Source organism: Anaerolentibacter hominis, from assembly GCF_032380675.1.
GTDB lineage: Bacteria > Bacillota > Clostridia > Lachnospirales > Lachnospiraceae > Anaerolentibacter > Anaerolentibacter hominis.
Genome location: NZ_JAWDIX010000002.1, coordinates 57,672 through 115,342 on the forward strand (window position 1 = coordinate 57,672; position 57,671 = coordinate 115,342).

Consider the following 57,671-nt stretch of genomic DNA (forward strand, 5'->3'; position numbering starts at 1 on the left):
GGCGGGAAGAAGCAGCAATAAAATCGTCAGATAGTCTTTGCAGTAGGGGAACAGTATGCCGCTCGCCCCCAGGGCGTCTAAAAGCGGCTTGATGAAGAGCAGGCCGCCCGCGGCCAATATCATACCGATTATAAGCCCTGCCAGCAGAAGCAATGTAAAGTTTTGTTTTGCTTCCAGAGTTCTGCCGCTCCCCATTTTTCGGGAAATAACAGCGCTGCCGCCAGCCCCCAGCATACCGGCAAGTCCCACGGTCAGATTGATGACCGGACAGACAATGTTAATGGCCGCCAGCGCGTCGGTGTTTACATAACGGGCGACAAAGATTATGTCAACTATTGTGTACAGGCCCATAAATATCATCATAAAGATAGTAGGGGCAGCAAAACGCAGCAGGGAGCGAACGTTAAACTCTTTCGCCAGGGGATTCTCATTCATGGCTGTCCTCCTTCCAGACAAAACGCTGGGTTGGATACCCATACTCCGTGAGCAGTTCCGCTTCCGCAAAGCCCAGACCTTTGATCTCCCTGCGCTGGCCGGTATCTGCTTTATCGCCCTCCCGGTAGGTGGTGATGCTGATTTCTTTTCCTTTAAGCAGTTCATTCATTACCTTATAAAGGAGTGCTTTTGGGATGCCCTTATTTCGGTAGAGGGGGTGGCTGCCCATGAAGTCGATGCTTCCGGTTTCGCAGGAAAAAAGCATGACGCCGACAGCGGTATCTCCGTCTTTTAGAATAAGGGCCTGGCGGGTACGGATTTTCTCTTTCAGCACCGGAATGTATTCCTCCTCGTTCAGCCAGGGAAAGCCGTCAACCACAAGGCGTACCAGTTCCATCCAGCGAGGTATATCCTCCTCTGTTGCAAACTCAATATTCCACGGAACCTGATCTTTCAAATGGAGCATAGGAAAGCTCCCTTCCAGATGAAACTCTAATTGCAGCGGGTAGAATTTCTCGTTCTCCCGGTATTTGCTGGGCGGCATCTTATACATGGATGTGAACGCATTTGTGAAAGCCTGCTGGCTCTCATATCCCGCGAGCATGGCAATATCCAGAATGGATTTTTTGGAAAACACCAGCAGTTTTGCGGATTCCGTGAGCCGCCGTCTTTGGAGATAGTCGTGCATTGTAAGTCCAACTGTTCTGGTAAACATACGATGCAGATGATATTTTGAAAAATGGACGGCGCCGGCAACGCGGTCTAAATCCAATTTTTCCGTGAGATGCGCTTCGATGTAAGCGATCACAGAAGCAATATTTTCGATACTCTCGTTTGGCATATGCGGCCCTCCTTCCAGATCATTATTATATCAGAACCAGGAAGCGGACTTTTAATATTTCTTGCTTTTTTATCGGAACAGAGCTAAACAGCGGCAGCAACAAACGCCGGAATGCTTTGCGAACCGTCTTATTGCAGGAAAAGGCGAAGTGAAAAATTCACTTCGCCTTAAATCTAACGGACTGTGTTGTATCATACCTGCATGTTTAATAAAAAAGCAGCGGTCAGCCGGCCAGTTCTTCCAGCTTGGCATAAATCGTATCATAATCCGGGTGGTCGGTTACCTCCGGAACGTACTGGGCCAATAAGATTTTGCTGGTATCATCCACGATAAAGACCGCGCGTGTCAGCAGGGCAAGCTGTTCGATAAAAGTACCCGTTGTATAACCAAAATCCCGGTTATAATAATCCGAAAGAGTGCGCACATGTTCAATTCCGTTGGAGGCGCACCATCTGGACTGGGCAAAAGGCAGATCAAGGCTGATGCCATAGATACTCACACCGGGAAGAGAGGCGGCCTTTTCATTAAATTTCTTGACTTCCATATCACAGACGCCGGTGTCCAGGGAAGGTACCACGACAAAGACTTTAATTCCCGGCAGATCTTTTGCGTGAACCGGATTCAGCTGGTTATCATACAGAATTGTATCCGGCATCTTGTCGCCTTCCTTCAGAACAGTTCCTCTTAATGTAACCGGGTTACCTTTAAATGTTATATTCATTCTTTACCTCCATATCAGAGCTTGTGATTCGTTCCTTTTCCACTCCTGTTTTTTGTTATTATGCACATATTTTCGGATTCTCATAAGTATCCGGACAGTGTTTTTTACAGCGTTAACCGGTTCAGTCCATCGGTCCTATCAATGAATTCATTCAAATATCGGTCAAATAGTTTAAGTGCCTCGATGCTTCCTGGTCTGGGAGCCAGGCTGACAATCTTATAAGTAATCCGCTTGGGCGGAGAGGGGATAAGATCGTACACAAAAAATCGGTCTTTTTTCTGTAGATTTCGGGCTACTGTGTAAGGCACAATAGACCAGGTCCCTTCTTTTTTTAAAACACTCATCATGAGAGAAATTGTATTCACATTGATGTTGCTTCGGATGGAAGGGTCGAACTGATTGTCATGCCAGATCTGATATTGCTTTCCCCACCACTGGAGGATTTCTTTTCTCTGGTCCAGATCATCGGTGGTGAGAACAGGTTTGCAAAATGTATCGGTTCCGTATTGAAGAACAACCATTTTCTCGCTGGTCAGGGCTTCTGTTCTTACCCTGCGGTTATTGGTTGTGTGGAGCAGCAGCCCCACGTCCAGCTCCTTTTGTTCAATCATAGAATAAATCTGTGCAGAGTCTTTTATTCTTAATTTCATATCCAGATCCGGTTCCGAAACGGCCAGCGTTTGAAATAAATCAGAGAAAAGGTGTGTGGTAAGACTGTCGGAACAGCCGATTGCCAGATAGTGATTCGGCTGGACAATCTTAAGCATTTTTGTCTCCTGATTCAAGGACAGCCATTTCTGCGCTATTGGAATAAACATGGCGCCCCGTTCCGTCAGCTCTACATTTTTATGTCCTTTGTGGCGTACAAAAAGCTGAACCCCCAGTTTGTCCTCCAGAGCTTTCAGCCGCTGGCTGGTGGTTGCCTGGGATAAGAAAAGCTGTTCGGAAGCCTTTGATATACTTTTACAGTCTACAATGGCAAGGAAGGTTAAGATGTCATCTAAATTCATTTCAATACCTCTGCTTTCAGGAAACTGCTGTGTGATCTTTACCCTATAAAACAGTATATCAGCATATTTGCCAATATTTAATAATAAATATATAGAAATTTTCAATATTATATATCAAAATAATCTGATTTTTATCCTTCCAACCATTGATTATACTGAAGAAAAATCGTGTTGCTATTTTTCGTTAAAAGGGAGGAACAGATAATGAAGATTGTAATATTAGACGGCTATACACTCAATCCCGGCGATTTAAGCTGGAATAAGTTAAAAGAATTAGGGGAAGTGACTTGCTACGACAGGACGCCCAGAGAACTGACCGCAGAGCGAATCGGATCAGCAGAGATTGTACTTACGAATAAAACTGTTATTGGGAGAGATATCATGGATGCCTGCCCTTCCATTCGCTATATTGGCCTTCTTGCTACCGGCTATAATGTGGTGGATGTGAACGAGGCGAAAAAGAGAAAAATTATCGTGACCAACGTGCCGTCCTATGGCACCGCCGCCGTATCCCAGTTTGCAATTGGTATGCTCCTGGAATTGTGCCACCATATTGGTGCCCATTCCGACTCGGTATTAAGAGGAGAATGGAGCAGCAGTCAGGATTGGTGCTATTGGAATTATCCGCTGGTTGAACTGGATGGAAAAACCATGGGAATTATCGGATTTGGGAGAATCGGACAGGGTACAGGACGCATTGCTCAGGCGATGGGAATGAAGGTGTTAGCTTATGACAGCGTATACCGGCCGGAACTGGAGAGTGAGACCTGCCGGTATACCGGGCTTGATGAGCTGTTAACCGAATCTGATGTTATTGCACTGCATTGTCCGCTGTTCCCAGATACAGAAGGTATCATCAATCGAACAACGATCGCTAAAATGAAAGACGGGGTTTTGATCATCAATAATTCCAGGGGGCCTCTGATCGTGGAGAAAGATTTATGCGAAGCGCTTAACAGCGGTAAGGTAGCCGGTGCTGCCTGCGATGTGGTTTCCACAGAACCGATACAGCCGGATAACCCATTGCTTTGCGCAAAAAATGTACTGATTACACCTCACATTTCCTGGGCACCGAAGGAATCCAGACAACGGTTAATGGACATTGCGGTCGGCAATGTATCCAGTTTTTTGCTGGGAAAACCGGATAATGTTGTAAATTCATAAATATTGAAATTGGCATTATTAAATATAGAATATATTTGCTTTTTTAATATATTTCCTGGGATTAGACTAACAGTAGAAAACAATAAAGGAGCGGTTGCGGAATGAACCTGAAACGATACAACGAAAATATCGATGGGCTGAAACCATCGGCATCCCTTGTGATTATGGATAAGGCGCGAAGCATGCAGGCGGCGGGACAGGACATTATCAGCCTGGCGGGCGGTGAGCCGGACTGTGTGACACCAGAAAAAATCTGCGATGCCCTGAAGGCAAGCATCGACCGGGGAAATACCCACTATGTGGCCGGCAAGGGGATTTTGCCGTTGAGAGAAAAAATCGCGGAAAAGTTGACCCGGGAAAATAAGATTGAGTGTACTCCGGAAGATATTTTGGTAACTCCCGGCGGTAAGTACGGAATCTATCTGGGCATGACGGCACTGCTGAATCCAGGGGAGGAAGTATTAATTATGGACCCATCCTGGGTATCCTATGCTCCCATCGCATCCGCATGCGGTGCGGTTCCTGTGGCAATCGGCCTGAGCTATGAGGATAACTACAAGATTACGAAGGAAGCACTATACAGCCACTATACCGATAAAACAAAAATGTTAGTGATTAACACGCCGAATAACCCCACGGGACGGATGCTGAGCAGAGAAGAGGCAGACACAATTGCCGCATTTATAAAGGATACCGACATCTATGTGGTGGCGGACGAAGTGTATGAAAAAGTATGTTATGACGGAAATGAACACATAAGCATTGCCAGCTATCCGGAAGTGGCTGATAAGTCGGTGACGATGAATGGTTTTTCCAAATGTGTGGCAATGACCGGCTGGAGACTTGGATACATAACGGCAGCGCCTGATCTGATGAAACGTATCTATAAGCTAAGCCAGCATACCACTACCTGTGTCAGCGGTTTTATTCAGGAAGCAGCGCTCGCCGCATTTGACTGTGAGGAAGAAATGGAACAGATGAGGCTGAGTTATGACAGGAGGAGAGCCTTATTTGTAAATGCATTAAATACTATTCCGGGTGTTACCTGCCGTATGCCGGAAGGCGCATTTTATGCATGGACGAAAATTGACAAGGACAATATGTCATCTATGGAACTGGCAGATTTCCTGCTGGATAAGGCAGGCGTAGCCTGCATACCGGGAGATGCCTACGGCCTGGGCGGTGAAAACTGCGTAAGGTTCTCCTTCTCAGCGTCTGACCAGGACCTTGTAGAGGCGGCGGAGAGGATTCGCAAGGCACTTAGCTGACACGGAAAGGAATGAGGCATGTGTCTAAGATACCAGTCATAAAGCCGGCGGGGGAGACCGCGGTTACGGTAGAGTTTGAAAATAGAATCGATTTGGAGGTAAACCGGAGAGTGAACTCCTTCTCCGGTCAGATAGAGAAAGCACATATTGATGGGATAAGGGAACTGATACCCACCTACCGGTCGCTGATGGTGCACTATGCCCCGGATGTGATTGGTTACCGGAAACTCTGCGAAACTTTGTACGAGCTTCTTAAGACCAATCCGGAGGATGCCTCCCTGAGCCGGGAGGTACTGGTGATTCCCGTGCTGTATGGCGGAGAATACGGGCCGGATCTGGGCGATGTGGCACGAAGAGAAAAGATAAGCGAACAGGAAGTAATCAGACGCCATTCCAGGCAGGAGAGCTTTGTCTATATGGTCGGATTTTCCCCGGGTAATGCTTATATCGGCAGTCCCAAGAAGACATTTTCTGTTCCGCGCAGACCGGAGCCAAGGGTAAAAATACCGCAGGGCTCCATCACGATCTGGGAATCGCAGACCACAATTTTTCCCATGGATCAGCCGGGCGGCTGGAACGTCATTGGCAGGACTCCACTTAAGATGTTTGATCTGAATAGAAAAGATATTTTTTTGCTTCGGGCGGGCAGATGGGTGAAATTTGAACCAATCACAGAGAATGAATATATGCAGATTAAGCGGGAAGTGGAGGAGAACCGGTATAAGTATCGGCTTTATGAGAAGAAGGAGGCGATGCTGTGAGTATCTTTGTTAGATCAGGCGGACTTCTGACTACTGTACAGGATGAGGGACGGTACGGATATCAGCAGTACGGCGTCATGGTCTCAGGGCCCATGGATGAGAGAGCTTTTCTGCTGGCTAATATTCTGGTTGGAAATGATGCCTGTGAGGCGGAGCTGGAAGTAACCTTAATGGGACCGATTCTTGAATTTGAAGAAGATAATATAATTGCTGTTACGGGAGCCGATCTTACCCCTGTATTAAATGGAAATCCGTTTCCGATGTATGAAGCAGTAACCGTGAGAAAGGGAGATATTCTTTCTTTCCAGGGAGTAAAGAGCGGCTGCAGGGCTTATATCGCGTTTGCGGGGGGACTTGATATTCCGCTGGTAATGGGCAGCCGTTCTACCCTGCTTCGGGCGGGCTTCGGCGGTTTTAAAGGAAGAAAGCTGGAGGCGGGGGACAGGCTCCCTTTCAGGAACCCGGCAGCCACCCTGTGCGGCATGCCCGGACGAAGGATAACAGCGGAAAACAATTATAGCGGCAGCGTGGCGCTGCGAGTTGTTCCGGGACCGCAGGAAGACCGGTTTACGCAAACAGGCCTTAAGACTTTCTTTTCGGAAACCTATCAGATAGGAGCGGAGAATGACCGGATGGGATACCGGCTGGAAGGACCGGCGGTGGAGCATAAAACTGACGGCAACATTATTACCGATGGAATCGCGATGGGGGCCGTTCAGATTCCATCTGGCGGCAAACCGATTATTATGATGGCAGACCGGCAGTGTACAGGAGGCTATACCAAGATTGCCAACGTGATACGGGCGGACCTGCCCAGGCTGGCTCAGTGCAAAACCGGAGATAGGGTGCGGTTTGTTCCTGTAACGGTGGAAGAGGCACAGGAGTTATTTCGGAAAGAGCGCAGGAATCTGCGTCAAATTCGTGAAAGGCTATCCGTACCCAGGCGGGTGATCAGCTCCAAGACTTTCCAGCTTATCATTAATGGCACAGCCTATTCCGTGCAGGTCGATGAAAAAGAAGAAATATAAGAAGGGGGTGTTTTCATGCTCAGGGTGGATTTAAACAGTGATCTGGGTGAGAGCTATGGCAGTTATAAAATTGGCAATGACGAAGGAATTATACAGTATATTACATCGGCAAATGTGGCTTGCGGATGGCATGCGGGCGATCCAATGGTGATGGAACGGACGGTGGAATTGGCCCAAAGATATGATGTTGGTGTGGGTGCTCATCCGGGATATTATGACCTGATGGGATTTGGCAGGCGGGACATGAAGCTTAAGCCGAAGGAAATTAAAAATTATATGAAATACCAGATTGGCGCGCTGATGGCCTTTACAAAAAGCCGGGGCATGAAACTCCAGCACGTGAAAACCCACGGCGCTCTGGGTAATTTGTCCATGATGGATGAAACCACAGCAAGAGCGATCTGCGAGGCTGTCTATGAGATTGACAGCGATCTTCTCATGTTCGGACACGCCGGTTCTCTGCTGCTAAAGGTGGCGGAGGAGACAGGACTTAGGACAGTAAGCGAAGTTTACGGCGACAGAGGCTATCTGGATAATGGTATGCTGGCGCCCCGTAATGTGAAGGGAGCCATGATTGAATCTGTGGAAGAAGCGGTCAGCCGTTCCCTGCGCATGGTGAAAGAGGGTAAGGTGGAGACAATCTCCGGCATGACGATTCATATAAGAGCAGATTCTCTCTGCGTCCACGGGGATACGCCGAGAGCCTTTGAATTTATAAAAGCAATCACGGAGGCATTCCAAAAAGAGGGAATCGCCATCCAGAATTTAATGAAATAGTAGCGCAAGCGTACCAACGCTTCGAAATGGAGGATAATGATGTCAAACCCAGGTATGAGAATCAACTATAAGATAGACAGGCCCGAACCGGAAACAGTGGAAAAATTCAGGGGCAGTGCGGTAGCTAATATCGCGGATGTTATGGGAAGGCTTTTTGCCATGAATAATAATATCCGTCCCATGGGAAAAAGTATGAGTATTTGTGGACCGGCCTTTACCGTAAAAGCCGCGATTGCGGATAATATGATGTTTCACAAAGCATTGACCATGGCCCGGCCGGGCGACGTGGTTGTGGTAAATGCCTGCGGCGATACCAACCACAGTGTCTGCGGGGATGTGATGTACCGTCTGGCAGAAAAGAAAGGGATTGCCGGATTCGTTGTAGATGGAAGCATTCGGGATACCGATTACCTCCGGGAAAATGACTTTCCTGTCTACGCAGCAGGGGTGACGGCAAGAGGTCCTTACAAGAACGGGCCAGGAGAAATCAATACAGATATCGCCTGCGGCGGACAGGTAATCCATCCCGGAGATCTGATTGTGGGAGACGCGGACGGAATCGTGGTAATACGGAAGGAAGATCTGGACGTCGTCTACGAAAAACTGTTGGCTATACGCCAGAATGAAGTGAATCTGACCCGCCTGATTGAAAATGATGAATGGGATTCCTGCGCCATTGTAAAAGCGGTGGAAGAAAAAATAGCACAGCAGGGTTATGAAATTATCAAGTAATTGCTGGTGTATTTTCTTTGTCCGACACGATTGATAAGCGTTTGATTTGACGTCAGCCCATGACTCAGATCAATGTTTATAGACTCAATTCCTTATAGAGAGAACCGGCTGGCTGCTGTTTAAGGCTATGCCGCGTTCTCTCTATTCAATTTAACTTAACTAAGAAAAGCACCTTTTCAGGTGCTTTTCTTGATTTTCAATAGGACGATTTGCGGAACGTACCGGCGTTTGTTTTTAAAAGATAAGGTGTGTTCAATATTTATTTAATTCATGGAGATTGGGCCTCCGCGCATACGGATGGAGGTGCACAGACGGTTCAGAGCGACAATATTTGCTCCAAGCCGCATGGAACAGTGGTATTTTGCACTGGTTCGGTAAACATCCTGGAAGGCTTTTAACATAATCTTTTCCAATGTTTTATTTACTTCTTCCAGTTCCCAGGTCAGATTCTGGATATTTTGTACCCATTCGAAGTAAGAAACGACAACACCTCCTGCATTGGTAAGAATATCCGGCACTACAATTTTTCCATTCTGCTCCAGGATCTGATCGGCCTCCACTGTGGTAGGACCATTGGCGGCCTCGATGATCAGAGACGCCTTTACAGAAGATGCGTTTTCTGCAGTCAGCTGATTCTCCAGGGCGGCCGGTATTAATATATCACAGTCACAGGCTAACAGAATATCGTTGGTGATGTGTGCAACATCAGAAGCCTGATAATCTTTGAGCAGATGGCCGCGCACAGACAAGAACTTGCGGATAGCGGGAATATCCAGTCCATCCGGCTTATAAACGCCTCCAGAATAATCACTGACGGCCACTATCTTCTGTCCATTGTTGTAGAAGATTTCAGCTGCCGTACCTCCCACATTTCCCATACCCTGTATGGCAATTCTTGCTTTTGCCGGATCAATCCTGAATTGCTTAAAACTTTCATAGGCAATCATACTGACGCCCCTGCCGGTGGCTTCCACTCTGCCGACAGAGCCGCCCAGCTCGATTGGTTTGCCGGTGACTACGCCGGGGACACAGTGCCCTTTAAACATACTGTAAGTATCCATGATCCAGCCCATTACCTCGCCATTTGTGTTTACATCTGGAGCAGGAATATCCTGCTCTGGTCCGATCAGAGGCAGAATTCTGGTGGTATAGCGTCTGGTAAGCCGAATCAATTCGTTTCTGGAAAGTTTAGCGGGATTGACCCGGATGGCACCTTTTGCACCTCCAAAGGGAATGTTGACAACTGCACATTTTAATGTCATCCATGCGGACAGAGCTTTTACCTCATCCAGGTTAACATCCTGGTGAAAGCGGATTCCTCCTTTGTAGGGACCCCTGGAACTGGAATGCTGCACGCGGTATCCGTCAAAGACCTTTACGCTGCCGTCATCCATCCTGACGGGTACGGATACTTTGATTTCACGCTCCGGATGGCGTAAAATCTCATATTCATCCGGCCGGAGTCCCAGCTTTTGCGCTGCCTGGTCCAGGACTGAAAGCATATTATCATAGGGATTATAATTCATATTCAAACTGCTTACCTCCTTATAAACTGTGGTTTAATATCCACATACTTTGCTGGTTACATGACCGGATAGCCGTTTGTTTTATGCGGCGTTTCCTGTCTGTTGATGGTATCTTATCATGGGAAAATATATAGGAAAAGCAGATATATTCCATATATATTATTGAATAAACAAATATTATCCCCGTATTCATTTGTAAGAAAACTACCTCACTTGACAGAAAAAGAAAAGATTCATATAATAATAATGCTGTGTTTAAGGTAGCTTGTAGTTTGAGTTTACAAACGATTGGACTGGTCAGGAAGACCGGCTGTCCCTGTCAGAAGATCGGGAAAAGTTTGCAGACCGCTATTGTATCAGTCAGCCGGATGTGATCGAGGCGGGTGTACGGTTTAGGCATAGGTATATGTGTATAGATTTTGCAGGTTTAAGTATATAGGGAATGATGTCAGGAAGGCATAGGTACATGAGGGATCATGTATGTGTGCTTTTTTTATTTTGATGTGATTTACATTGTGGAAGTATGCTTTGAAAGGGGATAAACATGAAAAAGATTGGGATGAGTATTTGCCTTCTGGCCTTGATTCTGACCTTTACCGGATGCGGGAAAAAGGAGCCGGAGATGGTAACAGGGCAGGAAACGCTGGATAAGGAAGAGAAAAAAAGTGAAGTGACGATAGGATTCTCCAGTGAACCAACAAGCTGGGACCCTTGTACGGGATACGGCACAACAGGGCCGATTATTTTCAGTACCCTGCTGGAGGTAAACGGCAATAACGAGCTGGTCAATGACCTGGCGACGGACTATACGGTCAGTGAGGACGCGCTGACCTGGACATTTCACATCCGGGATGACGTCTATTTTACAGACGGGGAGAAGCTGACCGCCGGTGATGTGGCTTTTACATATAGAACAGCCAAGGAGAGTGCCTCTTTGGTGGATCTTACTATGCTGGACAAAGTCAGTGCGCCAGATGACACGACGGTGGTATTTCAGTTGAACAAACCCAGTTCTACTTTTGCATTTACTACAGCGCAGACTGGAATTGTGCCGGAACATGCCTACGGAGATGACTTCGGCGTAAATCCCATTGGTTCCGGCCCTTATAAGATGGTACAATGGGACAAGGGACAGCAGTTTATACTGGAGGCCAATGAAAATTACTATGGAACTGCGCCGGAAATAAAACGCGCCGTATTTTTAGTCATTGAGGATGAAGATGCCAGATTTGTAGCAGCTCAGTCCGGGCAGGTGGATATCTGTCTGACATCTCCGACTGTGGCACAGAGCGAGATTGCCGGAATGGAATTGGTGTCGGTCGCTTCGGTGGACAATCGGGGGATTACCATGCCGGTTGTGCCAAATGAGGGAGCGGTGACGGAAGACGGATATCCGGTCGGCAACGATGTAACCTGTGACCTTGCGGTCCGAAAAGCCATGTGTTATGGGATCGACCGGGAACAAATATGCAGCGAGGCGCTGAATGGCTTTGCCGATCCTGCCTATACAGAATGTGACGGGATGCCTTGGTGGAATCCGGAGACGAAGATAGAGACGGATGTGGACTATGCCTGTGATCTTCTCACAAAGGCAGGATGGGTGGACACAGATGGGGACGGTATCCGGGAAAAGGACGGGTTGAAAGCAGAATTTAACTTGATGTATTTTGCCGGAGATTCCATGCGCCAGGCCGTTGCCATGTCGGTGGCAAATCAGGCAGGGGAAAAACTTGGGATTTCTATTCAGGTAGAAGGAGTCAGCAGCACAGAAACAGTAGCCAGAATGTTCTCCGAGCCGATGATTATGGGATGGGGATCTTCTAATCCCGTCACCAGCTATATGCTGTATCACAGCAGCAATGCCGGAAATACGGACTGGTATAACCCGGAGAATTTTAAAAATAAGACAGTTGACAGTTATCTGGATAAAGCGCTGAATGCAGGAAGCCCGGAAGAAGCCTATGAGTTCTGGAAACTGGCCCAGTGGGATGGGACAACCGGTACAAGCATGCGGGGAGAAGCACCCTGGGCATTTTATGTTAATATGCACCATCTTTATTATGTAAAAGAAGGACTTTCTATTGGGACACAAAAGCTGCATGCCCACGGAGCGGCCTGGCCGCTTGTGGCCAACCTGAAAGAGTGGAAATGGCAGTAAAATGCAGTAATTTTATGAATATAGAGGAAATCATATGAAGCTGAAACACTATCTTACATTTACCGGCCGTTACCTGATCCGGGCTGTTACCCTGCTGATCGCGGTTAGTATCATCTCATTTATACTGGTGAATCTATCTCCGATTGACCCGGTACAGCAATATGTGGAGGCGGTCCCGGGTTTGAGCGGAGAGCAGCGCGCCAACATTGAAGAATACTGGGGACTGCACGAACCGCCGGTGAAGCGGTACATAAACTGGGCGAAAGCCCTGATAAAAGGTGATTTCGGCACTTCGATTATTTACCGGAGGCCGGTCATACAGATTATCGGAGAGAAATTTCTGGCTTCATTGGCCCTCATGCTTACCGCCTGGGTATTTTCCGGCGTTTTGGGTTTTGCCCTGGGCTGTGTGATGGGGGCGTTTCACGGCAGGCCGGCGGACCGGATACTAAAGCGGATCTGTCTGATTATGTGTTCCATTCCCACTTTCTGGATCGGCATAGTATTTCTGATGATCTTTTCTGTAGGGCTTGGGTGGTTCCCTCTGGGCATGGCGGTCCCGGCAGGGGTGGCCAGCGCCCAGGTGACGCTTGCGCAGCGGATTCACCATTTGATTCTGCCGGCCCTGACGCTCAGCTTTCTCTCTTTTGCTAATGTAGCCCTGCACACAAGAGAGAAGCTGGTGGATGTGCTGGAAAGTGACTATGTCTTATTTGCCAGGGCCAGAGGAGAAAGCCGCTGGCAGGTATTAAAGCGCCATGGCCTGCGCAATATTCTGATTCCTGCCGTCACGATGCAGTTCGGGTCTTTCAGTGAACTCTTCGGCGGCTCGGTGCTGGCGGAAAATGTATTTTCCTATCCGGGGCTGGGGGCCGCGGCTTCTGCCGCAGCCATGCAGTCAGATGTTCCTCTGCTGCTAGGCATTACTTTGTTTTCTGCTTTGTTTGTATTTACCGGGAATATGATTGCCAATATTTTGTACGGAGTGATTGACCCGCAGATCAGGGAGGGCTACAGCCATGAATGAGGCGGTGATGAATCCGGGTAAAACCGGAAGGAGATGGAATCAGCGGACGAAAACTGTTATGACGGCCTGCCTGCTCTTTGCTGTAATCCTGGGTGTTTACCTGGCCGGCTGTTTTTTAAGCGATGATCTGATTCAGGCGGACTTTGCCCAGAAGGGACTGGGACCATCCCCCGCGCATCCTTTTGGAACGGATATGCTGGGAAGAGACATGCTGATCCGCACCATCAAGGGACTGTCCACCAGCATTTTAGTAGGTACAGTTGCGTCAGCGGTCAGCGCGGTGATTGCGCTGTTTGTGGGGGTTGCGGCCGCGGCGGGTTCAAAAGCCGTGGACCATTTTATCAGCTGGCTGATTGACCTGGTAATGGGGATTCCCCATATGGTTCTTTTGATCCTTATCTGTTTTGCCTGCGGACGGGGGCTGACCGGTGTCCTGATCGGTCTTGCCGCTACTCATTGGACCGGCCTTGCCAGGCTGATCCGGGGGGAAGTACTGCAGATTCGTTCGGAACAGTATATTGCGGTTTCCAGAAAGCTTGGCAAATCCAGCCTGTGGATCACCGTGCACCATATACTGCCCCATATGATACCACAGTTTATTATTGGACTGATCTTAATGTTCCCTCATGCGATTATGCATGAGTCAGGTCTGACCTTTCTGGGGTTCGGCCTGTCCCCGGAACAGCCTGCCATCGGCATTATCCTGGCGGAATCCATGAAATACTTATCTGCCGGAAAGTGGTGGCTGGCTTTCTTCCCGGGACTTATGCTGGTGATTCTCGTCCTGCTGTTCGACCGGCTGGGAGAGAGCCTGAAGAGAATCCTGGACCCTTACAGTGCCCAGGAATAATTGCGAAATGGATAAGCCTGCCGGAAATCAGGTCCGGCGGCTGGAAAGAGAGGGAACCCAATGGTAGAAGAGAGAACACCGGTGCTTGAAGTGGAACATCTGTCGGTTTCGTTCCGCATGTACCATTCCGCGTTGGAGCAGCATTACTTAAAGGTGATTTCTGACTTAAACATCCGTGTCTGCGAGGGAGAGATCGTAGCAATTGCCGGTTCCAGCGGTTCCGGCAAAAGCCTGCTGGCCCACGCGGTTATGGGGCTTCTTCCGGAGAATTCTGTAACGGAAGGAGAGATTCGTTATCGGGGAGAGCTATTGGATGAAACGAGGCAGGCTTCTCTGAGAGGAAGAGAAATGGCGCTGGTACCCCAGTCTGTCTCTTTCCTGGACCCACTGATGAAAGTAAGGCAGCAGGTGCAGGGAGCAGGCAGAAAAAAGATGGAGGCACAAAAGGACATATTTCATCGTCTCGGCCTGGAGGACGGAGTGAATAAATTATATCCCTTTCAGCTCTCCGGGGGAATGGCCAGACGGGTTCTGGTGTCTACCGCGGTCATCAGTGATGCCGATTTGATTATAGCGGATGAGCCCACGCCGGGTATGGACGCTGCGCTGGCCAGGGAAGCACTCAACTGTTTCCGGGAACTGGCGGATTCCGGCAAAGCCGTCCTTCTGATTACCCATGATATTGACATTGCTCTGGAGGTAGCCGACCGCATCGGCGTGTTCTATGGCGGAACAACCCTTGAATTGGCCGATGCAGCCGACTTTCATGGAAAGGGGGAGGATCTTCGCCACCCCTATTCCAGGGCACTCTGGAACGCGCTGCCACAGAATGGTTTCGCACCGATTCCGGGCTTTCAGCCTTATGCAGGGGAAATTACGCAGGGCTGCCTGTTTGCCCCCAGATGTGGGAAAGCGGCAAAAGAGTGCCGTACTGGCACAATCCCGATGAGACGGATCAGAGACGGGGAAGTGAGGTGCCTGTATGCAACTTGAAGCGAGGGATGTGGGCTTTCGTTATGGAACAAAGTCTCCCTGGATACTGCGCCATGTAAATCTGACGATTCATCAGGGAGAGCGGGTAGGCCTGATCGGGCCCAGCGGATTTGGCAAAAGCACACTGGCGAAGCTTTTGGCCGGATTTGAAAAGCCGGCGGAAGGAGAAATCCTGCTGGATGGAAAACCCCTGCCGGGAAAAGGCGTCAGCCCGGTTCAGCTGATCTATCAGCACCCGGAGAAAGCCATCAATCCAAGATGGAGAATGCGCCGTGTTCTGGAGGAGTCCGGAATGTTTAAAGAGGAAGTGAGAGAGGCGCTGGGAATAGAAAATGAGTGGCTGGAACGATTCCCAAGGGAGCTCTCCGGCGGGGAATTGCAGCGGTTTTGTATTGCACGCTCCCTGTTTGACGGGACAAGATTTTTGCTGGCGGACGAAATGAGCACCATGCTGGATGTGATTACACAGGCGCAGATGTGGCAGTTTATACTGAAAGAAGCAGAAAAAAGAGAACTTGGAATGTTGATTATAACCCATAACCGGGCGCTGGCAGAGAGGATCAGTACCCGGATTGTAGAAGCGGATACTCTGTCCGAATCATAGCGAAAGGAAGAAGAACAATGAGCCGAACGATTCCTGACAACTTGAGGGAGTTTTTTCATAACCACAGACGGGCTGCCCTGGCATTTTCCGGGGGAGTCGATTCCGCTTATCTGATGTATGCGGCGTGTGAATGTGGCTGTGATCTCCATGCCTATTATGTGAAAAGTCAGTTTCAGCCGGAATTTGAATATCAGGATGCGCTGAAACTGGCGGGAGAAATGCAGTGCGGCATGACTGTGATCGAACTGGATGTATTGGCTGATGAAAAGGTGGTATCAAATCCTGCCGACCGCTGTTATTATTGTAAGCAAAGAATATTTACTTCTATATTGGACCATGCGGCTGCAGATGGCTGCGAGCTTCTCATGGACGGCACAAATGCCTCGGATGACGCGGGCGACCGTCCGGGAATGAGGGCACTGCGAGAACTTAAGGTAGTTTCACCCTTGAGGGAATGCGGGCTGACCAAGGCGCAGATCCGTGATTACTCCAGAGAAGCCGGTCTGTTTACCTGGAAGAAACCGGCGTATGCCTGTCTGGCTACCCGGATACCGACAGGAGTGCCGCTGACGGCGCAGGTGCTGACAGCTACGGAAGCTGCGGAAGCATTTCTGATGGCGCTGGGATTTGAAGATTTCCGGGTACGCATGGCTGGTAAGGCGGCCAGACTGCAGGTCAAGGCGGAACAGATGGAACAGGTTATTCAGATGCGGGAAATGATTTACAGAGAATTAATGAAGTGGTATCCGGAGGTCTATCTGGACCTGGGACCAAGAGGATAGAAAGGCAGGGGAGAAAATGAACAAGAGAGATCTTCTGACAATGCTGTACGAAGTAAAAGAGGGGAATCTGTCTCCGGAGGAAGTGGTAAAAAAGCTGAGGATCCAGCCCTTTGAGGATTTGGGATATGCGAAGGTAGATCATCACCGGGGGCTGCGCCAGGGAGCCGCGGAAGTGATCTACGGCCGCAGCAAGACACCGGAACAGATCCTTGGCATTACAAAATCGATGGCAGAAAACGGCAGCCGGGATATTCTAATCACCCGTATGGCACCGGAGGCAGCCAAACTGCTGGAAAGTGAAATGGAGCTGGATTATCATCCGATTCCTCAAGTGGGGATTGCACTGCCTGATACGAACCGTGCCGCGAGAGGAAATATTGTTGTAGCTTCCGGAGGGACAAGTGATATGGCTGTCTGTGAAGAGGCTGCTCTGACGGCAGAGGTTCTGGGGAATAAAGTGACCCGCTTGTATGATGTGGGAGTAGCGGGGCTTCACCGGCTTCTTTCGAATCTGGATGTCCTGCTGGATGCCCAGGCGGTGATTGCCGTTGCCGGAATGGAGGGCGCGCTTGCCAGTGTGATCGGCGGTCTGGTGGACTGCCCGGTGATTGCAGTGCCGACCAGTGTTGGATATGGCGCAAATTTTGGAGGCGTCTCTGCACTGCTCTCCATGCTCAATTCCTGTGCCAGCGGGGTGAGCGTGGTCAATATCGACAATGGTTTCGGAGCCGGATATCTGGCGGGGATGATTAATCGATAGGGGATAGCGAAGAAGGAAGAAGGAAGAACGGAGTAAGAGCAGGGAAGAAGGAAGAGTGAAGAACGAAGAACGGAGTAAGAGCTGAGATGAAGGAAGCGTGAAGAACGGAAGAATGGGTGACAGTTGCGGCGAAGCCGCAAGTGAAAACGAGCTTCATACTTGCAGCTCGGTGAAAAACCGCTCTTTGAGCGGGTGAAAATGTTCCCCTTCGGAACAGTGAAATATAATTAGGTTATGCAACGGGAAGTGTGCCATTTGATTTTTCGCCGGAGGGATGTTGCTTTCTGGCTTTAAGGAGGAGTTTTATGAAGACGTTATTTTTTGAGTGTGGTATGGGTGCGGCCGGAGATATGCTGACGGCTGCTTTGCTGGATTTACTTCCGGATCAGGATGGTTTTATCAGCCGCATGAACCGTATCGGGATTCCTGGCGTGAGGATGGAAAGAAACAGCGCAGTTAAGTGTGGTATCACCGGCAATCATGTTACTGTGCTGGTGAATGGGGAGGAAGAGCACAGCCATGATTATGACCACGGTGATCACCACCATCATGATCACGAGGACCACGATCACCATAATCACGATGAACATCACAGCCACGAAGAAAATCATGAGCATAGTCATGGAGATCATGTTCACAGCGATCACGACCATGGACATGCACACCACCATGCTTCTATGGAGGATATTGAGACGTTGATTCAAAATTTATCTGTTTCCGACTGGGTGAAACGGAATGCAATTGGTGTTTATCACTTAATTGCGGCGGCGGAATCGAAAGCTCATGGAAAGGATGTGTCGGAGATTCATTTCCATGAAGTTGGTACGCTGGATGCGGTGACAGATATTGTGGGAGTCTGCATGCTGATTGAGGAACTGGCTCCTGATCATATTTATGCCTCACCGATTCATGTGGGTGCAGGGCATGTTCACTGTGCACATGGCGTTCTGCCTGTGCCGGCCCCGGCTACAGCACATATATTAATGGGTGTGCCTACTTTTGGCGGCCGGATTCAGGGAGAGTTATGCACCCCGACCGGTGCCGCGCTTGTGAAACATTTTGCGGAAGGTTTCGGAGGGATGCCTGTTATGACTGTGACGGGTATCGGTTATGGCATGGGAAACAAGGAATTCGAGATGGCTAACTGCGTGCGTGTCTTTGCTGGTGAAACGGATGAGGCTGCGGGAGCCAATGAAGAAATTGCTGAACTGAGCTGTAATCTGGATGATATGACAGGAGAAGCTGTTGGGTTTGCAAGAGAGCTTCTGCTGTCAGAGGGAGCTTTGGACGTCTATACGATACCGGTGCAGATGAAAAAGAACCGTCCGGCCCAGATTCTCACCTGCCTGTGCAAAAAAGAGGACTGTGACCGGATAGCGGGATTAATATTAAAACATACCTCTACGTTCGGGGTGCGCAAAACAATGTGCAGCCGGTATGCCCTGGAGAGAAAACGGGTTAAAGTCAGTACACGGTTTGGGGAGATCAATGTGAAAAAGGGCTGCGGCTATGGTGTTGAGAAATGGAAACCGGAATTTGAAGATATGGCTGCCGCTGCGCGTCAAAATAATGTAACGCTGGAAGAAGTGGCGCGGGATGTGGTTAGGCAAATGAAGAATGAATAATGAAAAGTGAAGAACTAAAAGGTGAGAAACCTGTGGCAAAGCCTCAGGTGAAAATGCCCTGCCGGCAATCAAAAAGGGAAGAATAAGAAAACTGCGGCGAGGTCATGTAAGAAACTGCTTGCCGGGAGTCTTCTGCTCAGGTTATACTGAAAAAAATGGTATATGTGGGAGGACAACGGATGTTTCGAAAGATAAAGGCTATGCCGCCCGGAGAACTGGTGAAACGGCTGATCCTGTATGTTTGCTGCTTTAGCTTGATGCCTTTGGGTATTGTTTTGACAATCAATGCTCACCTGGGTGCAGGCGGAATTGACGCGATGAATTTTGCGATGGCGGAAAAGCTTGGAGTGAATACGTCTATAGCGGTTTATATTACTGCGGTGGTCTGCCTTCTGCTGTCCGCTGTTGTGAGAAGAGGCTGGCCGCGGATTACTACATTTATTACCTCTTTCCTGACGGGTATCTTTACCGATATATGGAAGTCTGTTCTGGCCGATGTACAGGGGACTGATTTTTGGAATTCTCTTCTGCTCTTTTTGCTGGGTCTTATTATTGTCGGTTTTGCCGTCGGCTGTGTGGTTACCTCTGAGTTTCCGGCTGGACCGGTGGATGATTTGATGGTTGCACTGAAGGAGCGGGGCTGTAAAATCTGGATAAGCAAGATCGTTATTGAGGGAGCCGGCGTGGCGATTGCATTTCTTCTGGGCGGTGAGATCGGATTGGGGACGATTATCTTTACCTTTTGTCTGGGACCGGTGGTGGATGCTTCTGCTCGTCTGACGAAGAAGGCTGCCAGACTTTAAAAATATACATATTAGAAATATAAGCAGGAAACCCGAGTCTCGCTGCAGAAGCAGAGAGGCCCGGGTTTTTTATTGCATAGGAAAGTTCTCCAATCTTTCCTATGCAATAAAAAACCTCCGGGGGATCGGACTGCGGCGGAAAGGAATTTTGTAAAAAACTGGACGGCAAAGTACTGTTGTTTTTCTTTCTATTTTTTCTGACCGAGTGTATACTTAAATTCAAATATATTATGTAGTAAGGAGCCGATATAAGCGGGATGGAGAGTGATGGTATGGCGGAAAATAATCTGGCAAATTTGTTGAATGCAATGACTGAAACCAGTGTTTATGTTATTAAGGAAGAAAACCATCGGCTTTTGTATTTTAATAAGCGCTGCGAAGATACTGGAAGAGGCAGAGCTGCAATCGGGGTGAAGTGCCATGACGTGTGGCCTGAAGTGTGCGCCAACTGTCCGCTTAACGGATTGGGAGATAAGGAATCTAACCGCATTGTCTGTTATGACCCTCTTCAGAAGACTACAGTCGATGTTACAGCGAGCAGGATCACCTGGGATGGATATATCCCTGCCATTGTGGTAACAGCTGCCCCGCATCAGATGAATTTTGAGGAAGAGCAGGGCTTAAAAAAGATAGAGAAAATGTATGCACAGAGCCTTGTAACTGTATTTGACGAATGTATTATAGCAAATCTAACAGCAGATTATTATGTTAACTGTCAGAAAGATGTTATGTGGACGGACATTCCCGAACAAGGTAGTTTTGGCATAGAAAACCGTCAGTATGCAAGAAAGGTTGTGCATCCGGATGATCTGGAGTGCTTTAACAGTTATTTTTCCAGGGAGGCCATGCTGCGACGCTTTGGAGAGGGAAAAAAACAGATTTCCAGGAGACTGCGGAGGCTGACGCCAGATGGAAGCTATCATATGGTTGAGTTCACCGCAGCAAAGATTGGAGTAAGCATAAAAGAGTGCTGGTGTGTGCTGGTGTACCGGGATATTCAGGATGAATACCTGATGGAACAGCAGCGGAATGTAGAGATCAGCCAGCTGGCCACAGCGGCTGGCATAGCCTGCCAGATGCTGATTGCCGTCAATCTTACGAAAAAGACGTATCATATGCTTGAATATGCCCGTCTTCCGGTGAAACAGCCCGCTGATGAAGGTGACTTCGATGATTTGATTGAATTTGAGCTTGCAACAGTCCACCCTGACTATAGAAAAAAATTTTATGAAAAGTTTTCCCGCCAGTCTCTGATTGATGCTTTTACGGGCGGAGAGCGCATGGTGACAATGCAGGTACCCCATTTCGGGGAGGATGGCAGCTATCATTGGAATTTTACACAGGTAGTACGTGTGGAAAGCCCTTATACAGAGGATCTGATTGAAATCACATTGTCACGGAACATTGATGAAGAGAGAAGGATTCAGGAGGAAACACTGGAAAAGGAGAGAAAAGCGAAGTTCCTGCTGGAGGATGCTCTCCAGAAAGCGGAGAAAGCCAATCAGGCAAAAAGTGAGTTTCTGTCGAAAATGAGTCATGATATCCGTACCCCCATGAATGCTGTTCTGGGATTGACAGAGCTGGCACGGATGCATATCAGCGACGAGGATAAGATAAGAGATTACCTTGATAAGATTGCTGGCTCCGGCGCCCATCTTTTGGGATTGATTAATGAAGTTCTGGATGTGAGTAAAATAGAAAGCGGAAGCTTCAAGCTGGAAAATCATGAATTCAGCCTGGATAAGCTGATGAGGGATTCTGCAGAGCTGATCAGACTCTCTCTGGAAAATAGAAACCAGGAACTTCAGATCCGGATTGAGGAAGGAATTCACCTGCAGGTTTGCGGAGACGAAAAACGGCTGCGGCAGATTCTCGTTAATATTCTGGATAATGCCTCCAAGTATACGGGAGAACAGGGTAACATATATTTCAGCCTGAAAGAACTAAAACAAAATGAACCGAGGACAGGGACATATCAGTTCGAGATCCGGGATACTGGAATAGGAATGAAAAAGGACTATCTGGAACATATTTTTGAGCCTTTCAGCCGGGAGGATGACAGCCGGACCAGCCGTGTATCAGGTACCGGGCTGGGAATGACAATCGTAAAAAATCTGATTACCATTATGGGCGGAGATATCCGTGTGGAAAGTGAATATGGAAAGGGTACAAGATTTTTTATTACTCTCTGTTTTACTAAGAGCAACGCTTCGGCAGAGAGCAAGCCGGTAGAAATAGATGGGGAAGGAAATACCATCGCAGGACTTCGCATCCTGCTGGTGGAGGATAACGAGATTAACCGGCAGATTGCTGCAGAGATGCTGGAAATGCTGGGAGCACGCATCGAAATTGCCAGGAATGGAAATGAAGCGGTAGAAGCAGTTTGTTCCCATCCGCCGCTATACTATGATTTGGTCTTTATGGATGTGCAGATGCCGGTTATGAACGGGTATGATGCAACAAGGAAAATCCGCAGCTGCAAAATGGAGCGGATAGAAGAGCTTCCAATTATTGCTTTGACAGCGGATGCCTTCGCGGAGGATGCGAAACAAGCCCAGCTGGCAGGAATGAATGGGCATCTTGCGAAACCGATATCCCTGGATCAGCTGAGACAGACTCTCATTGACTGTGCGGTATGGAAGCATCGTAAGCAGAAACAGGTATAAGCACTTTGATTTGCAGGGTTCGCATTTTTTAACTCTACGCATCGTAGGTTGCCGTTTGTAAAGATGGATGGTAATCTTTTGATGAAAGGAGGTGCGTCTCATGGACAATTATATTACAGGCTCTGCCATTAAGAGGCTAAGGGAAGATCAGAGATTAACCCAGCTGGAACTGGCTGCTGTGCTGGGAGTCAGTGATAAAACGATATCTAAGTGGGAGACGGCAAAAGGGCTTCCGGATATTACTCTGATTGAACCATTGGCGGAAGCGCTTAATATTTCCGTGATCGAACTTTTATCAGGAGATTATATAGTAAATCAAAATAAATCCAGCAACATGCTTCGGTCCAAATTTTATGTCTGTCCGGTCTGTCATAATGTAATCCACTCTACCGGAGAAGCTCTTGTCAGCTGCTGCGGCATTACCCTTCCTGTTTCGGAAGCGGAGGATACAGATGAAGCTCACCATATGCAGTTGGAACGGGTGGAGGATGAATATTTTATAACAATATCTCATGATATGACAAAGGAACATTATATTTCGTTTCTTGCTTATGTAACGTCGGATAAACTGGAACTGATCAAACTTTATGCGGAGGGAAATGCGGAAGGCCGGTTTTTGATCCAGGGACATGGAATGATTTATTGCTACTGCAACCGCCATGGCCTGATGAGGCAGAAAGTGTAAATAACAGAGGTGTCTGTCATTTATAATGATAGACACCTCTGTTTGATTACATAGGAAAGTTCTCCAAACTTTCCTATGTAATCAAAAACCCTCCGGGGGATCACACTGCGGCGGAAAGGAATCGTGTTGCCAGAGCAACCCGCCGCAGGCGGAGAATCCCGCAAGCGGGATTCTTTGTTCTAGCTTAAAAAATTATATTTATTTGCTGGGTGTAATCACTGTCTTGCCGCCCATATATGGCTGGAGTGCTTTCGGAATGTTGACACTGCCGTCTGCATTCAGGTTGTTTTCCAGGAAAGCGATCAGCATTCTTGGCGGAGCGACAACCGTATTATTGAGGGTGTGAGCAAAATATTTGCCGCCCTCGCCTACCACACGGATTCTCAGGCGGCGGGCCTGAGCGTCTCCCAGGTTGGAACAGCTTCCTACCTCAAAATACTTCTTTTGTCTCGGAGACCATGCTTCAACATCCACGGATTTCACTTTTAAATCTGCCAGATCACCGGAGCAGCATTCCAGAGTCCGTACCGGAATGTCCAGAGAGCGGAATAAATCAACTGTATTTTTCCAGAGCTTGTCATACCACATCATACTGTCTTCCGGTTTGCAGACAACGATCATTTCCTGCTTTTCGAACTGATGGATACGGTAAACACCACGTTCTTCGATACCATGTGCTCCCTTTTCCTTGCGGAAGCAGGGGGAATAGCTGGTGAGAGTCTGCGGAAGGGATTCCTCAGGAAGAATCGTGTCGATGTATTTTCCGATCATGGAGTGCTCGCTGGTACCGATCAGATAGAGATCTTCTCCCTCAATCTTATACATCATCGCATCCATCTCAGCAAAGCTCATAACGCCGGTCACCACATCGCTGCGGATCATAAAAGGCGGAACGCAGTAAGTAAAGCCACGGTCGATCATGAAATCTCTGGCGTAGGAAATAACTGCAGAGTGAATTCTTGCGATGTCACCCATTAAATAGTAGAAACCATTGCCGGCAACCCGGCGTGCGCTGTCCAGGTCAAGGCCGCCAAATCGTTCCATGATTTCAGCGTGATAGGGAATTTCGAAATCCGGGACAACCGGTTCGCCAAAGCGTTCTACTTCCACATTTTCGCTGTCATCTTTTCCGATCGGTACACTGGGGTCAATAATGTTCGGGATAGTCATCATGATCTTTGTGATTTTTTCACCATATTCCCGTTCTTTGGCTTCCAGTTCTTCTAAATGGGCGGAAAATTCGGAGACCTTCCGTTTCATTTCTTCTGCTTCGTCTCTTTTACCCTGCGCCATTAGGCCGCCGATCTGTTTCGAGATTTTATTTCTCTCAGCCCTGAGCTTTTCTGCTTCCTGAAGTGTTGCGCGGTTTTTGGAATCCAGCTCGATTACTTCATCTACAAGTCCCAGCTTAGCATCCTGAAATTTGTTGCGTATATTTTGTTTTACGATCTCCGGATTGGAACGCACAAATTTTAAATCCAACATAATTATTTTCCTCCATTTGTACATAATCTTTTATAGGTTCGTTTTTGATGAACAGAGCAGGGCTGATTTGAGGCCGCGCCGATTCGTTCCGGAAGCACCGTCGGATGGTGAGGTTAGCCAAAGCCGGGGTAAATCTCGCAAACGCCGTTTGCTCGATTTATGGCTGCGCCATATAGTCCCAACAAGCAAGCCACCAATTTGTGAGCAAGCTCACCTGGATGATTTAGTGCAACCAAAGCCAGGGCAAATCTCGCAAACAAAGTTCGCTCGATTTGAGGCTGCGCCAACTATTCCAAAAAAGCAAACCACCGATCAGTGAGCAAGCTCACATCGGGTGGCTGCTTTTTTGGAATACCCTGACTTTGGCAAAAAAAAATCTCCCCGCCCTTGTTATGGGACGAAAAGATTCCGCGTTGCCACCCAAATTGCCGCCCTCACGGACAGCCGCTTGATAGTAGGATAAAGGGTACCGGCCTCCGGCTTTCACCGGCAGCTGAAAAAGTGGAAAGATCCGCCGCTTCACCGGTTCGCACCAACCACCGGCTCTCTGAAGAATCGTAAGATCGTAGCTTTTCTAAAGCGCTGTTCATCTGTTTTTTCTATTTATTTACTATATAACGAATTTTTATTCTTGGCAAGTGAAGTTTGAAACAAAGTAGTTTCATACTTCTTATTTATAATAAAATGATTTACGAAGCATATCATCGTTTGTTGTACAGTATCGCAGGTAAACATGCGATATGAAGAGGTATATAAATGGAAAGTCCCTTTTAATTAAGCAGACAGTTTGTTCAATAATCGGGTATAGCCAGGATTTGACTATAACATTTCTCACAATAATGAAAAGTATGTGTATATTATATAAAAATAATTGGATTTTACGGAGCAGATATGTTATAATAGCACAAAAGAAATAGATTAGTATCCGCTTAGAACACTTTAAAGTTTGAGTGTTGTAAAAGAAAGGAAGGAGTGAACGATATGAGTAAAATCATTACGATCAGCAGACAATATGGTAGTGGAGGCCGTGAGATCGGTGAGCGTCTGGCGAAGGAACTGAATATTCCTTACTATGATAACGCACTGATTACAAGAGCGGCAAAAGAAAGCGGTTTTGCAGAGGCAGCATTTGAGAAGGCAGAAGAAAAAGCCACAAACAGTTTGCTCTATTCCATCGCGATGGGGATGAACGCTTACGGAAATCAGGAATTTGGATTTGCACACCTGTCTTTGGACGACAGAATTTATCTGGCGCAGTCCGAGATCATCCATAAAGTGGCTGACGAGGGACCCTGTGTTATCATAGGCCGCTGTGCAGATTATGTTTTGAAGGACAGATCGGATGTACTCCATTTGTTTATATGGGCTGATTTGGATTCCCGGGTGAAACGTGCGGTTGAACTGTATAATTTATCTCCTGATAAAGCAGAGGAGAATGTTCTGAAGGTGGATAAGAGAAGGGCGAACTATTATAATTATCATGCAAATGGTAAATGGGGAGCTGCTGCGAATTATCATCTTTCATTAAAGAGCGATTCTCTGGGAGTTGACAAGAGTGTCGAGCTGCTGAAGAAGTTCGTAGAGCTGCAGGGATAAGATAAAAAATGCCAATGCATGACCGGGAGAGGAGCAACTGATGGTCGGTCCCATCCTGTGTGGTTTTGTATTAGCGTATTTACTGTATCCTGTGGTTCGTAAACTGGCTGTGAGGCTGTCAAAAACAAAAATTAAGATTTTACATGGCAGGGATAAGCTTTGTAAAGGCTGTGCGGTGTTTTTGGTGTATCTGGCCGCTCTTTTCGTGATTGTCCTGGTAACCTACATTATTATCCGATACGTTGCAGGCAGTATGGATTCTTTTCGGATGGAAAATGTGATGGATTTCTGCAACAAGTGTTATGATGGCTTTTGCAGCAAGGTTATGGAGATTCAGAAGAGTGCCGGGATTACCCTGGTGAAGCAGACGGATCTGGACGAGATTTATAATAATCTGTCCGGTATGGGAACCGGCTTTGTCCAGAAGATAACGGAACGCCCCGCATATTCTTTACAGAGCTTATCCCGTTTTGCGGGCAGCTGTGTGATCAGTGTGGTGCTTTCTGTTTATTTCATGGTAGAGGAAGATAAAATCCGGGAATATCTGAACCGGATCATGAATGCTTTTTTCAGCAGACGGGTATGTGATCATATGAAAGGTGCTGTCTCGGATGCAGATCGGGTTTTCTCCGGATATATCAGGGGACAGCTGCTGGATGTGGCCATTATGACGGTAACCATCAGTCTGATATTAGCGGTTGTGGGGCTTCCGATGAGCATCGTGATCGGTGTGCTGGCGGGACTTGGTAATCTGATTCCGTATGCCGGTCCATTCATAGCGTATCTGGGGACGGCTCTGGTGGGCCTGATGACCGGAGAATATCAGAAAATGATTATAGCCCTGATACTATTGGTAGTTGTACAGGCAATTGACGGTAATTATGTGAATCCCAAACTGTTAAGCAATGCAATTCGGGTTCATCCGCTGCTGGTAGTTGTCTCACTGCTGGTGGGAAATGCGGTGGGCGGCTTGCTTGGCATGCTGACGGCTGTGCCGATCGGTGCATTTCTGAAGGTTCGGTTTGACCGTTTCGTAGAGGGAAGGCTGGTAAAAAAGGGCCTGATGAATAAAGAAGAGTAACGGAAAACGTGTAATATTTTTTGTGAAATATATGAAAAATAGCAGAATAATTTTAAGTCAGAAAACAATGAAAAAGAAGTTTTGCCGTCTGATTAGCAGGAAAAGTGGATGGCAATAACTTCTTTTTATATTTTGTAAAGTAGTAAAACTAATAAAATTTTCATTTTTTTATTGTGCACAATATACAAAAAGCAGGGGATAGAACAAGTAATAATTGACTAATAATTTTGTTACTGATATTATTAGTAACAATATGGATGGTCATTTTGTTGATCATTTCGATTATATCCGTGACCATTGGTCCGAATAGAGCGGAGGTTGAGGGAAACAGTGAAAAAATACATATTAAAACGACTGCTCATTGCGATACCGACATTTTTTGGAATAACGGTTTTAGTCTATGTTATTTCCAATATGGCGACCGGCAGCCCTGTTGCGATGATCCTGGGCGGTGATACGACGATAACTGCCGCTGATATTCAGGCTCTGGAGCATGAATTGGGGCTGGATCAGCCGGTAATTGTTCAGTATTTCAGATGGCTGGGGCAGATGTTCCAGGGTAATTTGGGGATGTCCTATCGTTCATCTCAGCCGGTGTTGGGCATGATCATGGAACGAATCGGGCCTACCCTGCTGCTGACGATTTCCGCGACGGTATTTTCCATGCTGATCGCGATACCGCTTGGAATTATGTCGGCGTATAAGCCTTATACCGGCTGGGATTATATTTCTTCCGGTTTATCGTTTGTGGGCTCTTCCATGCCGAACTTTTTTGCCGGCCTGCTTTTGATTTATTTCTTCTCGGTGAAGCTGAAGCTGCTGCCGATGGGCGGTATGTATGACTCGGCTGGAAATAAGACGCTTGGATCGCTTCTGATCCATATGCTGATGCCGATGGTTGTCCTGGCGATCCAGCAGATTGGTAATATCCTGCGTCAGACAAGAGGAAGTATGCTGGAAGTTTTGAATGAAGATTATATCCGTACTGCCAGAGCCAAAGGACTTGGCGAGGGACGGGTTGTAATCAAGCATGCGCTGAGAAATGCACTGATCCCCGTTGTAACGGTGCTGGCGAATAACCTTCCGTTTATCATCGGCGGTGCGGTAGTAACGGAACAGATATTCGGATGGCCCGGGCTTGGAAGCCTGATGGTTACGTCGATTAATTCCCGTGACTATCCGACGATTATGGGAATCTCTGTTTTTGTGGCAATCTTCGTATTGCTGGGTAATATTTTACTGGATATTGTATATGGCATTCTGGATCCGAAGATCCGGCACAGCAGATAGGAGGGGACGAAGATGGCGAATAAACAGAAAAAAGAATCTTATTTTCGCGATGTAGTCCGCAAGTTCCGTTCTCATAAGCTGGCTATGATCGGTTTGATCTTTATTGCAATTGAAGTGTTCCTGGTAATTATACTCCCTTACATAATGAAGCTGGACCCGATTAATTCGGATGTTGCGGCGTTCGGGGCAAAACCCGGACCTGGGCATATTCTGGGGACAGACGATATCGGAAGAGATGTATTTTCCCGTTTGATTTACGGCGGCAGGGTGTCCCTGCAGGTTGGACTTATTTCCAGTATCATCAGCATGTTTATCGGCGTGCCGCTGGGTCTGATCGCCGGCTACTACAGAGGGGCATTTGAAGCAGTTATTATGCGGTGTTCTGAAATCTTTATGTCATTCCCGTCTATGATGCTGATTCTGGTACTGGTCGCAGTAGTGGGACCGTCTGTATGGACGGTTACACTGGTAATCGGTATTATGGGCTGGCCGCAGTTTGCCAAGCTGATCTACGGCAACGTGCTTTCCGCCCGTGAAAAAGAATACGTGGAGTCCGCAAGAGCGGTTGGAACTAAAGATTTTTCAATTATTTTAAAATATATTGTCCCCAACACCTTTGCACCGATCCTGATTGCATTTACATTCCGTACCGCAAGTGCGATTATTCAGGAATCCGCATTGAGTTTTCTGGGTATGGGTGTTCAGCCGCCGCAGGCATCGTGGGGTAATATTTTATACGAAGCACAGTCCATTTCCGTGCTCTCGACCAGACCGTGGATGTGGGTTCCGCCTGGAATTCTGCTGGTGCTGACGATTTCAGCCATCAACTTCCTGGGCGACGGTATCCGGGATGCTCTGGATTCCAAGCTGAACATCTAGTACGCGAAGGCAATGTTTGCAATGGCAATATTGCAATTATTATATTTATTTATGAATGGCGGAAGGCCGGCGACGGCTGACCGGTCATTAAAATGAGGAGGTAAGGAAATGAAAAAGCACAAACTAATCTGTCTGCTTCTTGTGTTTGCCATGGTTGTCAGCATGCTGACCGGCTGCGGTAAAAAAGATGAGACACCGACGGATGGAAAAGGCGATGCCCAGACATCTGATGATGCCAACAAGGACAGCGGCAAGACTTCCGGCGGAGAAAAAGTAGTCACAATGGCTATGACATCCGATTGGGATACTCTTATGCCGATGAACACAACCAGTTCTCATGCGGATATTGTAAATGAGAATATGTTTGACCGTCTCATTGTCATCAACAGGGACGGTACCTTTGAACCAAGACTTGCGGAGAGCTGGGACATAAATGACGCAAGCGATAAGATTACATATCACTTGAATCCCAATGCAAAATGGCATGACGGAGAACCTGTTACCGCTGCTGACGTAGTATTTACCTGTCAGCTGGCCTCTGATCCGGAAGCGAACCTGGCCAGAAAAACCAGAATGTTAAACTATGCAGGAACCGACGAAACAGGTACTGAATTAAGCGAGAATTCCATCGCAGTCAAGGCAATTGACGAGCATACGGTAGAGTTTACTCTGAAACAGCCGATGGACCCGCTGCCGATCTTTGCTCTGATGGATCGTGATACATTTATTTTGCCGGAACATCTCTTAAAAGATATCCCGATGTCTGAAATCAAAACAGCTGATTTCTGGCAGCATCCGGTTGGCTCCGGTCCGATGATCTTCGACAGCAAGGTTGACGGCGAGCGTATCGAATTCAAGGTAAATAAAGACTATCATCTTGGAGCTCCTAACTTTGACCGTTTTATTATCCGTAAAATGCCTGCTTCCAACCTGATGGCAGGTCTGATGAGCGGTGAAATTGATCTGGTAGCCGGCGGCGCTTCCGGAAATATCCCGTTAGCTGACTGGGAAGCTGTTCAGGCAATGGACAATGTATCTTCTGAGTCTCTTTCTTCCTTTGGATATCAGTATCTGGTATGTAATACCACAAAAGATTATCTGCCGAAGGAAATCCGTCAGGCGATTAACCTGGCAATTAACCGTGATGTAATCATCAACCAGCTGATGAAGGGTGAAGGCGTTGCAGCCTGCAGTCCTCTGCCTCCAGATCATCTGTACTATGATGAGAACCTGAAAGTAGAATATGATCCTGAAAAGGCAGCCCAGATGGTGAAAGATGCCGGATGGGATGAGAGCAGAACGCTTCAGTTCCTGGTTCCGATCGGAAATGAGGTCCGTGAAAAATCCGCTCCGTTGATTCAGCAGGATCTGGCTAAGATTGGTATTAAGACACAGATCGTTACCCAGGATTTCCCGACTCATCTGGATGCGGCCCGTGACGGTAAGTTTGATCTCTGCCTGATGGGTTCTGCAGGCTCTATCGACCCGGATGAGAGTACCGGTAACTTAAAAGTAGGCGCTCTGAACAACTTCTCCCAGACAACGGATAAGACCTATTCAGAGTATTCTGCTAAGGGTAGAGAAGGACTTAATTTTGAAGAGCGTAAACCGTGGTATGATAAATACAACGAATACATCTATGATCAGTGCGGATTTATCTGGTTGTATTTCCAGAATAACCTGTTTGCATACAGCAATCGTATGAGCGGTATTCCTTCTCAGACCACTGACTTTGAAATCAACAAGCAGCCATGGAAATGGCAGGTTAACGACTAATTTAGTGATGTAAAGCGGGTCTGATGACCCGGCAGTTATAAAACGGGAGCTTCCTACCCATACGGGAAGCTCCCTGCCGAAAGGCAGGAAAAGCGTGCGGGAGAAATTGGCTGGAAGTGAGGTCTGAACATGGCTGAAAACAGGATGCAAGGCGGACAGTCCGGGAATCCGGAAAGTCTGGTTGAGGTAAAACACTTAAAAACACAATTTAATACGAAAAACGGCATTGTAACGGCGATCGATGATGTCAATTTTACGATAAAACAGGGTGAAGTATTGGGAATTGTCGGCGAATCCGGCTGCGGCAAAAGTGTTACTTCCATGTCCATAATGAGGCTGATCCCTGCCACGTCAGGAAAGATTGCAGAAGGCGAAGTCATATTTAAAGGCGTAGATCTGCTGAAAAAGACGGAAAAAGAAATGAGAAAGATCCGCGGCAATGAGATCGCCATGATATTTCAGGATTCCATGACTGGGTTAAACCCGGTTTTAACAGTTGGGAATCAATTAATTGAAACGATTACCGTGCACAATAAGATGTCAAAAAAGGACGCCTGGAACAGGGCGGTGGAAATGCTGGTGAAAGTGGGAATCCCTTCACCGGAGCAGAGGATGAAAGAATATCCTCACCAGTTATCCGGCGGTATGCGGCAGCGTGTCATGATTGCCATGGCATTGTCCTGCAATGCGTCATTATTAATCGCCGATGAACCTACAACAGCTTTGGATGTGACGATACAGGCACAAATTCTGGAGCTGATGAAGGAATTGAAAAAAAATACGAATACATCAATCATGCTGATTACGCATGATATGGGCGTTGTGGCCGAGATGGCTGACCATATCATGGTTATGTATGCAGGCAAGGTTGTCGAATATGCAGATACAGAGAGTATTTTTGAACGTCCGCTTCATCCTTATACAAAGGGGCTGTTAGCTTCTATACCGAAGCTGACGCAGAGCGATGATGAGCGGCTCTTTACCATTAAAGGCTCCGTTCCCAGCCTTCGGGATATGCCGGAGGGCTGCCGGTTCTGTACCCGCTGTGAAGAGGCGGATAAGCGGTGCCATGAGGAACAGCCGCCGTTGTTTGCCGTGAACGGAAGTCAGGTAAGCTGCTGGAAGTATGAAGATAAGGGAGGGGATCAGGATGAGTGAAAGAGAAAAGCTGGTACAGATTGATCACCTGAGCAAGTTCTTTGTCGCTTCCAAGACCATGTCCGGCAAGCCGAAACGGATGGTTAAGGCAGTGGAAGATGTGACAATGGATATTTATAAAGGGGAGACGGTGGGAATCGTAGGAGAGTCCGGCTGCGGCAAGTCCACGCTTGGACGTTCCATACTCCGGCTGATCGAACCCTCGGAAGGCAAGGTTATCTTCGAGAATACTGATATCTCTACCTATAAGAAAAAAGCAATGCGGGATATGAGAAAAAAGATGCAGATCATCTTCCAGGACCCATATGCTTCCTTAAATCCCAGGATGACGGTCTGTGAGTTGATCCGGGCGCCGCTGGATTCTTTCCATATCGGTACTTCGGCAGAAAAGCTGGAGCAGGTGAAAGAGATCATGAGTTATGTGGGCTTAAGCCAGGAACAGCTGCACCGGTATCCCCACGAGTTTTCCGGCGGTCAGAGACAGCGAATCGTAATAGCAAGAGCGCTGATCCTGAGACCGGAGTTTGTAGTGTGTGATGAACCTGTTTCCGCCCTGGATGTATCAGTTCGGGCGCAGACACTGAACCTGATGAGCGATCTTCAGGAAAAGATGGGATTAACCTACATGTTTATTTCCCACGACTTAAGTGTTGTCAAGTACATCAGCGACAGAATCGCGGTTATGTACCTGGGAAAAATTGTTGAGTTTACCGATAAGACGGAACTCTATGAGAATCCGCTTCACCCCTATACAAAGGCACTTTTGTCTGCGATTCCGGTGGCGGATGTCAACCACAAGATGGACCGGATTATATTAAAGGGTGAAGTGCCGAGTCCTTTCAACCCGCCTCATGGCTGCCGGTTTAATACCAGATGCCAGTATGCGACGGAGAGATGTATGAGCGAAGCTCCTGAGCTTCGAAAAGTGGCGCCGGGACACTATGCGGCCTGTCATCTGCTCGATAAATAAAAGCCAGAACGCTTCAGGATGGTATAATGTAAAAAAAGAGATTCGCTGGCAGGCGAATCTCTTGTATTCAGGCCAGATTTATGGCAGGATAAACAGGAGGGGAAGGTATCATGAGTCAAAGTATGTGTTCAGAAGAGATGAAAAGCTGGATCGCAGATCACCAGGCTGAGATGGTGAAGGATATCATTGATGTGGTAAATATCCGGAGTGTGGCAGAATATGGAGAAGGCGGGTATCCTTTTGGAACCGGATGCAAAAAGGCGCTGGATCATTTGCTCAAACTGGCGGAAGGCTATGGATTTGAAACCTGTAATTACGAGGATTACATGGGAAGTGCCACGTTAAAGGGGACAGAAGGAAAAAAGACAATTGGAATCTTTGCTCATGCCGATGTAGTGCCGGAAGGAACGGGCTGGGAGTATGAACCTTATAATGCGGTGGAAAAGGATGGTTATCTGATCGGCAGAGGGGTCAGCGATAACAAGGGCCCTGCTATCATGAGCTTGTACGCACTGCGGTTTTTGAAGGAAACCGGAGTGAAGCTGAAGGATAACATTACCCTTTATTTCGGATGCTGTGAAGAAAAGGGAATGGATGATATTAAATATTGGAGAGAGCACTATCCGATGCCGGACTTTTCTCTCGTGCCGGACGTCAATTTCCCTGTGTGCTATGGGGAAAAAGGAATCCTGGAGCTTATGGCAGTTTCTGATGTTGCAGGATCTGAACTGGCAGACTTCTGCGGCGGGGAGGTGTCAAATACCATTCCGGGAGAGGCATATGCTGTTGTAAGATGTGAGGATCAGGACAAAGCAATTGCGATTCTTGCGGACTGTGAAGGGATCAGCGCAGAGAAACGGGACAACTGCCTTGTGATAACGGGCAGAGGTATGAGCAAACATGCCGCATTTCCGGAGGATTCCGTGAATGCAAACGGCGTGGTGGCAAGAGCGCTTCTTAAGGCAGATCTGGTATCTGGCGCTGCAAAAAATGCTGTTTCTTTTATCGCACGTGTCTGTGAGGACTATTACGGTGCTTCTATTGATGTCCCTTATGAGGACAAGGAGTCCGGCAGGATGACCCATACCTGTTCTGTGGTACGTGTAGAAAACGGAAAAATGCTGACTAAATTCAATCTCAGATATCCCGTGACAACAGATCAGGAGAAGATGATTGAGGCGCTGAAACAGTTCTTTGCGGGCTGGAATTTTGAACTGGAAGATATCGAGAACAATGGTCCTGCCTATCAGCCGGTAGATAATCCGGTGGTAAGGGCGCTCTGTGATATATCCAACGAGGTGCTCGGAGCTGACCTTAAGCCCTATACGATGGGCGGAGGAACTTATTCCAGAAAATTGAAAAATGCTATTGGATTTGGCCCTGGAATTCCGGATGAAAAGCCGATTTTCCCGGCCGGAAGGGGAGGCGGCCATCAGCCGGATGAGTTTATCCGTGTTGGCCGGCTGATAGATGGGCTTCAGATCTATATAAGGGCGCTCAGAACTCTGGATGAATTGATATAGTGACATAATTTGCCTGGTAAGACCCCAGACAGGAGGACAGGATGCAGGAAGAGTCGTCGTTAAAGAAAAAAGTTTATGATTCGCTTATGCAGGATATGCTGAACGGCACTGTACGGCCGGGTCAGATTTTGACAGAAAAATCTTTGATTGAGAAATACCAGGTGAGCAAATCTCCTGTGAGAGATGCGCTGATCAGTCTGTGCAACGAAGGAGTATTCCGCAGTATTCCGCGGTGCGGATATGAGGTAATTCGTCTGACGACGGATACGATACGCGAAATCGTAGATTTCAGGCTGGGTCTGGAACTCTACTGTTTCAGGCAGATTGGCAGCAAATTGACTGAGGAGGAACTTTCCGATCTGGAGCTTCTGGCTATGAAGGCCCACAATATTCCGGAGAATGCCGACATGTGGTATCACTGGAATGGCAATATCGATTTTCATTTGAAGCTGGTTTCCTTTTATTATAACCGCTATATTTACGAGCAGGTGGAAAAGAGCTTTAAGATACTGACCAGGGCTTATGTGCAGGAATATTGGGATACCTGGAGGAAGGTTGAGGTCTCCGAGGGGGACGGTCAGCATATGCGCCTGATCCGCCTGGTGAGGAACAAGAAATTTAACGAGGCCGAAGAAGTTCTTCAGGAAGATATCAGGCGGATAAGGACCATTCTCTGCTGATCTGGTGAAACCCTGACAGGACAGGAGGTGCCGGCATGTCATTTGTATTCATAATCGAATTGATCGGTACGGCCGCGTTTGCCTTTTCAGGCGGAATGGTGGCAATCAAGCAGAAGCTGGATCTTCTGGGTATTTTGATTCTGGGCGGAGTTACCGCGGTAGGCGGAGGCCTGATGCGGGACATCATATTAGGTGTCAGGCCGCCCTATGTTTTTCAGAAGCCGGTATATCTTCTGACTGCCTGTATCACGGTGCTTCTGCTGTTCTTTCTGGTGCGCTTTTGCAGAAAGGGAGCGGAAAATACCGTTCCGCCGCACTGGGAGCGGACGATGAATGTCCTGGATGCAGTAGGGCTGGGAGCGTTTACTGTAATCGGGATTAATACCTGTATGGATGCCGGATTTGCCGATTACCATGTCATGGTAATGATTCTTGGAGTGACAACCGGCGTGGGCGGAGGCATTTTGAGAGACATTATGGCTGGACTTACGCCTACTGTTCTCAGAAAGCACGTATATGCAAGTGCTTCCATCGCGGGGGCCCTGGCCTGTATGCTGCTCTGGAACAGGCTGACACCGGACTGGGCAATGGTGACCGGAGCAGTGCTGGTGGTTGTAATCCGGCTTCTGGCAAGCCATTATCAATGGAACCTTCCCAGAGCAATAAACGACTAAAGCATACTCTTTATGGACTGGGATAAAGATGAAAAATATCGGACAAGCCGTCGGGAATGAACGGTTTGTCCGTTTTTTTGACTGTATATTAATTTATAAAACTGCATAATTAGTGGAACGGAATAAAATACAGGGGTAGAAAAATACTTAAGATTCTTAAGCAATGGCGAAAGAATCGAAAGGAAACGCCATATTTGCAAAGGGTACTATTGTATAAATTTAACAAAATGCGGTGGTTTGCTAAGTTTTGGCTTGTGCAGTCAGGGGCGATATACTATAATTATAAAAGTTAACAGGGCATTTCCTTTCCGAATGTAAAGCAGTAAAAGAAGAAAGGAATGCACATGGTAAATTTTAAAAGGAATTGAGGAGATTGAAATGGGCTACGTAGATGAGGTATTACAGCGTGTAATTGACAAGAATCCGGGTGAGCCGGAATTTCATCAGGCGGTAAAAGAGGTTTTGAATTCTTTGCGGCCTGTTGTAGAAGCAAATGAGGAAAAGTACAGAAGAGAAGCAGTTCTTGAAAGAATTACAGAGCCGGACCGTCAGATTAAATTTAAAGTTCCGTGGGTAGATGATAAGGGACAGGTTCAGGTGAATACCGGCTATCGTGTGCAGTTCAACAATGCAATCGGACCGTATAAGGGAGGTATCCGTCTGCATCCTTCTGTTAACATTGGTATTATCAAATTCCTTGGTTTCGAGCAGATTTTCAAGAATTCTCTGACCGGACTCCCGATCGGCGGAGGCAAGGGCGGCTCTGATTTTGATCCGAAGGGAAAATCCGACCGTGAGGTTATGGCGTTCTGCAACAGCTTTATTACAGAACTTTATAAATACATCGGGGCGGATGTGGATGTTCCGGCTGGGGACATTGGAACCGGTGCAAGAGAAATCGGATATATGTATGGACAGTTTAAAAAGATAAAGGGAACCTATGAGGGTGTTCTGACCGGCAAGGGCCTTTCTTATGGCGGTTCTCTGGCCCGTAAAGAGGCGACTGGTTTCGGCCTTCTCTATCTGACTGCCGAGATGTTAAAATGTAATGGGATCGACATCGCAGGTAAGACGGTATGTATCTCAGGTGCGGGAAATGTAGCAATATATGCGGCTCAGAAGGCGACAGAGCTGGGCGCTAAGGTTGTGACAGTAAGTGATTCTACCGGCTGGGTTTACGATCCGGAAGGCATTGATCTGGTTGCCCTGAAGGAGATTAAAGAAGTAAAACGCGCAAGACTGACAGAATATAAAAACTACAGACCGGATGCGGAGTATCATGAGGGCAGAGGTGTTTGGAGTGTGAAATGTGATATCGCTCTTCCATGCGCAACCCAGAATGAACTGCTTCTGGACGATGCTAAAATGCTGGTTGAGAACGGCTGTACCGCAGTGGCAGAGGGCGCTAACATGCCTACCACACTGGAGGCAACCGAATACCTGAAGGAGCACGGCGTATTATTTGCTCCGGGAAAAGCAGCCAATGCAGGCGGCGTGGCTACTTCTGCTCTGGAAATGAGCCAGAACAGCGAAAGGCTGAGCTGGTCCTTTGAAGAAGTAGATGCGAAATTAAAGGGCATTATGGTTAACATCTTCCATAACCTGAATGACGCGGCGGAAAAATATGGATTTAAGGGTGACTATGTTGTAGGCGCCAATATCGCCGGATTTGAAAAGGTTGCAGAGGCTATGATGGCACAGGGCATCTGGTAAAATATAAAATGACATTGGGAAGGGGCGGAATTTCCGCCCCTTTTTCTTTGGCGCAGAGTAACGGGTTATGCTACAATATATACAGAGAGAAGAGAGAATCGGAACAGTTTCTCTGGGGAGAGGGAGAGTTTGAAGAGGAAGACAAAGAGGTTTTTGACAGTGGGTATTATTGCAGCAGTTTTGGTGTTAATTATTATTCCGGCCGCGCTGGCTGTTTTTATCTATGAAAGTAATTTTGGAAGCCGCTATACAAGCTATGGGCCAAGAATGCGCAGTGCGGATGAATTTGAAGGCCTGGATGTAAAAAACTGTACTTTTGTGTCCGGGCAGGGACAGCAGCTGGCAGGGTATATTTACTCTAAGAACGGGGAACCTGCCAGAGGCATTATTGTCATGGCACATGGATTGGGCGGAGGCGGGCATAACTCTTATATGGATGTAGCCGATTATTTTGCTTCCCGGGGATATTTTGTATTTGCCTATGATGTCACAGGGAATGACGAAAGTGAGGGCGATTCCGTAAGAGGGCTGCCGCAGGGAATCATTGACCTGGATTATGCAATCCGATATGTAAAGCAGAACGAGGATTGGAAGGATCTGCCGGTCATGTTATTCGGCCACAGCTGGGGCGGGTATTCTGTGGGCAGTGTTCTGTGTGTCCACCCGGATATGAAAGCGGTTGTGTCTGTGTCAGGGTTTAACAAATCTATGGATATGATCCGGAGCGAAGGGGAGAAAATTATCGGAAAAGGAATCGGCCTGCTGATCCCCTATGTTTCAGCTTATGAGCATATAAAATTTGGAAAGTATGCATCCTATACCTGTATGGACGGTTTTTCGTGTTCCGACGCCGGAGTTATGATTCTGCACAGTGAGGATGACGATACGGTGCCGGTGCAAAATGGCATCGATATCTACTATAAGAAATATGCGGATTCTCCCCGTTTCCGGTTTATACGGCCCGGGGACAGAGGGCATAATTATGTTTATTACTCACAGGATTCTATGCGGTACCGGGATACATTTTATGAAGCTATGGATACATATGGCGAGTCCCTGGGAGATGGGTTCACTCCTGAAAAACGGACGGAGTATATGGAGCAGAATCTGGATAAAAAAGCGATGTTTGACCTGGACCAGGAACTGATGGAAAGGATAGCGGACTTTTATGATTCTTATAATTAGGATGTCAAAAGCAGTATGGTACTATGCTCATACCATATTTGCAAAACGGCTGATATGTGGTATACTTTTGAATTAGTTATCATGGAAGCAGATAAGACTCCCCCTCAATAGGTGGTGAGTAAATAACAAAATCGTCTTGGTGGGAGCCCAGTCTCCTTCCAAGATAAAGCCTCCGGCGGATTGCAGAGCCGCACAGATGTATTATGTCATGCAAAGCATGACGTGCGGCTCGCTTCAAGTACGCCGAGGCGTACTTGAATATGCAAAAGAAAGGAATCTCAGGGAGACATGGCGGAAAATAAAGAAAAGAAAAAACGGTTTCAGTCTCAGAACTATTACATTATTAAAATCATAGCAGGGGGCTATATCGGCTATACTGCGGTTCAGCTGCTGTTAAATGGTGCCCGGGCAACACAGAACCAGGAAAAGATGGTCAGCCTGATCGGCGGCGCGCTTTTTATGGCATTTGCAGTGTGGCTCCTCTTTATTACGATCCGGGATTATATTAAATATACCAGGACAAATAAATTTGAGGATGAAGTGTTTGGCTGGGACAGTGAGGAAGATAACCTGGACCCGGAAGCACAGGTAAAGAAAAATCCGGAAGCGGATACGCCGGCTATTGAAGAAAATTCCGGGGCGGATGCACCGGAAACAGATGGGGCCGAAGCCGCAGACAATGTAGATGACACGGAGAAGGAAGAATAAAATGTATGCATTGGTTACCGGAGCCTCCAGCGGTATCGGGGCAGAGATTGCCAGGGAACTGGCGGAGCGGGGAATGGATCTGATCCTTGCCGCCCGAAGAAAAGACAAGCTGATCGCGCTGAAGCAGAAGTTTCAGAAGAATTACCATGTGAACGTGGAAGTGATGGAATATGATCTGTCCAGGGAAAGCAGCTGTCTGGCTCTGTATAAGGCCTGCCGGTCTTATCCGGTGAGAGTGGTGGTGAACAACGCCGGTTTTGGCAAGCTGGGAGTTCTGGATTCGATTCCCCTGCGGGAAGAACTGGATATGATCCGGACGAATGTAATGGCGCCGCAGATTCTGACGCATTTGTTTATGAGAAGGATGAAGAGGGGCTATATTCTGAATGTGGCCAGTGTGGCAGGATTGCAGCCTTGTCCGATGATGGCGGTATATGGGGCGACGAAGGCTTACCTGTACCAGATGTCGGTTTCCGCTAATTATGAGCTGAAAAGACAGGGACGGGGAGTTCGTGTATCCGTTCTGTGCCCGGGACCGGTTCATACGGAATTTAATCATGTGGCGGGGAGTGATTTCAGCCTGCCGTCTATGAGTGCAGGACGATGCGCGAATGCGGCCGTAAAAGGAATGTTCAGGGGGGAAGAAGTTATTATTCCGGGGCTTTCCACCAAGCTACTTGCGGTCGGTTCCAGGTTTACTCCGAGGAAGCTGATCCTGCCGGTTGAATTCTGGATACAGACCAGGAAGACCAGAAGATAGAAACAGAAAAAAAGGGGCGCCGGATTCCGGCGCCCTGATTGTTATTTCTGCAGGACGGGCTGGTATATGGAATCATTGATTTATACCGGGCCTGGATACAAGTTTGTTTCAAATATGATGTATAGTCAGAAACAAGAGAGGGTGTTTTCTTTATCGGCTCCGGGCTGACGTGCCCGGAATATTAAGGAAACTTAAGAAAGAAACCGGAAAGGCAGGGTTGTGTTGTCGAATTTTATCTAATATAATATATACTTTAGGAAGCTGATACAAGTACTGTCCCGGTGTTTCAGGACGGTACGGTTATGATAGAAAGATGTCAGAGGAATACAAATGATACAGAGCTATAAGAGAAAAAACAACAGAAATCGGATGGTAGTGCTTGCTGTGCTGCTTTCCGCGGTATTTATCGCTGCGGCCATCTTTTTGTTCCCACGGGTTTTGAAGAATGATCAGGAAGTGAAATCTGCGGGGGCGGAAGAATTGAATAAGAAGCAGGCGGCACTTCTTCTGGAGGGAAATGACGAGGATTTGCTTGCTGCCTATGCGGTCAGTATGGGGTATGCACCGGAACTGGAAGTTACCGGCGATGCAGAGATAGACGGGAAGATAAACCGCAGTTTTCAGATTTTGGCGGCGAAGGTATTTCTGGCGCAGGCCGGTTATCGTGACCCGGCGGCAGAGGATATTCAGGCGCAGATCACCCCTGAGGTTTACCGCGCCGGCAGCAGGCTGCTTTCGATTCGGCTTACCGCAGTGTTTAACCTGACGGAAGAAGATACGGCAGTCCGGGTAGTAAAGACTTATCTGTATCTGGAAGATACAAAGCAGGAAATCAGTGCCGGGGATATGTTCGGCGATACGGTTTGGGAGCTTTTTGCGGACAGGACCAAGAGCTATCTGGAAAACAGCGGAACCTACACGGCTGCTGCAGAGGAAAAAACTGTCCTTGAAAAGATTGCGCCCAGAGAAGAAAATTTTCAGATGGTTTATTTTCGATCCGAGTCCGGGGAAACGCAGGCCGTGCTGCTGTTTCCGGGAGGAAGTCTGAGTGAATCGATTCAAGAAGATATTGAAGTCGCTATACCGGTCCGGGAGACAACGGCATTTTTGAATACGGAGTATGTGGGGCTGTTTGCAGTGTCCGACGACGATACAGATGCGGAAGACGGGAAAGCACCAGAAACAGAGAGAGTAATTGATCCGGATAAACCCATGATCGCTTTGACCTTTGATGACGGACCTTATTCTAAAGTGACAAACCGGATTCTGGACGTCCTGGAAGAATATGACAGCCGGGCTACCTTCTTTGTTCTGGGTTCCAGACTTAAGAATGAGCAGGATACCTTAAAGAGAATGAAGGAAATGGGCTGTGACATTGGAAGCCATACATACAGTCACAAGTCTCTGGTCAAGCTGAATAAAAAGCAGATGCAGAAGGAAATAAACAGTACAAATAAACTGCTGAAGGAGTATACCGGTGAGGAGGCCGAACTGGTAAGGCCGCCCTACGGTGCGGTGGACGATAAGGTCAAAAAGTATGTGAAATACCCCTTTATTATGTGGTCGGTAGATACGGAAGACTGGCTGACCAGAAATGCGAAAAAGACGGTTAAAGCCGTCACCAGTACGGTAAAAGACGGCGATATTATTCTGATGCATGATATTTATGAATCCACGGCGGATGCCTGTGAGAAGCTGATACCCAAGCTGATCAAGGCCGGCTATCAGCTGGTTACGGTAGAAGAACTGCTGCAGTACAGAGGAGTCGAACTTAAGGCTGGATCGAAGTATTATTTTGCGCGGTAAATGAATAGTTCGTTTTAGAGAAGACGTTTTCGGGTGTAAATGACGGAGGCGTCTTCTTTTTATCTGAATTTATTAAAAATGTGTTGACATATAATATTATATGGAATATAGTATTATTGTAGAAACAATAATATATGAAATTGAAATAGGGAAGAAGGCGACGGGTTATGATATTTAATACAGGTTCAGCGCTGCTGGATGCGGTGGTACTTGCAGTTGTAGCCAGAGAAAGAAACGGCACATACGGCTACAAGATTACCCAGGATGTCAGATCGGCAATCGACGTATCCGAGTCGACACTTTATCCGGTGCTGCGAAGGCTTCAGAAGGACAATTGCCTGGAGACTTATGACATGGAATTTGGCGGAAGAAATCGGCGATACTATAAAATAACGCCGGAGGGAGAGGCACAGTTAACTCTCTATAAATCAGAATGGAAAAACTATTCCAGCAAGATTGATGCACTGTTCGGGGAGGTGGTATGAGATGACGAGGGTGGAATTTTTAGATGAACTGAAACGGCTGTTACAGGATCTTCCCGCAGAGGAGAGAGATGAGGCCATAGAGTTCTATGATGGGTATTTTGAAGATGCTGGTCCTGAGAACGAACAGAGCATAATTGTGGAATTGATCTCCCCGGCACGGGTGGCGGCAAAAATCCGTGCGGAACTGGAAGGCAATGTAAGAGAAGAAGAAATTGTGTATACCGAGACCGGATATGAAGATCCATACAGCAAGCAGGATAAATATGCGGTGGCGGATCAGGATAAACGCAGGAAGAATCATAGCTCTAATAAAGAGAACACAGCAGGGGAAAACAGCGGCTATCATGACGCCGGTGCCCGGAATGACAGCCATCCTTACGGCGAGTCAGGGAGAGAACAGGGAACGAACAATAATATGGGGGCTGGAAAGATCCTCTTGATTATCCTGCTTGTCATGTTTGCGATTCCGGTTGGCTTTCCTCTTCTGGGAGCCGGTCTGGGTATCCTTGTTTCCATATTTGCCGTACTGTTTTGCTTTATATTAATCTCCTTTATTCTGATGGTTGTTTTTCTGGCAGTGGGAGTGGGATTGATATTCGGCGGATTTGCAAGTTTATTCGTGATGCCGTTTAATGGAATATTATTGATAGGCGGCGGCCTGATTCTGCTTGGCCTCGGCCTGCTGTCAACCAGGTTGTTCGTATGGGTTGTAGCGGCTGCCATACCGGCAGTCATACGGGGGATAGTAAACGGAATCAGCAGCTTATTTCACGGAAGGAGGACGGCACAATGAAAAAATCAGGCAGCTCGTTAGTGAAAGTGGCACTGTGTATCATAGCGGCAGGAATTATACTTACTATTATTGCTTACTGCTTCGGTGCCTCAATGAGAAGTTATTACTACAATGGAAAGAGGGTGGACCTGGTGAACTTTGAGCAGTCCTACGGCAGGAATACAGCAGAGTCGCTGACAGTTGACATTGATGCGGGAGAAGTTATCATTGAATCGGGTGATGAGTTCAGGGTAAGTGCATCCTATATCTCAGAATCGGACTTTCGAGTCTGGTCGGAAGACGGTGTTTTCTACGTATCCGATACCCAGACCGAGTGGAACCGTGGATTCCGATTACTGCCTTTTATCCGCCTCGGCCGTGCCCCGGAGATTCGGATTACGGTTCCGAAGGATTTGATTCTTGCTGAAGTGGAGATCAACATAGGCGCAGGATCGGTAAAAGCCCGGAATATGGATATAGGCCAGCTCAATGTGGAAACCGGCGCCGGTGAATTTAAAGGGAAAGATATTACTGTCCGGAATTCAGGGTCAATCAGCGTGGATGTGGGCTCCGCAAAACTGGAAAATTTCAGCGGTAATAATGTGGAATTAAATTGCAACGTGGGCAGTATAAGGATGGATGGGGATCTGACCGGGACAACGGAAGCATCCTGTGATATGGGAGAAATCAAGCTGGAACTGACGCGGAGAGAATCCGATTATAATTATCAGGTTGACTGTGATATGGGAAATGTTATAATAAATAATCATAAACGTTCCGGATTTGGCAACGATTGGTCCAATTATTCCCGTGAGAGAGCCCACAATCTGAATTTAGACTGTAACCTTGGATCTATTCGTGTGGAAACAGAATAATTGGTAAAGCCTAATTGAGAAAGGCAGGGAGTTAGACATGGATAAAAGATTATATCGTTCTGATCGAAATAAGGTGCTGTGCGGTGTATGCGGCGGTATCGGTGATTACTTTAATGTAGACCCGACGATTATTCGTCTGCTGTTTGTTCTGTTCGGGTGTACCGGAACCGGATTGGTTGCTTATATTATTGCGGCGGTGATCATGCCGCGGGAAGGCGACATCCACTGAGAACCAGATTAATAAAATGAAGAAGAGATGCTGCGGCCTGCAGCATCTCTTGTGTTGTTTTTTTTAACGGGCAGCCGAAAACAAATAAAGATACTTTGAGAGGTAATATGAAAAAGATAATTGATTTATTGCAGAAAGAAGTAACAAACGCATTTACAGCGAAAGGCTATGACGCCAGATACGGTGCGGTAACTTTATCAAACCGGCCTGATCTGTGCCAGTATCAGTGCAACGGCGCCCTTGCGGCGGCAAAAGAATATAAAAAGGCTCCGATTATGATTGCCCAGGACGTACTTCCGATTCTGGAGGAGAGCCCGCTGTTTGTGGACGTAAAAGCGATTATGCCGGGATTTATCAATCTGAATATAAACCCGGAATTTCTGGCCGGCTATCTGGAGAAGATGAAGGTATCGGGCCATTACGGTGTAGAGAAAGCAGAGCATCCCAAGACAATTATTATTGACTATGGCGGCCCGAATGTGGCAAAGCCTTTGCATGTGGGGCACCTGAGATCTGCGGTTATCGGTGAGGCAATCAAGCGTATCTGCCGGTTCGCCGGCCACAATGTTATAGGAGATGTCCATCTGGGCGACTGGGGCCTTCAGATGGGACTTATTATCACAGAGCTGAAAAAACGCCAGCCGGAACTGGTTTATTTTGATCCTGCTTTTGAAGGAGAGTATCCGGCGGAGGCTCCATTTACCATTGCTGAACTGGAAGAAATTTATCCCACTGCCAACGCGTATGCCAAAGAACATCCGGAGTATATGGAAGAAGCGCACAATGCGACTTATGAACTCCAGAACGGAAACCGGGGCTATGCGGCGCTGTGGAATCATATTATCAACGTATCTGTGAATGATCTGAAGAGAAATTATAAAAATCTGAACGTTGAGTTTGACCTATGGAAAAAGGAGAGCGATGCCCAGCCTTATATTCCGGATATGGTGAAATACATGAAGGAAGAAGGGTATGCTCATTTGAGCGAAGGCGCCCTTGTAGTGGACGTAAAAGAAGAGGGAGATACCAGGGAGATTCCGCCCTGTATGATCCTTAAGTCGGACGGGGCCACTCTTTATAATACTACTGACCTTGCCACCATCGTGGAGCGGGAAAAGTTATTTCATCCGGACCTGATTCTCTATGTAGTGGACAAGCGGCAGGAACTGTACTTTGAACAGGTCTTTCGCTGTGCAAAAAAGACGAAGATTATCCGGGACGAGGCAGAATTAAAGTTCCTGGGATTCGGAACGATGAACGGCAGGGACGGCAAGCCCTTTAAGACCAGAGACGGCGGAGTGATGCGGCTGGAGCATCTGATCAGTGACATCAATGAGGCTGTCTATCAGAAGATTATGGAAAATAGGGAAATGCCGGAGGCGGAAGCCAGAGAGATAGCATCCAAGGTGGGTGTGGCCGCATTGAAATACGGCGATTTGTCCAACCAGGCATCCAAGGATTATGTATTTGATACCGATCGGTTTGCATCCTTTGAGGGAAATACAGGACCTTATATTTTGTATACCATTGTACGGATCAAGTCCATCCTGAACAAATACAGAGAAATAACCGGACAGGAACCTGGCCGGAAGAAAATCAGCGCTGCCCTGAGTGAGAGTGAACTGGCTCTTATGCTGGAACTGAGCAAGTTTAATGATATGGTAGAATCTGCCTATGAGGAAAAGGCGCCTCATAAGGTGTGTCAGTTTATCTATGAGCTGTCCAATGCCTTCAATAAGTTTTATCATGAAACCAAGATTCTGGCTGAGGAGGATAAGGAGAAACAGGATTCCTGGATCGGCCTGATCAGTCTGGTGGTTGCAGTGCTTAATACCTGTATTGAACTGCTGGGTATGGAAGCTCCGGACAGAATGTAGGAGACCGGATCAAAGAAATGGTGCCGCAGAAGCTGCGTACGGCGGAACCGGAGGGGAGATATAAGATTGAAAAATAAGCTCGATAGCTTATTTTTCAATCGGCTATTTGTGCCGGAGCATCACAAATAGCTTTTATGGCAGAAGAGAAATCGCCTTCGCGAATTTCTCTTTGCCCCGTCGTAATGCTCCGGAATGGAGAAATAAAATGTACCGAGAAGTTGCAAAATTAGTGATATACAGAGATTTTGGAGAGAACAGTATTCTGCTGAATCTGGCGGATATTATGGAGGAATTTGAAAGCGGCGAATATATTCCGGCCGACTTAACGACCCGGATTTACGAGCAGATCCATTTACTGCTGGACGTGGCCACAAAATACGGTTTTGACAAAAACCTGTGGCATAATTATCTGGCGTTTCTGCTTGCCACAAACGAAAATCCTTTTGCCCTTACCTCAGAAAAAGTCGGGGCCAATGTTGGAACAGTAAATCAATTTGCCGTCAGTGATTTCACGATTTTTAAAAATCTCTTTGACTATGACTTCGGACCGATTGAGAAAGCACTTGGTATCAACTGTTTCAGCGTCATTCAGAACTACCAGGCGATTGTGAAAACCGAGCGCCGCTATAATAAAAATGTCAGCGAAAAGGTACGTGCCTTAAGCGAACAGATAGAACATGCGCCGGACGGGGAAGCGGTCTTTCGGGCAGTGACCGATTTCTACAAAGCATACGGCGTGGGAATGTTTGGATTAAACAAGGCTTTCCGGGTATCCAGAGAGGAAGATACGCTGGAGCTCCTTCCCATCAACAATACGGAAGATGTCATGCTGTCGGATCTGATCGGCTACGAAATCCAGAAGAAAAAGCTGGTGGAGAATACGGAGGCTTTCGTGCAGGGACGAAGAGCCAATAACGTCCTGCTTTTCGGCGACAGCGGAACCGGAAAATCCACCAGCATCAAAGCAATCCTGAATGAATACTATGACCAGGGCCTGCGTATGATTGAGATATTTAAACATCAGTTTCAGGATCTGTCCAATGTTATTTCTAAGATAAAAAACCGCAACTACCGGTTTATCATTTACATGGATGATCTTTCCTTTGAGGAGTTCGAGATTGAGTATAAGTATCTGAAAGCAGTGATTGAAGGCGGGCTGGAGACTAAACCGGACAATGTGCTGATTTATGCCACTTCCAACCGGCGTCATCTGATCCGTGAGACCTGGACGGACCGTTCGGACATCTCCAAGGATGAACTGCACCGCTCGGATACCATGCAGGAGAAATTGTCTCTGGTTGCAAGGTTTGGTATTTCCATCAACTACTCCAAGCCTTCCCAGAAGGAATACTTTAAGATTGTTATTGAACTGGCCAAAAAATATGGTATTGCCATGTCGGAGGAAGAACTTTGTCTGGAGGCAAACCGCTGGGAGATGAGTCACGGAGGGATCTCCGGACGTACCGCGCAGCAGTTTATTAACTATCTGGCCGGGAAGAAGAACGACTGATCAAAGAAAGGGATGCTGCCGTTTTGGGCAGCATCCCTTTCCTATGTGTACTCGCGTAAAAGGAGAAAGTCAGCGGGGCTGACTACGCTCAGCGCGAAAAGCGTGCAAGCCACTCAAAGATTGAGACCAGCAGAGCTGAGGTGGGCTTGCCCACTTTGTTTAAATAAGTCCGATCGGTATGATTAGATTATCTTTGTCGAATGCTCCTAAGTGTTCCGTCATACATAGAATAGCTCCTGTACCCCGCCTGAGCGGAGATTTATCAATCACTGTAAAATTACGTATCATTCTTCTTTTAATATATTCCATGACGGCGCTCCTTTCGGCTGATATAGGATTCTATTCTTATTTTAGCCGAAAAAAGAGGAATTATCAATGATATTTAAAATTTGCCGAATGATAATGAATGAACTGGTATGAGCCATGCAAGCTCGCAAATACAAAGCATTTACTCGCTAAAATGGGAATCCATTGCCGCTGCCCGGTAAGCCTGGTGACAGCCTGCCGGCGGCATTGGATTCCCATTTTTGGGATGGCAAATAATAAGATGTAAGCTAAATTAGACAGCAATCAATTCCCGGAGGGCCATATATATCCCTTCTTCATCATTTCCGGTGGTGACTTGATTGGCGATGCGTTTGATTTCCGCTGGGGCATTGCCCATGGCGATTCCCATTCCGGCATAGGAGAGCATTTCTGCATCATTGAAATTATCCCCTATAGCGATAACCTCCGCCGGCGTGATTCCGTAATGCCGGCATAGAATTTCAATTCCTCCGGCCTTGGAAGCTCTGGAAGACATGATTTCCAGGCAGGTGGTATGGGACTGGCAGATATTTAACTGTGGAAACTGCCCTTTTAGTGCTGTTTCCAATTCTGTAATCTGTTCTTGTGTCCCACGGCACATCATTTTATGTATTTTTGTGGACGGATCTAACTCGCTGAATCGGACAAATTCAGGCAGGATACCGGTTACTTTGATGGTATGTTCGACCTGAGGCGACATATGGCTGGCGAGCCATTTATCGTCGGAATAAAGGCTGCAGTTAATATGTGGGAAATCCCGGGTAATCATTTTGCAGCAGACAGCAGCCACAGCTGCGTCAATGGGGGTTTCTCCAAGAGGCATGCCGTGCTCATCCAGGACAAGAGCACCGCAGTAACAGATCGAAGGAGAACGAACACCGATTTTTTCCATAATAGAGCGGATGCTTTCCGGCATTCTGGCGGAAGATATTACAAAAGGGATACCCATATCAACTATTTTTCTGATGATCCGTTTTGTCCGGGGCATGATATTCAGGGTGGAATCCAACAGAGTTCCATCCACATCACTGCATATGAGCTTGTATTCTGTCATACTGCTGCCTCCATCTGCCGTTTGGGCTAAGTCAGTTGTCTGACTCTACAATTTCAAGGTCGGTCCCGGCCTTTTTCAGCGCCTTTTCAAACTCGGCTGAGATTGGGCGGGTGGTGATCAGTAAATCTATTTTAGTTAACGGAACCGCTCTGTGCGTGCTGCGTACCAGCAGTTTCTCCGCATCGGATACCAGACAGGTAAATGCCGCCTTTTCAACCGCGGCTCTCTTTATATAAGCATCCTCGCTGTCACGGACAAAGATTCCTTCCTCCGTCAACGCCCCGGCCCCTAAGAACGCCACATCAAAATTTAAATCATGGAGATGGGTGATCGTCTCGCTGCCGAAAAAATAACGGTTGATTCGATTCAGTTCTCCCGGCAGGATATGGACAGAGGGCAGCGGATTGTCCGCCAGCAATTCTACATTGTCGATAGAATGGGTATAAATATCGGATTTCATATTAATAAAGGGGCACATCGACTGTATGGTTGTTGCAACATCCAGAAAACACAAATCGCCTTCATGAATATATTTGGCGGCTGCTTTGCCAAGCTTCATTTTCAATTCCGAATTGATGGAAAGACGTTCTTTGTATGTGCCGATTCTTGTTCGGATGGCAGGAAGTGTGATTCCGCCGTGAGTACGGTATACCAAACCCTGATCTACAAGCTTGAGTATATCTCTCCGGGCCGTATCCCTGGAAATATTCAGCTGCTCCATAATTTCTGTTCTGGACAGGACCTTGCGTTCTTTTAAAAGACCCATGATATGGTAAAGCCGTTCTTCCTGATACATACAAAACTCCTTTTCAACATAATACCAACTTTATATTAAGTATTTGTAAGCATTTTGTCAAGCATATTTGCGTAAAACGAAAAAGATTCCAGATCTTTGACCGAATTTCGGTGTAAATGTGCTCAATTTCAAGTACGCCTCAGCGTACTTGCTGCGAGCCGCACGTCATGCTTTGCATGACATAATACATCTATGCGGCTCTGCAATCCGCCGGAGGCTTTATCTTGGAAGGAGACTGGGCTCCCGCCATGACGAATTTGTTATTTACTCACCACGTATTGAGGTAGGAGTCTTATCTACTTCCATGATAAAAAATATGTCTGTATGCATTGTTTGACATTTGTCAAGGCAGAACTTAGAATCAAAAGAAAGATTAATCGGTCAGGCCGGAAGCCTGGACTATTGTTATACCACTGAGAAACAGGAAAGAACGCGTAGTTTGGATAGAAGGGATAAGGGAAAAAACAGATGAATGATTTGGAAAAACAAATTGAATTTATTAAGCAGGCGGAAGGTTTGAAATCGGTTGTGCGGGAGGCATGGACATCCACCGGGCGCAGAGAAAGCACAGCGGAACATTCCTGGCGTCTGGCACTGCTGGCGGGACTGTTTGCCCCCTCATTTGAGGTTGATTTGGCCAAAACACTTATGATGTGCCTGGTACATGATCTGGGAGAATTGTATTCGGGAGATATTTCAGCAGTATTGAAGCCGGACGAGGCTGAAAAACATGCTGTGGAAAAACAGGATATTCTGCGTGTTCTGTCGCTGCTTCCGGAGCAACAGGGAGACTATCTGCTGGCGCTATGGCAGGAATACAATGATAATACCTCCGCAGAAGCTAAACTGGTTAAGGCACTGGATAAGGCTGAGACGATTATTCAGCATAATCAGGGTAAAAATCCAGCTGATTTTGATTATCGGTTTAACCTGTCATATGGGAAAACACTTTTTATGGACAATCCACTGCTTCTTAAGCTGCGGACATTGCTGGATGCAGAAACAGCGGAGAATATGGATCAAAAAACTGGGACGGAAGGTTGTGAATCATGTATATCAATGAACAGAGAAGGATAGCATTAAACGGCGTACCGCAATATATTTCGGTACGCTCAGAGGCAGAAAATGCGCCTCTTTTGCTCTATCTGCACGGCGGGCCCGGCGATGCCGCACTTCCGCTGGTCATGAAATATAACAGAGAGTTGGAGAAGCATTTTACGGTTGCGGTGTGGGAACAGCGCGGTGCGGGCAAATCCTACTATAAATTTGACAGTACAGTCACGATCGATGATTTTCTGCAGGATATCTATGAACTGGCAGAATATCTGTTAGTGCGGTTTCATCAGAATTCCTTATTTCTGGTGGGACATTCCTGGGGAAGTGTGCTGGGTCTTCGTTTTATTCAGTTACACCCGGAAATGGTAAGGACTTACGTGGGCTGCGGACAGGTGGTGAATATGATAAAATCCAGCAGAGCGGCCTATGAATTTGCCCTCGCCCATGCTGACGAAAAGGCTTTGGTGCGGTTAAAAGAAATTGACTGCACTTATACGGGAGACAACTGGCTGGATGAACTGCTCTTTGTCACAGGACAGGTGGTAAAGCACGGGGGCTCTCTCTATGGACGTACCAATTATAACGATCTGGTAAAGCCGTTTCTATTTACAAAGTATTATTCCATTGCAGACCTGATCCGGCGGCAAAAGGGCAGCCTGCAGGCGATCCGGTTTTTGTGGCAGGAATTGATGGGAGTGAATTTTGAGGGACTAACCAGGTTTCAAGTCCCTGTTGTGCTGGTCGAAGGGCGCTATGACAGTCACGTATCCTCGGCCCTTGCAAAGGAATTTTTTGATCAGATTGAGTCCGAGAAGAAATTCTTCTGGTTTGAAAAATCCTGCCACTTTCCTCAGTGGAGTGAACGGGAACGATTTAACCAATTGATGATCCGTCTGGCTGCGGACAGAACCTTGTGAGCGGAACCTTGCCGCAGCTGGAGCCGGAAGTAAGGGGATTTTGACGATGTAAAAGGATTTTGACGATGAGAAAGGCGGTAAGACAAAGGCTTTTGATAGACGAATCCAGATGGTTGCTGTCATAATAGAAGTACAGATGAAGGGAGGTCAAAGGGATGGATATCGGCAGCAGAATTAAACATGCGCGCCTGGATGCAGATCTTACCCAGGAACAGGCGGCAGAAGCGCTGGGTGTGAGCAGACAGACCATTTCGAACTGGGAAAATGAAAAGACGTACCCGGACATCCGAAGTGTGGTGCGGATGAGTGATCTGTATAAGATCAGCCTTGATCACCTGTTAAGGGAGGAAAAGCCTATGTCAGACTATCTGGATTATCTTGCGGACAGTACGGATGTAGTTGAGAGTAAAAACAGACTTTCCAGATTGATCCTTCTGGTAACCTATCTTGCGATCTGGACAGCCGCAGTTATTGTATTCTGGTTTTTTACGGATGGGTCTGATGGTATGGGCTATAGTCTGATGTTTTTGTGGGTCCTGCTTCCGGTTACAACATTTGTGATTTCCCTCGTGATCGGGAAAAATAATTACTGGGGAAGAGGTAAGTGGTTCGGCTCGGCAGCATTTGGAATTATGTATATGCTGGCGGAGTATGCAACCTTCAGCGCCGCGAATATGGCTGCCTTTGATAAAATAAATCTGCCTCGGTTTACGATGATCCCGGCGGGGACTGTTATATCTCTGGCCGGTATTGCGGCCGGCGCTGTGGTTCGTCATTACAGAAAGAAAAAATCATGAAAATAACGGAACGTGCAAAGAAATTAAAGCAGGATATACCAACGGTTTTTCTGGCTCTAAAAGATAAGGATACCCCTCTTTTCGCAAAGCTGATTGCTGGTATTACAGTTGGATATGCGCTTTCCCCTATTGATTTCATACCAGATTTTATCCCTGTTCTTGGCTATTTGGATGACTTGATTTTGCTGCCTGTCCTGATAGCGCTCACCATCAAATTGATACCAGAAGAGATATGGGAACGCAACCGTATGCTCTCCTCAGATATGTGGAAAGACGGCAGGCCTGAACGGTGGTATTATGCCATACCGGTTATAGTCATCTGGTTGCTGGTAATCTGGATGATTATAAAAGCGGTCTGGCTTTAAAGACTGGCGCAGTTATACGAAAAAAATCACAGTTCTATGAACTGTGATTTTTTCATACAGATTAATCCCCATTCCGAAGATTTTTACAGCAGCTGGTTAAACTCCAGGATTTCTTTATTGGGTCCTTCTACATTGAAGAACTGGCAGCCGTTGTCCCAGTAAGGGCGGAACTGCAGCTCGGTGTTGATCAGGGTATAGCAGCCGGCAGCCTTCATCTCTTCCAGCGCGGCAGAAGCATCTGTTACATTAACAGCGATATGATTGATCGCCCCATATGTACCGGTTGCCATGTGATTTTCATAAAATTCCAGCAGCAGGTCGCCAACCTGGAAAAATTTTATTTTTACTCCAGTATCCGGATTTTCTGTTTCCAGAGCTACAGTGAATCCCAGAGATGTGTAGAATTCTTCGGTTGCTGCCATGTCGTTGGTGGGGATACCGATGTGCGCAAGTCCGGTTGCGTATTTAGAAATTGCCATTTCATACTCCTCCTGTGTTTGGATATATTTCATAAGTTGCTACCAAAATAATATGGCTTTTTGTGCATTAAGTCAAGCTATTGAGAAGTTATTGAGACCCATTTGGCAATCTGTACAATAATATCGAAAAAATTAAAAAAGACTTTTCAAATGATCATAATGTGATACAATGAAAATGTAACAAATTATTCATAATTTAAAAAATCGGAGGAATAGAATTATGTTAGTAACGTTAGCGGACATGATGAAGGACGCAAATGCAAGAAATTACGCAGTTATCGCAGCAAACTGCTATAACTATGAATCAGCAAGATGCCTGATCAAGGCAGCAGAGGCTGAGAAATCTCCATTAATCATCAACATTGCTGAGGGACATCTTGCAAGCTACATCAAGAGAGAGTCATTAGCTCAGGAAATCAGCCCCATGTGTGAAGCAACCTGGGTTCCGGTTTGCATTAACCTGGATCACGGATTTACATTTGAAGTAATTGTTTCCGCTATCTCTAACGGATTTACTTCTGTAATGACAGATAACTCCGTTTATTCTTTAGAAGATAATATTGAAAGAACGAAAAAAATCGTTGATATCGCTCACGGCAGAGGCATTTCTGTAGAAGCTGAAATCGGACATGTTGGCCAGGGTGATGATATGAGCAACCCGGGTAACCATTTAACCGATCCGGAAGAAGCTAAGAAGTTCGTTGACGCTACCGGCATTGATGCTCTTGCTATCGCTGTTGGTACCGCTCATGGCGAATATCACGGAACACCGGTTATCGATTTTGACCGTATCAAAGAAATCAAAGCATTACTGAAAATGCCGTTAGTTCTTCACGGCGGTTCCGGTTCAGGCGATGAGAATCTGGCTACAGCTGTTGACTGCGGTATCAATAAGATCAACGTATTCACAGATAACCAGGCTAACGCAAGAGATAAAGTTTACGAAGCTATCGAGAGCAGCGAGAAGAAATTATATCCGTTGGATATGATGAAGATCATCTGGGATGGTATTCAGGAGAAATGCCAGTATTATATGAGATTGTTCAAATCCTCCGGCAAAGCAGACGGAAGCATCGAGAAAACAGAGTTCCATATGCCTTGGGATGAAAACGCTGATCTGTAATTATTTATTATAATTACATAGCGGAAGTATAAACAGGGATGTTTTTCAATGAAGCGCGGCACAGGCCGGAATGTTTCTTTGAGAAAAAACCTATGGTGAAAGAGACAAGGCTCGCGGTCCGCGGGCCTTGTTGTATGTAGAGCGAGCGATGGCAGCCTCCGGCAAAAATGGGATGGCAGGAACAGGGAGGAAAATAACAATGTACAAAGATTTGGATGTGTTGTGTATCGGCGGAATGTGTGCCGATCTGATGATCCGTCCGGTTGGAAAATTCATTTTTGATGCAGATAAGAGTGATATTGATACGCTGGATACCAAGCTTGGCGGCGATGCAGCAAATGAATCTATTATTTTCGGACGTTACGGCATGAAGGTAGGCCTGGCAGGAGAGCTCGGCGAGGATGCTACCGGCAAAGAACTGTTGGACTATATGCATGAGAGCAACGTAGATACCAGCAATATTATTCTGCATGGCAGAACCAGAACCAGCGTGGTTATGATTCAGCCCAACGGCGACCGCAGTTTTCTTTCTTATGGAAGAGAACAGTGCAGATTCGGCAGAGACGATCTGGATCTGGAAATGTTAAAGCATACCAGAATGGTAGCCATTGGCAGTATCCATATTCTGCCTACACTGGATGAAGCACTTGCCGATTATTTTAAAGCGGCAAAAGAAGCTGGCGTTATTACAGCTGCCGATCTGATGATGAATACCAATACCAAGAAGAAAGTGGATCTGATGCCGGTGTTTGCCAACACAGATTATCTGCTGCCAAGCTTTATTGAGGCACAGGAGCTGACCGGAGAGGATACGCCTGAAAAACAGGCGGAAAGACTGCTTTCTTACGGTATTAAAAATGTAGTAATCAAACTAGGAGAAGAAGGCTGCCTGGTTAAGAATGCGGAAGAAGAATTCCGTGTACCGATTTTCCCGGCAAAGGTTGTTGATACCACCGGAGCGGGCGATAATTTCGTCGCAAGTTTCCTGACCGGTGTGTTAAAGGGCTGGAGTTTGAAAAAGTGTGCTACCTTTGCATCCGCGGCAGGTTCCATTGCAGTGCAGGGCGTAGGTGCTACTACCTGCGTTAAGAGCATGGAACAGGTATTTGATGTAATGAAGGCGGCCGGCAGATATATCGAAGATTAAGCTTGAAAGTTAGTTTATCATGGAAGTAGATAAGACTCCCACCTTTATAGGTGGTGAGTAAATAACCAATTTGTCTTGGTGGGAGCCCAGTCTCCTTCCAAGATAAAGCCTCCGGCGGATTGCAGAGCCGCACAGATGTATTATGTCATGCAAAGCATGACGTGCGGCTCGCAGCAAGTACACCGAGGCGTACTTGAAAATGTTAGGCGAAGCAGACCCGAAATGTTCCGGGAAGCTTCGCCTTTCATTATCCTGGACAGTCTGCAGGATGCCCAGGCGCTGTCAAAATTTACCTGTTCGGAAGCCGCACGGATGTTTGGCTTTTTGCCTATTTCTTTTGTCCAATTTGGATGGATTTTCTTGCGAAAAGCGGGAAGCTATGGTAATATTAACTTAAATTTGGCGATTTTTCCGGCCAGTGGGAACGGTATCAAGAATAAAGGAGAGTGCGGGTAATGGAGAAAAGATTTGATGTGCTGTGCGTAGGCGGTTTGGTCTGCGATTTTATGATCAAACCCGTGCCTGTGGACATGTTTCAGAAGGATGCGTGTTTTATTGATACGATTGAGACGAATGTGGGCGGTGATGCGGCCAATGAGTCTGTTGTTATGTCGAAGTTGGGCATGAAAGTAGGGCTTGCCTCCGAGGTGGGAGATGATTCTACCGGGAAAGATGTTCTGGCTTATCTGGAGAAAAACGGGGTGGACATAAGTAATGTGGTGGTTCGCGGGAATAAGAAAACGAGGACGAATATCGTCAATATTGAGGCGGGCGGTGAACGGCATTTTTTGATCTTCCCTATGGAATTTGATGAGTTCGGCGGAGATGATTTGAATTATGATGTGCTGAAGGATACCAGAATGGTCAGCGTGGGAAGTATTCACGCCTATGTAGGCCTGGACGCGGCTCTGGCGGACTATCTGAAGGCGGCGAAGGAAGCCGGATGTATTACATCGGCCGATATGGTGAGCAATTTGACAAAGCAGCCTCTTGAGGAGACAAAGAAAATTATCGCTCAGCTGGACTATCTGATTCCCAGCGAGGGTGAGGCGGAGGAGCTGACCGGTTTGAAGGACCCGAAGGAGATGGCGGATTGCCTGCTTTCCTGGGGCGCGAAAAATGTGATTATTAAATTAGGTGAAAAAGGCTGCTATGTAAAGAACGCTGCGGAAGAATTTTCCGTACCGATTTTTCCTGCTAAGGCTATCGATACCACCGGAGCAGGGGATAACTTTACCGGTTCTTTTCTGACCGCAGTTTTAATGGGCTGGGACCTGAAGAAATGTGCCCATTTTGCCTGTGCGACAGGAAGCATTGCGGTGCAGAGCATCGGCGCTACCACCGGGCTTAAGGATATGGATCAGGTGATCAGCGTGATGAAAG

Annotated in this window: 56 protein-coding genes (2 of these 56 cut by a window edge); 46 read left to right on the top strand and 10 right to left on the bottom strand. The window is 47.1% G+C overall.

The genetic code is table 11. From position 1 onward, the window contains the following. The 4 genes from ABCW47_RS09465 to ABCW47_RS09480 form a co-directional block, all read right to left on the bottom strand. Positions 1–435: the beginning of an MATE family efflux transporter gene (locus tag ABCW47_RS09465; protein ID WP_343209677.1), read on the bottom strand. Its footprint begins 894 nt before the window's first position; only the first 435 of its 1,329 coding nucleotides appear in the window; the start codon lies at positions 433–435; its stop codon lies off the left edge, out of view. Continuing rightward, complete coding sequence (locus ABCW47_RS09470) at positions 428–1,276, bottom strand: helix-turn-helix domain-containing protein (protein WP_343209678.1); 849 nt, start codon at positions 1,274–1,276, stop codon at positions 428–430. The genes ABCW47_RS09465 and ABCW47_RS09470 overlap by 8 nt, the downstream gene beginning before the upstream one ends. Before the next feature lie 223 nt (positions 1,277–1,499). Beyond that, positions 1,500–1,997 (bottom strand): thiol peroxidase, encoded by a 498-nt coding sequence (gene tpx / locus ABCW47_RS09475; protein WP_343209679.1) that lies wholly within the window; start codon positions 1,995–1,997, stop codon positions 1,500–1,502. Between the two features lie 104 nt (positions 1,998–2,101). Then, the gene (locus ABCW47_RS09480; protein WP_343209680.1) at positions 2,102–3,007 is read right to left on the bottom strand and encodes a LysR family transcriptional regulator; all 906 of its coding nucleotides are present in this window, start codon (positions 3,005–3,007) and stop codon (positions 2,102–2,104) included. A 204-nt stretch (positions 3,008–3,211) separates the two neighbouring features. On the opposite strand from ABCW47_RS09480, the gene ABCW47_RS09485 reads away from it, so the two are divergent. From ABCW47_RS09485 to ABCW47_RS09510, 6 genes are all read left to right on the top strand, one after another. Further along, positions 3,212–4,171, top strand: a complete 960-nt coding sequence (locus ABCW47_RS09485) for a D-2-hydroxyacid dehydrogenase (protein ID WP_343209681.1) — start codon at positions 3,212–3,214, stop codon at positions 4,169–4,171. Positions 4,172–4,272: 101 nt separating this feature from the next. Beyond that, complete coding sequence (locus ABCW47_RS09490) at positions 4,273–5,439, top strand: pyridoxal phosphate-dependent aminotransferase (RefSeq protein ID WP_343209682.1); 1,167 nt, start codon at positions 4,273–4,275, stop codon at positions 5,437–5,439. 20 nt (positions 5,440–5,459) lie between these two features. After that, positions 5,460–6,200 carry a 5-oxoprolinase subunit PxpB gene (gene pxpB, locus ABCW47_RS09495; protein ID WP_343209683.1) on the top strand — a complete coding sequence of 247 codons (741 nt, stop codon included), beginning with the start codon at positions 5,460–5,462 and terminating at the stop codon, positions 6,198–6,200. Beyond that, positions 6,197–7,228, top strand: coding sequence for a 5-oxoprolinase subunit C family protein (locus ABCW47_RS09500; protein WP_343209684.1), 1,032 nt, complete (start codon positions 6,197–6,199; stop codon positions 7,226–7,228). The genes pxpB and ABCW47_RS09500 overlap by 4 nt, the downstream gene beginning before the upstream one ends. Positions 7,229–7,243: 15 nt before the next feature. After that, positions 7,244–8,005, top strand: coding sequence for a LamB/YcsF family protein (locus ABCW47_RS09505; RefSeq protein ID WP_343209685.1), 762 nt, complete (start codon positions 7,244–7,246; stop codon positions 8,003–8,005). Positions 8,006–8,044: 39 nt separating this feature from the next. Then, a complete protein-coding gene (locus tag ABCW47_RS09510) occupies positions 8,045–8,737 on the top strand; it encodes an RraA family protein (protein ID WP_343209686.1) in 693 nt (230 codons plus the stop codon). Between the two features lie 263 nt (positions 8,738–9,000). Here ABCW47_RS09510 and ABCW47_RS09515 read toward each other — a convergent pair whose 3' ends face one another. After that, positions 9,001–10,269: a Glu/Leu/Phe/Val family dehydrogenase gene (locus tag ABCW47_RS09515; RefSeq protein ID WP_343209687.1), complete on the bottom strand. Its 1,269-nt coding sequence runs from the start codon at positions 10,267–10,269 to the stop codon at positions 9,001–9,003. A 538-nt stretch (positions 10,270–10,807) separates the two neighbouring features. On the opposite strand from ABCW47_RS09515, the gene ABCW47_RS09520 reads away from it, so the two are divergent. The 11 genes from ABCW47_RS09520 to ABCW47_RS09570 all read left to right on the top strand — a co-directional run bounded on the left by ABCW47_RS09520 (position 10,808) and on the right by ABCW47_RS09570 (position 23,216). Then, the gene (locus ABCW47_RS09520; protein WP_343209688.1) at positions 10,808–12,421 is read left to right on the top strand and encodes an ABC transporter substrate-binding protein; all 1,614 of its coding nucleotides are present in this window, start codon (positions 10,808–10,810) and stop codon (positions 12,419–12,421) included. A 34-nt stretch (positions 12,422–12,455) separates the two neighbouring features. Then, positions 12,456–13,448, top strand: coding sequence for an ABC transporter permease (locus tag ABCW47_RS09525; protein ID WP_343209689.1), 993 nt, complete (start codon positions 12,456–12,458; stop codon positions 13,446–13,448). Then, a complete protein-coding gene (locus ABCW47_RS09530; protein ID WP_343209690.1) occupies positions 13,441–14,298 on the top strand; it encodes an ABC transporter permease in 858 nt (285 codons plus the stop codon). Before ABCW47_RS09525 ends, ABCW47_RS09530 begins: the two co-directional genes overlap by 8 nt. A 60-nt stretch (positions 14,299–14,358) precedes the next feature. Continuing rightward, positions 14,359–15,291, top strand: a complete 933-nt coding sequence (locus ABCW47_RS09535) for an ABC transporter ATP-binding protein (protein ID WP_343209691.1) — start codon at positions 14,359–14,361, stop codon at positions 15,289–15,291. After that, positions 15,281–15,895: an ABC transporter ATP-binding protein gene (locus ABCW47_RS09540; RefSeq protein WP_343209692.1), complete on the top strand. Its 615-nt coding sequence runs from the start codon at positions 15,281–15,283 to the stop codon at positions 15,893–15,895. Before ABCW47_RS09535 ends, ABCW47_RS09540 begins: the two co-directional genes overlap by 11 nt. A gap of 17 nt (positions 15,896–15,912) precedes the next feature. Beyond that, positions 15,913–16,677, top strand: a complete 765-nt coding sequence (gene larE, locus ABCW47_RS09545) for an ATP-dependent sacrificial sulfur transferase LarE (RefSeq protein ID WP_343209693.1) — start codon at positions 15,913–15,915, stop codon at positions 16,675–16,677. 16 nt (positions 16,678–16,693) lie between these two features. After that, positions 16,694–17,437, top strand: a complete 744-nt coding sequence (gene larB, locus ABCW47_RS09550) for a nickel pincer cofactor biosynthesis protein LarB (protein WP_343209694.1) — start codon at positions 16,694–16,696, stop codon at positions 17,435–17,437. 305 nt (positions 17,438–17,742) lie between these two features. Beyond that, complete coding sequence (larC, locus tag ABCW47_RS09555; RefSeq protein WP_343209695.1) at positions 17,743–19,062, top strand: nickel pincer cofactor biosynthesis protein LarC; 1,320 nt, start codon at positions 17,743–17,745, stop codon at positions 19,060–19,062. Positions 19,063–19,241: 179 nt separating this feature from the next. After that, on the top strand, positions 19,242–19,865 hold the full coding sequence (locus ABCW47_RS09560; RefSeq protein WP_343209696.1) for a YczE/YyaS/YitT family protein: 624 nt from the start codon (positions 19,242–19,244) through the stop codon (positions 19,863–19,865). 272 nt (positions 19,866–20,137) lie between these two features. Continuing rightward, on the top strand, positions 20,138–22,531 hold the full coding sequence (locus ABCW47_RS09565; RefSeq protein WP_343209697.1) for an ATP-binding protein: 2,394 nt from the start codon (positions 20,138–20,140) through the stop codon (positions 22,529–22,531). 100 nt (positions 22,532–22,631) lie between these two features. Further along, on the top strand, positions 22,632–23,216 hold the full coding sequence (locus tag ABCW47_RS09570; protein ID WP_343209698.1) for a helix-turn-helix domain-containing protein: 585 nt from the start codon (positions 22,632–22,634) through the stop codon (positions 23,214–23,216). Between the two features lie 198 nt (positions 23,217–23,414). On the opposite strand, the gene serS is transcribed toward ABCW47_RS09570, so the two are convergent. Next, positions 23,415–24,701: a serine--tRNA ligase gene (gene serS / locus ABCW47_RS09575; RefSeq protein ID WP_343209699.1), complete on the bottom strand. Its 1,287-nt coding sequence runs from the start codon at positions 24,699–24,701 to the stop codon at positions 23,415–23,417. A gap of 981 nt (positions 24,702–25,682) precedes the next feature. On the opposite strand from serS, the gene ABCW47_RS09580 reads away from it, so the two are divergent. The 21 genes from ABCW47_RS09580 (at position 25,683) to ABCW47_RS09680 (ending at position 48,248) form a co-directional block, all read left to right on the top strand. After that, on the top strand, positions 25,683–26,297 hold the full coding sequence (locus tag ABCW47_RS09580) for a cytidylate kinase-like family protein (RefSeq protein ID WP_343209700.1): 615 nt from the start codon (positions 25,683–25,685) through the stop codon (positions 26,295–26,297). A 40-nt stretch (positions 26,298–26,337) separates the two neighbouring features. Then, complete coding sequence (locus tag ABCW47_RS09585; protein WP_343209701.1) at positions 26,338–27,378, top strand: AI-2E family transporter; 1,041 nt, start codon at positions 26,338–26,340, stop codon at positions 27,376–27,378. 330 nt (positions 27,379–27,708) lie between these two features. Next, entirely contained in the window at positions 27,709–28,668 is a 960-nt protein-coding gene (locus tag ABCW47_RS09590) for an ABC transporter permease (RefSeq protein ID WP_343209702.1), read from the top strand. 12 nt (positions 28,669–28,680) lie between these two features. Then, a complete protein-coding gene (locus ABCW47_RS09595) occupies positions 28,681–29,547 on the top strand; it encodes an ABC transporter permease (RefSeq protein WP_343209703.1) in 867 nt (288 codons plus the stop codon). A gap of 108 nt (positions 29,548–29,655) precedes the next feature. Next, positions 29,656–31,323, top strand: coding sequence for an ABC transporter substrate-binding protein (locus tag ABCW47_RS09600; RefSeq protein ID WP_343209705.1), 1,668 nt, complete (start codon positions 29,656–29,658; stop codon positions 31,321–31,323). Between the two features lie 129 nt (positions 31,324–31,452). Continuing rightward, positions 31,453–32,481, top strand: a complete 1,029-nt coding sequence (locus ABCW47_RS09605) for an ABC transporter ATP-binding protein (protein WP_343209706.1) — start codon at positions 31,453–31,455, stop codon at positions 32,479–32,481. Then, positions 32,474–33,451, top strand: a complete 978-nt coding sequence (locus tag ABCW47_RS09610) for an ABC transporter ATP-binding protein (RefSeq protein WP_343209707.1) — start codon at positions 32,474–32,476, stop codon at positions 33,449–33,451. Before ABCW47_RS09605 ends, ABCW47_RS09610 begins: the two co-directional genes overlap by 8 nt. Before the next feature lie 110 nt (positions 33,452–33,561). After that, entirely contained in the window at positions 33,562–34,974 is a 1,413-nt protein-coding gene (locus ABCW47_RS09615) for a Sapep family Mn(2+)-dependent dipeptidase (protein ID WP_343209708.1), read from the top strand. 41 nt (positions 34,975–35,015) lie between these two features. Beyond that, a complete protein-coding gene (locus ABCW47_RS09620) occupies positions 35,016–35,654 on the top strand; it encodes a GntR family transcriptional regulator (protein WP_343209709.1) in 639 nt (212 codons plus the stop codon). A gap of 35 nt (positions 35,655–35,689) precedes the next feature. After that, positions 35,690–36,328 carry a trimeric intracellular cation channel family protein gene (locus ABCW47_RS09625; protein ID WP_343209710.1) on the top strand — a complete coding sequence of 213 codons (639 nt, stop codon included), beginning with the start codon at positions 35,690–35,692 and terminating at the stop codon, positions 36,326–36,328. Between the two features lie 378 nt (positions 36,329–36,706). Further along, on the top strand, positions 36,707–38,041 hold the full coding sequence (gene gdhA / locus ABCW47_RS09630) for an NADP-specific glutamate dehydrogenase (protein WP_343209711.1): 1,335 nt from the start codon (positions 36,707–36,709) through the stop codon (positions 38,039–38,041). Positions 38,042–38,170: 129 nt separating this feature from the next. After that, the gene (locus ABCW47_RS09635; protein ID WP_343209712.1) at positions 38,171–39,226 is read left to right on the top strand and encodes an alpha/beta hydrolase family protein; all 1,056 of its coding nucleotides are present in this window, start codon (positions 38,171–38,173) and stop codon (positions 39,224–39,226) included. A gap of 288 nt (positions 39,227–39,514) precedes the next feature. Further along, positions 39,515–39,934 (top strand): hypothetical protein, encoded by a 420-nt coding sequence (locus tag ABCW47_RS09640; protein ID WP_343209713.1) that lies wholly within the window; start codon positions 39,515–39,517, stop codon positions 39,932–39,934. Position 39,935: 1 nt separating this feature from the next. Next, positions 39,936–40,694, top strand: coding sequence for an SDR family NAD(P)-dependent oxidoreductase (locus ABCW47_RS09645; protein WP_343209714.1), 759 nt, complete (start codon positions 39,936–39,938; stop codon positions 40,692–40,694). 330 nt (positions 40,695–41,024) lie between these two features. Further along, the gene (locus tag ABCW47_RS09650; RefSeq protein WP_343209715.1) at positions 41,025–42,500 is read left to right on the top strand and encodes a polysaccharide deacetylase family protein; all 1,476 of its coding nucleotides are present in this window, start codon (positions 41,025–41,027) and stop codon (positions 42,498–42,500) included. 167 nt (positions 42,501–42,667) lie between these two features. Continuing rightward, on the top strand, positions 42,668–42,985 hold the full coding sequence (locus ABCW47_RS09655; RefSeq protein ID WP_343209716.1) for a PadR family transcriptional regulator: 318 nt from the start codon (positions 42,668–42,670) through the stop codon (positions 42,983–42,985). 1 nt (position 42,986) lies between these two features. After that, entirely contained in the window at positions 42,987–43,778 is a 792-nt protein-coding gene (locus ABCW47_RS09660) for a DUF1700 domain-containing protein (protein ID WP_343209717.1), read from the top strand. After that, positions 43,775–44,632, top strand: a complete 858-nt coding sequence (locus ABCW47_RS09665; protein ID WP_343209719.1) for a DUF4097 family beta strand repeat-containing protein — start codon at positions 43,775–43,777, stop codon at positions 44,630–44,632. Before ABCW47_RS09660 ends, ABCW47_RS09665 begins: the two co-directional genes overlap by 4 nt. A 37-nt stretch (positions 44,633–44,669) precedes the next feature. Then, complete coding sequence (locus ABCW47_RS09670; protein WP_343209720.1) at positions 44,670–44,861, top strand: PspC domain-containing protein; 192 nt, start codon at positions 44,670–44,672, stop codon at positions 44,859–44,861. Positions 44,862–44,968: 107 nt separating this feature from the next. Beyond that, positions 44,969–46,738 carry an arginine--tRNA ligase gene (argS, locus tag ABCW47_RS09675; protein ID WP_343209721.1) on the top strand — a complete coding sequence of 590 codons (1,770 nt, stop codon included), beginning with the start codon at positions 44,969–44,971 and terminating at the stop codon, positions 46,736–46,738. Positions 46,739–46,943: 205 nt separating this feature from the next. Beyond that, on the top strand, positions 46,944–48,248 hold the full coding sequence (locus ABCW47_RS09680) for an ATP-binding protein (protein ID WP_343209722.1): 1,305 nt from the start codon (positions 46,944–46,946) through the stop codon (positions 48,246–48,248). Between the two features lie 159 nt (positions 48,249–48,407). On the opposite strand, the gene ABCW47_RS09685 is transcribed toward ABCW47_RS09680, so the two are convergent. The 3 genes from ABCW47_RS09685 to ABCW47_RS09695 all read right to left on the bottom strand — a co-directional run bounded on the left by ABCW47_RS09685 (position 48,408) and on the right by ABCW47_RS09695 (position 50,404). After that, on the bottom strand, positions 48,408–48,557 hold the full coding sequence (locus ABCW47_RS09685; RefSeq protein ID WP_343209723.1) for a hypothetical protein: 150 nt from the start codon (positions 48,555–48,557) through the stop codon (positions 48,408–48,410). 250 nt (positions 48,558–48,807) lie between these two features. Beyond that, positions 48,808–49,608: a Cof-type HAD-IIB family hydrolase gene (locus ABCW47_RS09690; protein ID WP_343209724.1), complete on the bottom strand. Its 801-nt coding sequence runs from the start codon at positions 49,606–49,608 to the stop codon at positions 48,808–48,810. A gap of 31 nt (positions 49,609–49,639) precedes the next feature. Next, positions 49,640–50,404: a DeoR/GlpR family DNA-binding transcription regulator gene (locus ABCW47_RS09695; protein ID WP_343209725.1), complete on the bottom strand. Its 765-nt coding sequence runs from the start codon at positions 50,402–50,404 to the stop codon at positions 49,640–49,642. Positions 50,405–50,872: 468 nt separating this feature from the next. Between ABCW47_RS09695 and ABCW47_RS09700 the strand changes: the two genes are divergently transcribed. From ABCW47_RS09700 to ABCW47_RS09715, 4 genes are all read left to right on the top strand, one after another. Beyond that, positions 50,873–51,481 carry an HD domain-containing protein gene (locus ABCW47_RS09700; protein WP_343209726.1) on the top strand — a complete coding sequence of 203 codons (609 nt, stop codon included), beginning with the start codon at positions 50,873–50,875 and terminating at the stop codon, positions 51,479–51,481. Beyond that, positions 51,454–52,377, top strand: coding sequence for an alpha/beta fold hydrolase (locus ABCW47_RS09705; RefSeq protein ID WP_343209727.1), 924 nt, complete (start codon positions 51,454–51,456; stop codon positions 52,375–52,377). The genes ABCW47_RS09700 and ABCW47_RS09705 overlap by 28 nt, the downstream gene beginning before the upstream one ends. 155 nt (positions 52,378–52,532) lie before the next feature. After that, positions 52,533–53,174, top strand: coding sequence for a helix-turn-helix domain-containing protein (locus ABCW47_RS09710; protein ID WP_343209728.1), 642 nt, complete (start codon positions 52,533–52,535; stop codon positions 53,172–53,174). Next, positions 53,171–53,539 (top strand): YkvA family protein, encoded by a 369-nt coding sequence (locus ABCW47_RS09715; protein ID WP_343209729.1) that lies wholly within the window; start codon positions 53,171–53,173, stop codon positions 53,537–53,539. The genes ABCW47_RS09710 and ABCW47_RS09715 overlap by 4 nt, the downstream gene beginning before the upstream one ends. A gap of 83 nt (positions 53,540–53,622) precedes the next feature. On the opposite strand, the gene ABCW47_RS09720 is transcribed toward ABCW47_RS09715, so the two are convergent. Continuing rightward, on the bottom strand, positions 53,623–54,018 hold the full coding sequence (locus ABCW47_RS09720) for a VOC family protein (protein WP_343209730.1): 396 nt from the start codon (positions 54,016–54,018) through the stop codon (positions 53,623–53,625). 220 nt (positions 54,019–54,238) lie between these two features. Between ABCW47_RS09720 and ABCW47_RS09725 the strand changes: the two genes are divergently transcribed. From ABCW47_RS09725 to ABCW47_RS09740, 4 genes are all read left to right on the top strand, one after another. Then, on the top strand, positions 54,239–55,141 hold the full coding sequence (locus ABCW47_RS09725; RefSeq protein ID WP_343209731.1) for a class II fructose-bisphosphate aldolase: 903 nt from the start codon (positions 54,239–54,241) through the stop codon (positions 55,139–55,141). A gap of 199 nt (positions 55,142–55,340) precedes the next feature. Then, positions 55,341–56,288 (top strand): carbohydrate kinase family protein, encoded by a 948-nt coding sequence (locus ABCW47_RS09730; RefSeq protein WP_343209732.1) that lies wholly within the window; start codon positions 55,341–55,343, stop codon positions 56,286–56,288. Between the two features lie 135 nt (positions 56,289–56,423). After that, the gene (locus ABCW47_RS09735; RefSeq protein ID WP_343209733.1) at positions 56,424–56,744 is read left to right on the top strand and encodes a hypothetical protein; all 321 of its coding nucleotides are present in this window, start codon (positions 56,424–56,426) and stop codon (positions 56,742–56,744) included. After that, a protein-coding gene (locus ABCW47_RS09740) for a carbohydrate kinase family protein (RefSeq protein ID WP_343209734.1) crosses the window boundary here: on the top strand, positions 56,744–57,671 show its 5' portion. The gene runs 20 nt beyond the window's last position; the window shows 928 of its 948 coding nt (coding positions 1–928); its start codon is at positions 56,744–56,746; its stop codon lies off the right edge, out of view. Before ABCW47_RS09735 ends, ABCW47_RS09740 begins: the two co-directional genes overlap by 1 nt.

Coding starts and splice junctions, on each gene's coding strand:
- larC (WP_343209695.1), top strand. CDS start 17,743: ATGAAGACGTTATTTTTTGAGTGTGGTATGGGTGCGGCCGGAGATATG.
- ABCW47_RS09525 (WP_343209689.1), top strand. CDS start 12,456: ATGAAGCTGAAACACTATCTTACATTTACCGGCCGTTACCTGATCCGG.
- ABCW47_RS09680 (WP_343209722.1), top strand. CDS start 46,944: ATGTACCGAGAAGTTGCAAAATTAGTGATATACAGAGATTTTGGAGAG.
- ABCW47_RS09560 (WP_343209696.1), top strand. CDS start 19,242: ATGTTTCGAAAGATAAAGGCTATGCCGCCCGGAGAACTGGTGAAACGG.
- argS (WP_343209721.1), top strand. CDS start 44,969: ATGAAAAAGATAATTGATTTATTGCAGAAAGAAGTAACAAACGCATTT.
- ABCW47_RS09605 (WP_343209706.1), top strand. CDS start 31,453: ATGGCTGAAAACAGGATGCAAGGCGGACAGTCCGGGAATCCGGAAAGT.
- ABCW47_RS09610 (WP_343209707.1), top strand. CDS start 32,474: ATGAGTGAAAGAGAAAAGCTGGTACAGATTGATCACCTGAGCAAGTTC.
- ABCW47_RS09645 (WP_343209714.1), top strand. CDS start 39,936: ATGTATGCATTGGTTACCGGAGCCTCCAGCGGTATCGGGGCAGAGATT.
- ABCW47_RS09640 (WP_343209713.1), top strand. CDS start 39,515: ATGGCGGAAAATAAAGAAAAGAAAAAACGGTTTCAGTCTCAGAACTAT.
- ABCW47_RS09600 (WP_343209705.1), top strand. CDS start 29,656: ATGAAAAAGCACAAACTAATCTGTCTGCTTCTTGTGTTTGCCATGGTT.
- ABCW47_RS09480 (WP_343209680.1), bottom strand. CDS start 3,007: ATGAATTTAGATGACATCTTAACCTTCCTTGCCATTGTAGACTGTAAA.
- ABCW47_RS09685 (WP_343209723.1), bottom strand. CDS start 48,557: ATGGAATATATTAAAAGAAGAATGATACGTAATTTTACAGTGATTGAT.
- ABCW47_RS09650 (WP_343209715.1), top strand. CDS start 41,025: ATGATACAGAGCTATAAGAGAAAAAACAACAGAAATCGGATGGTAGTG.
- ABCW47_RS09565 (WP_343209697.1), top strand. CDS start 20,138: ATGGCGGAAAATAATCTGGCAAATTTGTTGAATGCAATGACTGAAACC.
- ABCW47_RS09720 (WP_343209730.1), bottom strand. CDS start 54,018: ATGGCAATTTCTAAATACGCAACCGGACTTGCGCACATCGGTATCCCC.
- ABCW47_RS09700 (WP_343209726.1), top strand. CDS start 50,873: ATGAATGATTTGGAAAAACAAATTGAATTTATTAAGCAGGCGGAAGGT.
- ABCW47_RS09695 (WP_343209725.1), bottom strand. CDS start 50,404: ATGTATCAGGAAGAACGGCTTTACCATATCATGGGTCTTTTAAAAGAA.
- ABCW47_RS09730 (WP_343209732.1), top strand. CDS start 55,341: ATGTACAAAGATTTGGATGTGTTGTGTATCGGCGGAATGTGTGCCGAT.
- ABCW47_RS09615 (WP_343209708.1), top strand. CDS start 33,562: ATGAGTCAAAGTATGTGTTCAGAAGAGATGAAAAGCTGGATCGCAGAT.
- ABCW47_RS09570 (WP_343209698.1), top strand. CDS start 22,632: ATGGACAATTATATTACAGGCTCTGCCATTAAGAGGCTAAGGGAAGAT.
- ABCW47_RS09660 (WP_343209717.1), top strand. CDS start 42,987: ATGACGAGGGTGGAATTTTTAGATGAACTGAAACGGCTGTTACAGGAT.
- ABCW47_RS09520 (WP_343209688.1), top strand. CDS start 10,808: ATGAAAAAGATTGGGATGAGTATTTGCCTTCTGGCCTTGATTCTGACC.
- tpx (WP_343209679.1), bottom strand. CDS start 1,997: ATGAATATAACATTTAAAGGTAACCCGGTTACATTAAGAGGAACTGTT.
- ABCW47_RS09725 (WP_343209731.1), top strand. CDS start 54,239: ATGTTAGTAACGTTAGCGGACATGATGAAGGACGCAAATGCAAGAAAT.
- ABCW47_RS09510 (WP_343209686.1), top strand. CDS start 8,045: ATGTCAAACCCAGGTATGAGAATCAACTATAAGATAGACAGGCCCGAA.
- ABCW47_RS09540 (WP_343209692.1), top strand. CDS start 15,281: ATGCAACTTGAAGCGAGGGATGTGGGCTTTCGTTATGGAACAAAGTCT.
- ABCW47_RS09620 (WP_343209709.1), top strand. CDS start 35,016: ATGCAGGAAGAGTCGTCGTTAAAGAAAAAAGTTTATGATTCGCTTATG.
- ABCW47_RS09470 (WP_343209678.1), bottom strand. CDS start 1,276: ATGCCAAACGAGAGTATCGAAAATATTGCTTCTGTGATCGCTTACATC.
- ABCW47_RS09715 (WP_343209729.1), top strand. CDS start 53,171: ATGAAAATAACGGAACGTGCAAAGAAATTAAAGCAGGATATACCAACG.
- ABCW47_RS09710 (WP_343209728.1), top strand. CDS start 52,533: ATGGATATCGGCAGCAGAATTAAACATGCGCGCCTGGATGCAGATCTT.
- ABCW47_RS09735 (WP_343209733.1), top strand. CDS start 56,424: ATGTATTATGTCATGCAAAGCATGACGTGCGGCTCGCAGCAAGTACAC.
- ABCW47_RS09665 (WP_343209719.1), top strand. CDS start 43,775: ATGAAAAAATCAGGCAGCTCGTTAGTGAAAGTGGCACTGTGTATCATA.
- larB (WP_343209694.1), top strand. CDS start 16,694: ATGAACAAGAGAGATCTTCTGACAATGCTGTACGAAGTAAAAGAGGGG.
- ABCW47_RS09490 (WP_343209682.1), top strand. CDS start 4,273: ATGAACCTGAAACGATACAACGAAAATATCGATGGGCTGAAACCATCG.
- ABCW47_RS09485 (WP_343209681.1), top strand. CDS start 3,212: ATGAAGATTGTAATATTAGACGGCTATACACTCAATCCCGGCGATTTA.
- ABCW47_RS09505 (WP_343209685.1), top strand. CDS start 7,244: ATGCTCAGGGTGGATTTAAACAGTGATCTGGGTGAGAGCTATGGCAGT.
- gdhA (WP_343209711.1), top strand. CDS start 36,707: ATGGGCTACGTAGATGAGGTATTACAGCGTGTAATTGACAAGAATCCG.
- ABCW47_RS09595 (WP_343209703.1), top strand. CDS start 28,681: ATGGCGAATAAACAGAAAAAAGAATCTTATTTTCGCGATGTAGTCCGC.
- ABCW47_RS09585 (WP_343209701.1), top strand. CDS start 26,338: ATGGTCGGTCCCATCCTGTGTGGTTTTGTATTAGCGTATTTACTGTAT.
- ABCW47_RS09655 (WP_343209716.1), top strand. CDS start 42,668: ATGATATTTAATACAGGTTCAGCGCTGCTGGATGCGGTGGTACTTGCA.
- ABCW47_RS09530 (WP_343209690.1), top strand. CDS start 13,441: ATGAATGAGGCGGTGATGAATCCGGGTAAAACCGGAAGGAGATGGAAT.
- serS (WP_343209699.1), bottom strand. CDS start 24,701: ATGTTGGATTTAAAATTTGTGCGTTCCAATCCGGAGATCGTAAAACAA.
- ABCW47_RS09690 (WP_343209724.1), bottom strand. CDS start 49,608: ATGACAGAATACAAGCTCATATGCAGTGATGTGGATGGAACTCTGTTG.
- ABCW47_RS09625 (WP_343209710.1), top strand. CDS start 35,690: ATGTCATTTGTATTCATAATCGAATTGATCGGTACGGCCGCGTTTGCC.
- ABCW47_RS09580 (WP_343209700.1), top strand. CDS start 25,683: ATGAGTAAAATCATTACGATCAGCAGACAATATGGTAGTGGAGGCCGT.
- larE (WP_343209693.1), top strand. CDS start 15,913: ATGAGCCGAACGATTCCTGACAACTTGAGGGAGTTTTTTCATAACCAC.
- ABCW47_RS09670 (WP_343209720.1), top strand. CDS start 44,670: ATGGATAAAAGATTATATCGTTCTGATCGAAATAAGGTGCTGTGCGGT.
- ABCW47_RS09705 (WP_343209727.1), top strand. CDS start 51,454: ATGTATATCAATGAACAGAGAAGGATAGCATTAAACGGCGTACCGCAA.
- ABCW47_RS09535 (WP_343209691.1), top strand. CDS start 14,359: ATGGTAGAAGAGAGAACACCGGTGCTTGAAGTGGAACATCTGTCGGTT.